The organism is Lysobacter arseniciresistens ZS79, from assembly GCF_000768335.1.
Classification (GTDB): domain Bacteria; phylum Pseudomonadota; class Gammaproteobacteria; order Xanthomonadales; family Xanthomonadaceae; genus Novilysobacter; species Novilysobacter arseniciresistens.
In genome coordinates, this window is sequence record NZ_AVPT01000008.1 from 57,672 (window position 1) to 104,911 (window position 47,240).

The 47,240-nt window shown below is 70.4% G+C and carries 46 protein-coding genes and 1 riboswitch (1 of these 47 only partly in view); of the genes, 32 read left to right on the forward strand and 14 right to left on the reverse strand.

Translation table 11 applies throughout. From position 1 onward, the window contains the following. The 8 genes from hemN to N799_RS06165 all read left to right on the forward strand — a co-directional run. On the forward strand, positions 1–311 hold the end of the coding sequence (gene hemN, locus N799_RS06130) for an oxygen-independent coproporphyrinogen III oxidase (protein ID WP_036209430.1). It extends 1,102 nt beyond the left edge of the window; only the last 311 of its 1,413 coding nucleotides appear in the window; its start codon lies off the left edge, out of view; it ends in the stop codon at positions 309–311. Positions 312–318: 7 nt separating this feature from the next. Further along, entirely contained in the window at positions 319–1,083 is a 765-nt protein-coding gene (locus N799_RS06135; RefSeq protein WP_052101288.1) for a cyclic nucleotide-binding domain-containing protein, read from the forward strand. A 189-nt stretch (positions 1,084–1,272) separates the two neighbouring features. Next, positions 1,273–3,576: a nitric-oxide reductase large subunit gene (locus tag N799_RS06140; RefSeq protein WP_036209433.1), complete on the forward strand. Its 2,304-nt coding sequence runs from the start codon at positions 1,273–1,275 to the stop codon at positions 3,574–3,576. A gap of 136 nt (positions 3,577–3,712) precedes the next feature. Beyond that, a complete protein-coding gene (locus N799_RS06145; protein WP_036209436.1) occupies positions 3,713–4,930 on the forward strand; it encodes an NnrS family protein in 1,218 nt (405 codons plus the stop codon). Positions 4,931–4,955: 25 nt separating this feature from the next. Beyond that, positions 4,956–5,357, forward strand: coding sequence for a SirB2 family protein (locus tag N799_RS06150; RefSeq protein ID WP_036209439.1), 402 nt, complete (start codon positions 4,956–4,958; stop codon positions 5,355–5,357). Then, positions 5,341–7,299 (forward strand): pyridoxal phosphate-dependent decarboxylase family protein, encoded by a 1,959-nt coding sequence (locus N799_RS06155; RefSeq protein WP_238978800.1) that lies wholly within the window; start codon positions 5,341–5,343, stop codon positions 7,297–7,299. The genes N799_RS06150 and N799_RS06155 overlap by 17 nt, the downstream gene beginning before the upstream one ends. After that, positions 7,296–8,378, forward strand: a complete 1,083-nt coding sequence (locus tag N799_RS06160) for a PLP-dependent cysteine synthase family protein (RefSeq protein WP_036209442.1) — start codon at positions 7,296–7,298, stop codon at positions 8,376–8,378. Before N799_RS06155 ends, N799_RS06160 begins: the two co-directional genes overlap by 4 nt. Positions 8,379–8,652: 274 nt before the next feature. Beyond that, positions 8,653–10,161, forward strand: a complete 1,509-nt coding sequence (locus tag N799_RS06165) for a UbiD family decarboxylase (protein ID WP_052101290.1) — start codon at positions 8,653–8,655, stop codon at positions 10,159–10,161. Here N799_RS06165 and N799_RS06170 read toward each other — a convergent pair. Further along, positions 10,113–10,631 carry a hypothetical protein gene (locus N799_RS06170; RefSeq protein WP_036209445.1) on the reverse strand — a complete coding sequence of 173 codons (519 nt, stop codon included), beginning with the start codon at positions 10,629–10,631 and terminating at the stop codon, positions 10,113–10,115. The genes N799_RS06165 and N799_RS06170 overlap by 49 nt on opposite strands. Positions 10,632–10,770: 139 nt before the next feature. On the opposite strand from N799_RS06170, the gene ubiU reads away from it, so the two are divergent. Together ubiU and N799_RS06180 are read left to right on the forward strand one after the other, a co-directional pair. Then, positions 10,771–11,769, forward strand: a complete 999-nt coding sequence (ubiU, locus tag N799_RS06175; RefSeq protein ID WP_036209448.1) for a ubiquinone anaerobic biosynthesis protein UbiU — start codon at positions 10,771–10,773, stop codon at positions 11,767–11,769. 10 nt (positions 11,770–11,779) lie between these two features. Continuing rightward, the gene (locus tag N799_RS06180; protein ID WP_036209450.1) at positions 11,780–12,673 is read left to right on the forward strand and encodes a U32 family peptidase; all 894 of its coding nucleotides are present in this window, start codon (positions 11,780–11,782) and stop codon (positions 12,671–12,673) included. A gap of 42 nt (positions 12,674–12,715) precedes the next feature. On the opposite strand, the gene N799_RS06185 is transcribed toward N799_RS06180, so the two are convergent. From N799_RS06185 to N799_RS06215, 7 genes are all read right to left on the reverse strand, one after another. Then, positions 12,716–13,165 (reverse strand): CopD family copper resistance protein, encoded by a 450-nt coding sequence (locus N799_RS06185; RefSeq protein WP_036209576.1) that lies wholly within the window; start codon positions 13,163–13,165, stop codon positions 12,716–12,718. Between the two features lie 125 nt (positions 13,166–13,290). After that, positions 13,291–14,535 (reverse strand): beta-ketoacyl-ACP synthase I, encoded by a 1,245-nt coding sequence (gene fabB, locus N799_RS06190; RefSeq protein ID WP_036209453.1) that lies wholly within the window; start codon positions 14,533–14,535, stop codon positions 13,291–13,293. 2 nt (positions 14,536–14,537) lie between these two features. After that, positions 14,538–15,065: a 3-hydroxyacyl-[acyl-carrier-protein] dehydratase FabA gene (fabA, locus tag N799_RS06195; protein WP_036209579.1), complete on the reverse strand. Its 528-nt coding sequence runs from the start codon at positions 15,063–15,065 to the stop codon at positions 14,538–14,540. 67 nt (positions 15,066–15,132) lie between these two features. Further along, positions 15,133–16,626, reverse strand: a complete 1,494-nt coding sequence (locus tag N799_RS06200) for an L-aspartate oxidase (RefSeq protein WP_052101291.1) — start codon at positions 16,624–16,626, stop codon at positions 15,133–15,135. Beyond that, on the reverse strand, positions 16,626–17,663 hold the full coding sequence (gene nadA / locus N799_RS06205; RefSeq protein ID WP_036209456.1) for a quinolinate synthase NadA: 1,038 nt from the start codon (positions 17,661–17,663) through the stop codon (positions 16,626–16,628). The genes N799_RS06200 and nadA overlap by 1 nt, the downstream gene beginning before the upstream one ends. Positions 17,664–17,690: 27 nt before the next feature. Further along, positions 17,691–18,569 (reverse strand): ubiquinone anaerobic biosynthesis accessory factor UbiT, encoded by an 879-nt coding sequence (gene ubiT, locus N799_RS14330; RefSeq protein ID WP_052101292.1) that lies wholly within the window; start codon positions 18,567–18,569, stop codon positions 17,691–17,693. After that, on the reverse strand, positions 18,566–18,787 hold the full coding sequence (locus N799_RS06215; protein WP_036209458.1) for a hypothetical protein: 222 nt from the start codon (positions 18,785–18,787) through the stop codon (positions 18,566–18,568). Before N799_RS06215 ends, ubiT begins: the two co-directional genes overlap by 4 nt. 222 nt (positions 18,788–19,009) lie before the next feature. Between N799_RS06215 and nirK the strand changes: the two genes are divergently transcribed. Genes nirK through N799_RS06230 form a run of 3 tightly spaced genes read left to right on the forward strand, consistent with a single transcriptional unit; the run spans position 19,010 to position 21,910 of the window. Next, positions 19,010–20,533: a copper-containing nitrite reductase gene (nirK, locus tag N799_RS06220; protein ID WP_036209461.1), complete on the forward strand. Its 1,524-nt coding sequence runs from the start codon at positions 19,010–19,012 to the stop codon at positions 20,531–20,533. A 1-nt stretch (position 20,534) separates the two neighbouring features. Continuing rightward, positions 20,535–21,335 (forward strand): formylglycine-generating enzyme family protein, encoded by an 801-nt coding sequence (locus N799_RS06225; RefSeq protein ID WP_238978807.1) that lies wholly within the window; start codon positions 20,535–20,537, stop codon positions 21,333–21,335. After that, complete coding sequence (locus N799_RS06230; RefSeq protein ID WP_036209464.1) at positions 21,332–21,910, forward strand: SCO family protein; 579 nt, start codon at positions 21,332–21,334, stop codon at positions 21,908–21,910. The genes N799_RS06225 and N799_RS06230 overlap by 4 nt, the downstream gene beginning before the upstream one ends. A gap of 3 nt (positions 21,911–21,913) precedes the next feature. Here N799_RS06230 and N799_RS06235 read toward each other — a convergent pair whose 3' ends face one another. Next, positions 21,914–23,329: an aminotransferase-like domain-containing protein gene (locus tag N799_RS06235; protein ID WP_036209468.1), complete on the reverse strand. Its 1,416-nt coding sequence runs from the start codon at positions 23,327–23,329 to the stop codon at positions 21,914–21,916. A 122-nt stretch (positions 23,330–23,451) separates the two neighbouring features. Between N799_RS06235 and N799_RS06240 the strand changes: the two genes are divergently transcribed. The 12 genes from N799_RS06240 to N799_RS06290 all read left to right on the forward strand — a co-directional run bounded on the left by N799_RS06240 (position 23,452) and on the right by N799_RS06290 (position 33,194). Further along, positions 23,452–23,802 (forward strand): hypothetical protein, encoded by a 351-nt coding sequence (locus N799_RS06240; RefSeq protein ID WP_036209471.1) that lies wholly within the window; start codon positions 23,452–23,454, stop codon positions 23,800–23,802. Further along, positions 23,799–24,005 (forward strand): twin transmembrane helix small protein, encoded by a 207-nt coding sequence (locus N799_RS06245; protein WP_036209473.1) that lies wholly within the window; start codon positions 23,799–23,801, stop codon positions 24,003–24,005. The genes N799_RS06240 and N799_RS06245 overlap by 4 nt, the downstream gene beginning before the upstream one ends. Positions 24,006–24,122: 117 nt before the next feature. Then, on the forward strand, positions 24,123–25,622 hold the full coding sequence (gene ccoN, locus N799_RS06250; RefSeq protein ID WP_081974739.1) for a cytochrome-c oxidase, cbb3-type subunit I: 1,500 nt from the start codon (positions 24,123–24,125) through the stop codon (positions 25,620–25,622). 10 nt (positions 25,623–25,632) lie between these two features. Continuing rightward, positions 25,633–26,247 carry a cytochrome-c oxidase, cbb3-type subunit II gene (gene ccoO, locus N799_RS06255; protein ID WP_036209476.1) on the forward strand — a complete coding sequence of 205 codons (615 nt, stop codon included), beginning with the start codon at positions 25,633–25,635 and terminating at the stop codon, positions 26,245–26,247. A 3-nt stretch (positions 26,248–26,250) separates the two neighbouring features. Continuing rightward, positions 26,251–26,415: a cbb3-type cytochrome oxidase subunit 3 gene (locus tag N799_RS14660; protein ID WP_081974740.1), complete on the forward strand. Its 165-nt coding sequence runs from the start codon at positions 26,251–26,253 to the stop codon at positions 26,413–26,415. Next, complete coding sequence (gene ccoP, locus N799_RS06260; RefSeq protein ID WP_036209479.1) at positions 26,412–27,371, forward strand: cytochrome-c oxidase, cbb3-type subunit III; 960 nt, start codon at positions 26,412–26,414, stop codon at positions 27,369–27,371. The genes N799_RS14660 and ccoP overlap by 4 nt, the downstream gene beginning before the upstream one ends. A 41-nt stretch (positions 27,372–27,412) precedes the next feature. Further along, positions 27,413–27,664, forward strand: coding sequence for a hypothetical protein (locus N799_RS06265; RefSeq protein WP_052101293.1), 252 nt, complete (start codon positions 27,413–27,415; stop codon positions 27,662–27,664). Positions 27,665–27,674: 10 nt separating this feature from the next. Further along, the gene (locus N799_RS06270; protein WP_036209485.1) at positions 27,675–29,222 is read left to right on the forward strand and encodes a 4Fe-4S dicluster domain-containing protein; all 1,548 of its coding nucleotides are present in this window, start codon (positions 27,675–27,677) and stop codon (positions 29,220–29,222) included. Beyond that, positions 29,222–29,770: a FixH family protein gene (locus tag N799_RS06275; protein WP_052101294.1), complete on the forward strand. Its 549-nt coding sequence runs from the start codon at positions 29,222–29,224 to the stop codon at positions 29,768–29,770. Before N799_RS06270 ends, N799_RS06275 begins: the two co-directional genes overlap by 1 nt. Before the next feature lie 29 nt (positions 29,771–29,799). Beyond that, a complete protein-coding gene (locus tag N799_RS06280; RefSeq protein WP_036209488.1) occupies positions 29,800–32,208 on the forward strand; it encodes a heavy metal translocating P-type ATPase in 2,409 nt (802 codons plus the stop codon). Then, positions 32,205–32,465, forward strand: coding sequence for a cbb3-type cytochrome oxidase assembly protein CcoS (ccoS, locus tag N799_RS16070; RefSeq protein WP_081974742.1), 261 nt, complete (start codon positions 32,205–32,207; stop codon positions 32,463–32,465). The genes N799_RS06280 and ccoS overlap by 4 nt, the downstream gene beginning before the upstream one ends. 3 nt (positions 32,466–32,468) lie before the next feature. Then, positions 32,469–33,194 (forward strand): sulfite exporter TauE/SafE family protein, encoded by a 726-nt coding sequence (locus tag N799_RS06290; protein ID WP_036209491.1) that lies wholly within the window; start codon positions 32,469–32,471, stop codon positions 33,192–33,194. A gap of 3 nt (positions 33,195–33,197) precedes the next feature. On the opposite strand, the gene fnr is transcribed toward N799_RS06290, so the two are convergent. Continuing rightward, on the reverse strand, positions 33,198–33,959 hold the full coding sequence (gene fnr, locus N799_RS06295) for a fumarate/nitrate reduction transcriptional regulator Fnr (protein ID WP_036209493.1): 762 nt from the start codon (positions 33,957–33,959) through the stop codon (positions 33,198–33,200). 116 nt (positions 33,960–34,075) lie between these two features. On the opposite strand from fnr, the gene queD reads away from it, so the two are divergent. Both queD and N799_RS06305 read left to right on the forward strand, forming a co-directional pair. Next, positions 34,076–34,444, forward strand: coding sequence for a 6-carboxytetrahydropterin synthase QueD (gene queD / locus N799_RS06300; RefSeq protein ID WP_036209496.1), 369 nt, complete (start codon positions 34,076–34,078; stop codon positions 34,442–34,444). A gap of 95 nt (positions 34,445–34,539) precedes the next feature. Then, complete coding sequence (locus tag N799_RS06305; RefSeq protein ID WP_081974746.1) at positions 34,540–34,986, forward strand: phasin family protein; 447 nt, start codon at positions 34,540–34,542, stop codon at positions 34,984–34,986. Positions 34,987–35,064: 78 nt separating this feature from the next. Here N799_RS06305 and N799_RS06310 read toward each other — a convergent pair whose 3' ends face one another. The 3 genes from N799_RS06310 to bioD form a co-directional block, all read right to left on the reverse strand. Continuing rightward, positions 35,065–38,145 (reverse strand): efflux RND transporter permease subunit, encoded by a 3,081-nt coding sequence (locus tag N799_RS06310; protein WP_036209498.1) that lies wholly within the window; start codon positions 38,143–38,145, stop codon positions 35,065–35,067. A 57-nt stretch (positions 38,146–38,202) separates the two neighbouring features. Then, on the reverse strand, positions 38,203–39,360 hold the full coding sequence (locus N799_RS06315; RefSeq protein WP_052101295.1) for an efflux RND transporter periplasmic adaptor subunit: 1,158 nt from the start codon (positions 39,358–39,360) through the stop codon (positions 38,203–38,205). 169 nt (positions 39,361–39,529) lie between these two features. Continuing rightward, positions 39,530–40,222, reverse strand: a complete 693-nt coding sequence (gene bioD, locus N799_RS06320; RefSeq protein WP_036209501.1) for a dethiobiotin synthase — start codon at positions 40,220–40,222, stop codon at positions 39,530–39,532. 60 nt (positions 40,223–40,282) lie between these two features. On the opposite strand from bioD, the gene N799_RS06325 reads away from it, so the two are divergent. The 5 genes from N799_RS06325 to N799_RS15250 all read left to right on the forward strand — a co-directional run bounded on the left by N799_RS06325 (position 40,283) and on the right by N799_RS15250 (position 44,729). Further along, the gene (locus N799_RS06325; RefSeq protein ID WP_036209503.1) at positions 40,283–40,765 is read left to right on the forward strand and encodes a GAF domain-containing protein; all 483 of its coding nucleotides are present in this window, start codon (positions 40,283–40,285) and stop codon (positions 40,763–40,765) included. Next, on the forward strand, positions 40,762–41,112 hold the full coding sequence (locus N799_RS06330; protein WP_052101296.1) for a TfoX/Sxy family protein: 351 nt from the start codon (positions 40,762–40,764) through the stop codon (positions 41,110–41,112). Before N799_RS06325 ends, N799_RS06330 begins: the two co-directional genes overlap by 4 nt. 26 nt (positions 41,113–41,138) lie before the next feature. Next, positions 41,139–41,380, forward strand: a riboswitch (cobalamin riboswitch). 131 nt (positions 41,381–41,511) lie between these two features. After that, positions 41,512–43,395, forward strand: coding sequence for a TonB-dependent vitamin B12 receptor (btuB, locus tag N799_RS06335; protein ID WP_036209505.1), 1,884 nt, complete (start codon positions 41,512–41,514; stop codon positions 43,393–43,395). A 300-nt stretch (positions 43,396–43,695) separates the two neighbouring features. Beyond that, positions 43,696–44,166 (forward strand): hypothetical protein, encoded by a 471-nt coding sequence (locus N799_RS15245; protein ID WP_152597841.1) that lies wholly within the window; start codon positions 43,696–43,698, stop codon positions 44,164–44,166. A gap of 200 nt (positions 44,167–44,366) precedes the next feature. Next, on the forward strand, positions 44,367–44,729 hold the full coding sequence (locus tag N799_RS15250; RefSeq protein ID WP_152597842.1) for a hypothetical protein: 363 nt from the start codon (positions 44,367–44,369) through the stop codon (positions 44,727–44,729). An 80-nt stretch (positions 44,730–44,809) separates the two neighbouring features. Here the strand turns inward: N799_RS15250 and N799_RS06350 are convergent, their stop codons facing one another. After that, positions 44,810–47,020 (reverse strand): TonB-dependent receptor, encoded by a 2,211-nt coding sequence (locus N799_RS06350; RefSeq protein ID WP_036209510.1) that lies wholly within the window; start codon positions 47,018–47,020, stop codon positions 44,810–44,812. Between the last annotated feature and the right edge of the window lie 220 nt (positions 47,021–47,240).

Genomic DNA, 47,240 nt, shown 5'->3' on the forward strand with positions numbered 1-47,240 from the left:
ACCTGAGCGAGGACGACCAGCTGCGCGCCGACCTGATCCAGCGCCTGATGTGCCAGGGCGAGATCCCGATCGGGGCGCTGGAACGGCGCTATCTGGTGGATTTCCACGAGTACTTCGCCGATTCACTGGAGCGCCTGCAGCCGCTGGTCGAGGACGGGCTGGCCCGGGTCGAGCCCGGCCGGATCGTCGCGACCTCGCGCGGACGGCTGCTGCTGCGTAACATTGCCATGTGCTTCGACCATTACCTCGACCCGCCACCCTCCATGACGCCCGGCACCACGGCCACCCCGCGCTTCTCGCGCGCGATCTGAGGGGCGCATGGACAACTCGCTGAATCCGACCGCGTTCCCGCGGCAGGATGCGCGCACGCTTGCCGACGACGGCGACGAACTGCACTTCTGCTCGACGTGCGCGTTCTCGCAGGCGTGCCTGGCGGAGGGCATGGACAAGAGCGGGTTGATGGACCTGCACATGCTGGTCGAGCACGTCGGCCCGTTCCACGCCGGCGAACACATCTTCCGCGAGGGCGACGACTTCGAGGCGATCGCCGCGGTCCGCGCCGGCACCGTCAAGACCTACGTGATCGACCGCGACGGCCGCGAGCACGTGCTCGGCTTCCACCTGCCCGGCGAGGTCATCGGCCTCAACGCGATCGACGGCGAGCATTACCCGTGCAACGCGGTGGCGCTGGACACGGTGATGCTGTGCCGGTTCTCGTTCCCCAAGATCTCGGTGCTGGCGACGCAGCTGCCCGGCCTGCAGCGGCACCTGTTCCGCCTGCTCAGCCGGGACATCGGCCGCGCCGCGCTGCTGGCCGGCGACTGGACCGCCGACCAGCGCATGGCGGCGTTCCTGATCGCGCTGTCGCGCCGGCTCGCCGCGCGCGGGTTCTCGCCCAGCCGCTTCGCCCTGACGATGGCCCGCACCGACATCGCCAACTACCTGCGGCTCGCGCCGGAGACGGTCAGCCGCGTGCTGCGCCGGTTCCAGCAGGATGGCCTGCTGCTGGTCGACCGCCGCGAACTCGAACTGATCGGCCGCGAGCGCCTCGAAGAACTCGCCGAGCCGGTCCTGCGCGGCTGATACGTCGCCACGGCCGCGCGCGCGGCCGCTTCTTCACCCGGTGACAACATTGCTGTCCGCAGGTTGTACGCGCCGGGGCGGCTGAACGCCTGCCATACAAGAGCTGAACCATGGGAACTTGACCCACGTCAGGTCGCGTCCGCGTGCCCCGGCCCAGACTGCGCGCACCTTCATGGGAGACTCCGATATATGGATACGACGAGGCGGTTATGGCTGGGGCTTGGTGCCCTGCTGATCGTCAGCTTCGGCATCATGCTGTGGATGGGACGCGATCTTTACCAGACCGCGCCGCCCATTCCCGAGCAGGTTGTCGCCGAAAACGGGCAAGTGCTCTACACCCGCGCCGACATCGACGCCGGCCGCCAGGTCTGGCAGAGCATCGGTGGCCACCACAACGGTTCGATCTGGGGCCACGGCGCCCTGCTCGCACCCGACTGGTCGGCCGAATGGCTGCACCGCGAAGCGATCGCGATGATGGACATCCGCGCGCGCCAGCAGTTCGGCAGCACCTACGCCGAGCTTGAAAAGCCGGAGCAGGCGCGGCTGGAGCAGCAGATCCGCCCGCTGCTGCGCACCAATACCTACGACCCGCAGACCGGCACGATCACCGTCTCCGACGAGCGTGCCGTGGCGATCGCCGAGGTGGCCGCGCACTACATGAGCGTGTTCTCCAACGACCCGGCCACCGCCGACCTGCGCGAGGCCTACGCCCTGCGCGAGAACCCGGTGCCGGACATGGAGCACCGCCGGCAGATGACGGCGTTCTTCTTCTGGGCGTCGTGGGCCACGGTCACCGAGCGCCTGGATGACGACACCGGCCTGTCGTACACCCACAACTTCCCGCACGAGCCGCTGGTGGGCAACAAGCCCAGCGCCAGCAGCTTCATGTGGTCGATGTTCTCGATCCTCTTCATGATCGCCGGCATCGCGCTGCTCGCGTGGCACTACGCGGTCTGGCACTCGAAGGAACCCAAGATCGAGCCGCCGCTGAAGGACCCGTCGCTGAGCATCGTGGTGACGCCGTCGATGCGCGCGGTCGGCAAGTATTTCTGGCTGGTGATGGCGCTGTTCCTGACCCAGATCCTGCTGGGCGCGACCACCGCGCACTACCAGGTCGAGGGCCAGGAGGCCTACGGGCTGGCGCTGTCGGAGGTGCTGCCGTATGCGTTGACGCGCACCTGGCATACCGAGCTGGCGATCCTGTGGATCGCGACCGCCTGGCTTGCCACCGGCCTGTACCTGGCACCGGCGATCTCCGGGCATGAACCCAGGTTCCAGCGCCTCGGCGTCAACTTCCTGTTCGTCTGCCTGATCATCATCGTGGTCGGCGCGTTCGCCGGGCAGTGGTTCGCGGTGATGCAGAAGCTCGGGCTGGAGAACAACTTCTGGTTCGGCCACCAGGGCTGGGAATACACCGACATCGGCCGCTTCTGGCAGGTCTTCCTGTTCATCGGCCTGCTGCTGTGGCTGGCGCTGATGGGCCGCGCCCTGTGGCCGGCACTGCGCAGGAAGAACGAGACCACCTCGATCGCCGGATTGTTCTTCCTGTCCACCGTGGCCATCGCACTGCTGTACGCGGCCGGCCTGATGTGGCGCGAGAACACCCACATCTCGATCATCACCTACTGGCGCTTCTGGATCGTGCACCTGTGGGTGGAAGGCTTCTTCGAGGTCTTCGCGGTCGCGGTGATCAGCTTCATCTTCGTCAAGCTGGGGCTGGTGCGCGGCAAGTCGGCCACCATCAACGTGCTGTTCGCGACCATCGTGTTCATGGCCGGCGGCGTGCTGGGCATGTTCCACCACCTGTACTTCGCCGGCGTCACGACAGGCATCATCGCGGTCGGTGCGAGCATCTCGGCGCTCGAAGTGGTGCCGCTGGCGCTGATCGGCATGGAGGCCTACGACACCTGGAAGAACGGCCGCGCCACGCCGTGGATGCAGCGTTACAAGTGGCCGATCCTGTTCTTCATCGCGGTCAGCTTCTGGAACCTGGTGGGCGCCGGCCTGCTCGGCTTCCTGATCAACACCCCGCTGGCGCTGTACTACATGCAGGGCACCAACCTGACCGCCGCCCACGGCCACACCGCGCTGTTCGGCGTGTACGGCATGCTCGGCATCGGCCTGATGCTGTACTGCCTGCGCGGCATGCGGCCGGAGCGCCGCTGGCTCAACGGCCTGCTCAGCGGTGCGTTCTGGAGCTTCAACATCGGCCTGGCGCTGATGACGGTGCTGACGCTGCTGCCGATGGGCGTGCTGCAGCTGGAGGCCAACCTGACCCAGGGCTACTGGTACGCCCGCTCGGCGGAGTTCATGAACCGCGCGATCATCGACGTGCTGGTGTGGCTGCGCGTTCCGGGCGACACCATCCTCGCGGTGGGTGCGTTCCTGGTGGCGCTGTTCGTGATGTCGCTGTGGCTGGGCCCGCGCCCGGTCAGCGAGCCGTCGCGCGAGCAGGAGCGGCTGGCACGCCGCTCGGGCGTCAACGAGGGCTGAGCAAACCGCCATTGATGGCAGTGCACGGGGGCGGCTTCGGTCGCCCCCGTTCCGTTTGTGGCGCCGGTCGATCGGGCGCCGGGGCGGACTGATCTGGATCAATGTTCCGTCACCGCGCGGTTGCGAGACTGTCGCCATGGATAACCGCCCCCCCTCGTCCCCACGGCAACTGGCTGCCGCCCCGCACCGGCTGATGTTCTTCATCGGTGCCACCAACCTGCTACTGGCGATGGCGTGGTGGGCCGCGTGGCTCGCAGCGGCGCGCTGGCCGGCGCTGTCGATGGCCCAGCCGGACCCGTACGCCGGCTGGCTGCACGCGTTCGTGATGCAGTACCAGATGTTGCCGAGCTTCATCTTCGGCTTCCTGCTGACCACCTTCCCCAAGTGGATGGGCCAGCCCGACGTGGACCGCTGGCGCTATGTGCCGGTCGGCGCGGGGCTGTTCGGCGGGCAGATCGCCACCCTGCTCGGCGCGATGGGCTGGGAAGCGGGCATCACCGTCGGCCTGCTGATGACGCTGGCCGGCTGGGTCGCCGGGCTGCTGATCCTCGGCCAGCTGTTGTGGCGCGACACGACCGGCAACTGGCATGCGCGCTCGTGCTTCGCCGCGCTGGCGCTGGGGCTGGTCGGCATCGTCTGCTGGACGGTGTACCTGCTCGGCGGACCGGCGCAGTGCGCGTTCGCCAGCATCAAGATCGGCAGCTTCGGGCTGCTGCTGCCGGTGTACCTGACGGTCGCGCACCGGATGTTCCCGTTCTTCGCCAGCAGGGTGATGCCGGGCTACCAGCAGTGGAAGCCGCTGTGGCTGCTGGCGGCGTTCTGGCCGCTGGCTCTGGGCCACCTGGCGCTGGAGCTGCTGCATGCGTACGGCTGGCTGTGGCTGGTCGACGCGCCGCTGCTGGCGCTGACCGCGCTGATGCTGTGGCGCTGGTGGCCGCGCGGCCCCAAGCCCGGGATCCTGGCGGTGCTGTTCATCGGCATGGCATGGCTGCCACTGGCGTTCGCGCTGTACGTCGGCCAGAGCATCGCCTACGAGATGACCGGGGTGTACTGGCTCGGCCGCGGGCCGGCGCACGCGCTGTTCGTCGGCTTCTTCGGCAGCGTGCTGGTGGCGATGGTCACCCGCGTCACCCAGGGCCACTCGGGCCGGCCGATGATGATGCCGGCGGCGGCATGGTTCGCGTTCGTGGCGATCCAGGTGGTCGCGGCGATCCGGGTCGGCGCCGAGGTGCTTCCGGACGTGATGACCTGGCACGCGGTCGCGGCGATCGGCTGGCTGGTGGCGTTCGCACCGTGGGTGGTGCGGATCGGGCGGATCTACCTGGCGCCACGCGCCGACGGCAGGCCGGGCTGACGCCCGCACGAGGAAAGCGAGAGCGATGATCGAGTTCTATCCGCAAATCAAGGCGGCGCATATCGGGCTGGCACTGCTCAGCGGCGGCCTGTTCGCACTGCGTGGCGCCGGCGTGCTGGCGGGCATGCGCTGGCCGCACTGGCTGGTGGTGCGCTGGACCAGCTACGCCATCGACACCTCGCTGCTGACCGCGGCGCTGATGCTGCTGACGATCCTCCCCGGCGCGCTGTTCTCCAACGGCTGGCTGACGGTGAAGGTGCTGCTTCTGGTGGTCTATGTCGTGCTTGGCGTGTTCGCGATCAAGCGCGGCCGCACGCGCGCGGTGAAGGCGGCCTGCTACATCGCCGCGCTGGCGACCTTCGGCATGGTCTACACCATCGCCCGTGCCCACCACCCACTGGGGTTCCTGTATGGCCTGTTCGCCTGACATGCCGCTGCCGCGCGCCACCGCGGCCGACCGGCCGTGGCTGGACGCGCTGTTCCTCGGCCCCTACGGCGAGAACGATGCGCTGCTGGAGAAACTCGTGGTCGAGTTCCTGCGCGACCACGTGTACTGGCGCCGCAACTTCCACCCCGAGGACCCGCCGGCGATCTCCACCCGCGCCGCGATGCACCCCGAGTACCAGGCGCTGGAGGCACGGCTGCGCGGCGAACTGCACCAGCTGTCCGCCGCGCTCAAGCGCTCGGTGCCGTTCCACAGCCCGCGCTACATCGGCCACATGGCGTCGGACCTGCTGCTGCCCGGGCTGGCCGCGCAGATCCTGACCCTGCCGTACAACCCCAACAACGTCAGCGAGGATGCCGCGCCGGTCACCATCGAGCTGGAGGTCAAGGCCGGCCTGCAACTGGCGCGCATGCTCGGCTACCCGGACGACACCACGCGGCCGGACTGCGCGTTCGGCCACCTGACCTCCGGCGGCACCGTCGCCAACTACCAGGCGTTGCGGCTGGCGCTGGCGCTGAAGGCGTTCCCGGTCGCGCTGCGCGCCGCCGGCGTGCCCGACATCGACGTGCCCGGCGATGACTGGACCGCGTTCAACCTCGGGCCGGATGCCGGCATCGCCCTGCTCGACCGCGCCAACACGTGGCTTGCCGCGCAGCCGGCGCGCGAGCAGCGGCGCTGGGTGCGGGCGGTGCAGAAGGAACGCCTCGAGTTCCTCGGCATGGTCGACTTCTTCGCCCGCCACCCGGACCTCAAGGTGCCGAAGGTGCTGGCGCCGATCACCGCCCATTACTCGTGGAGCAAGGGCCTGAAGCTGCTCGGCCTCGGCCGCAACCAGCTGGAACTGCTGCCCGAGCGCGGCATGCGGCTCGACGCCGACGCGCTGGACGAGGTGCTGGCACGCTGCGAGCGCGAACGGCAGCCGGTGCTGCTGGCGGTCGCGGTGCTCGGCACCACCGAGTACGGCACGGTCGACCCGGTCGACGCGGTGGTCGACGCGCGCGACCGCTGGACGGCGCAGGGACTTGGTTTCAGCGTGCACGTCGACGGCGCCTGGGGCGGCTACCTCGCCACCCTGTTCCGCAACGAGGACGGCGGCCTGCGCACGATCGACGAGGTCGGCGAGGGCTTCGCCCGCTTCCCGCTGCCGGAGGTGCACGCCGCGTTCGCCGCGCTCGGCCGCACCGACTCGGTCACGGTCGACCCGCACAAGCTCGGCTACCTGCCCTACGGTGCCGGCGCCTTCATCTGCCGCGACCACCGTGCGGTGGCGCTGCTGGCCGAGGCCGCCGACTACGTGTTCCACGACACGCGCGAGGACGATTACCACGCGCGCTACCGCCGGCTCGGCCAGTTCGTGCCGGAAGGCTCCAAGTCCGGCGCCGCGGCCGCCGCGGTCTACGTCACCCACAAGGTGCTGCCGCTCGACCACGCCCACTTCGGCCGGCTGCCGCGGCAGACCGTGCTCGCCGCCGAGGCCTTCCACGCCGGCAGCAAGCGCCTGGCGGCGGCGGTGGACGGCGTCGCCCGCGTGGCGGTGCCGTTCGCGCCCGACAGCAACCTGGTGTGCCTGGCGATCAACCCGGCCGGCAACGCCGACCTCGCCCACGCCAACGCCTTCGTGCGCCGCCTGCACGACGAGCTGCGCGCCGACCCGCGCCAGCCGTTGCAGATGAAGCAGTTCTTCGGCTCGATGACGACGCTGCGGCCGGAGGCGGTCGGCGAGGCCGAGATGGCGCGGATCCTGGCGCTGGTCGGCCTCGATCCCGCCACGCTCGACCCGGATGGCGATGACAACGACAAGCTGGTGATCCTGCGCCACACCCTGATGAACCCGTACCTGATCGACCACACCAACGGCATCAGCTACATCGACGGCTACCTCGACCACCTCGCCCGGCGCATCCGCGCCCTGCTCGCGCCATGACCGGCGAGGCCGCCCTGCGCGAGTGGACCATCGAGGCGCTCGCCAGGCTGCGCCGCGAGGCCGCGCGCTCGGCCGACACCCACCTGCTGCGGCTGGAGTTCCCCGGTTTCCCGGGGATTGGCTTCTACTTCAAGGACGAGGCCGCGCACCCGACCGGCAGCCTCAAGCACCGGCTCGCGCGGTCGCTGTACCTGTATGCGATCTGCAACGGCCGGCTGCGGCCGGGGCAGCCGGTGGTGGACGCGTCCTCGGGCAGCACCGCGATCTCCGAGGCCTGGTTCGCGCGCCTGCTCGGCCTGCGGTTCACCGCGGTGATGCCGGCATGCACCGCACCGCGCAAGATCGCCGACGTGGAAGCGCTCGGCGGCCGCTGCGACCTGGTCGACGATCCCTCGCAGGTCTACGAGCGCGCTGCCTGGCACGCCGCGCAGGGCGCCTGCCACCTCGACCAGTTCGGCCTGGCCGAACGCGCCACCGACTGGCGCGGCAACAACAACATCGCCGAATCGATCATCGGCCAGCTGGCCGGCGAACCGCAGCCGGAGCCGGCCTGGGTGGTCTGCGGCGCCGGCACCGGCGGCACCTCGGCGACGATCGGCCGCTACCTGCGCTACCGCGGCCTGCACACGCGGCTGTGCGTGGCCGACCCGGCGGGCAGCGCGTTCGCCGCCGGCTGGCGCGCCCGCGACCGCGGCGCGGTTGCCAGGGCGCCCACCGTGATCGAGGGCATCGGCCGCGCCCGGGTCGAGCCGGGCTTCGTGTTCGAGGTGGTCGACGAGGTCGTTGAAGTACCCGACGCGGCTTCGATCGCCGCGATGCGACTGCTGGAGGAACAGATCGGCCGGCGCTACGGCGGTTCCTCCGGCACCAACCTGGTCGCCTGCCTGCAGCTGGCCGCGCGCATGCGCGACGCCGGCGGGACCGGCAGTATCGTCAGCCTGCTGTGCGACCCCGGTGAGCGCTACGACCGCACGCTCTACGACCCGCAATGGCTGGCCCGCGCCGGCATCGACCCGGCCCCGGCCGAGGCGGCGTTGCGCCGGACGCTGGCGAGCGGCGCATGGCACGCGCTGGCCTGAGCCCTGACAGCGCCATGTAGGAGCGACGCAAGTCGCGACCGCGCAGACGGGTCGAACGCCTCGCAACGGGCAACCTGCTGGATACGCCCGGAGCCGGCTTCGTGGGGGCTGCACCGCAGGCAATGTGCTGCGTCTCCGACAACGACTGCATGTTCGCGACTTACGTCGCTCCTACAGGGGATGGGGTATCTGCGGACGGCGCACTTGACCGACATCAGGGCCGCTTCGCCGCCGCGCCACGATGCTGTCGCGTTCCTCACGCCGCGACGCATCCATGGCCGACCACGACCTCCGCTCCTTCCTCGCCCGCCTCGAAAACGCCGGCCAGCTGCGGCGGGTCGCCGCGCCGGTCGACCCCGAGCTCGAGTCGACCGCGCTGTGCCTGCGCGCCCTGCGCGAAGGCGGTCCGGCACTGCTGATGGAGCGCCCGGTCGGCAGCGACCACCCGCTGCTGGGCAACCTGTTCGGCCATCGCGACCGGATCGAGGCGGCACTGGCCGGGCGGCCGCTGGCCAGCCTGCGCGAGCTGGGCGAGCTGCTGGCGGCGATCCGCGAACCGCGCTGGCCATCCAGCCTCAAGCAGGCGCTGTCGAGCTGGCCGGAACTGGCGCAGCTGGCCCACGTCGCACCGCGCCGCGTAGCCGGGGCGGCGTTCAACGAGGAGATCCTCGGCCCCGGCGACATCGACCTCGACCGGCTGCCGATCCAGCGCTGCTGGCCGGGCGACGCCGGCCGCCTGGTCACGCTCGGGCTGGTGATCACCCGGGGCACCCGCAAGCCGCGGCAGAACATCGGCATCTACCGGATGCAGGTGATCGGCGCCAACCGGTTGATCATGCGCTGGCTGCCGCATCGCGGCGGCGCGCTCGACTTCGCCGACTGGCAGGCCGCGCATCCCGGGCAACCGTTCCCGGTGCTGGTGGCGATCGGCGTCGACCCGTGCACCACGCTGGCCGCCGTGGCGCCGGTGCCCGACACGCTGTCGGAGTTCGAGTTCGCCGGACTGCTGCGCGGCGAACGTACCCGCACCTGGCACAGCGACCGCACCGGACTGGATGCGCCGGCCGGCGCCGAGATCCTGATCGAGGGCGTGATCCATCCCGGCGACACCGCGCTGGAAGGTCCGTTCGGCGACCACACCGGCTACTACAACGCGGCCGACCACTTCCCGGTGCTCACCATCGAGCGCATGCACCTGCGCCGCGGTGCGATCTACCAGGGCAGCTACATGGGCCGCGCGCCGTTCGACGAGCCCTCGGTGCTGGCATCGGCGCTGAACGAGGTGTTCGTGCCGCTCCTGCGCAAGGTGTTCCCGGAGATCGTCGACTTCTTCCTGCCGCCGGAGGCGTGCTCCTATCGCATCGCGGTGGTGTCGATCCGCAAGCAGTACGCCGGCCACGCGCGGCGGATGATGATGGGCGTGTGGTCGTACCTGCGGCAGTTCACCTACACCAAGTTCGTGATCGTGGTCGACGACGACATCGACGCGCGCGACTGGCCACAGGTGCTGTGGGCGATCTCGACCCGGGTCGACCCGGCGCGCGACACCATGCTGGTCGAGAACACCCCGATCGACTACCTCGACTTCGCCACGCCGGTGGCCGGCATCGGCTCCAAGCTCGGCATCGACGCCACCCACAAGTGGCCAGGGGAAACCGCGCGCGCCTGGAGCCGGCCGATCGTGCCCGACCCCGCGGTCGAACGCCGGGTCGACGCGCTGTGGTCGACGCTGGCTCAGCCGCCGGGGACGACGAACTCCGGATCGTCGAACAGCCGCGCGTAGTCGGCCAGCGCCGCGCGCATCGGCGCGACCGGCGCGGTCGCCGCGGGGTTGTCCGCGAGCGCGCGAGCGCCGCCCATCAGGCGGGCCAGCACGTCGTGCAGGGCCGCGTCGGGCTCGGGGTCGAGCTTGCAGTTGGCGAACATGTATGCGGCCGCGCCGTTGACCGCGTCGGCCAGCTTGCGCACCTGCACCGGGTCCAGATGGGCGTGCTCGTGGTGGCCGAGCGCCTCGACCGCCGCGGCCATCCGCCGCATGCCCTCGCGCAGCGGTGCATCCGGCTGCCAGCGCACGTGGTCGGCGGCGATTTCGGGCGCCGGGCTGGCGCCATGGCCGGCGTGCGCGGCGTGATCCACCGGCTGGTGGGCGACGTGCTGGCCGGCCGCGCCGTGATCCACCGGCGCGTACGTCGCCGCGACCTCCCCGCCCCACAACAGCATCGGCACGATCATCATCGCGGTCACTCGCTTCATGTCGGTTCTCCGGTGGGCGGCACGGCGCCCGTTGCATCGCAGCCTATCCCGCCGCCGGCGCCGATCACCTGATCCACGTCAATGACGCGGACGCGCGCCGGCACCGACCATGCCCCATTCACGTTTCGGGGATCAGCGCATGCAGCTCGTGTGTCCCGCCGGCAACCTGCCGGCCCTCCAGGCGGCGGTCGATGCCGGCGCCGACGCGGTCTACGCCGGCTTCCGCGACCAGACCAACGCGCGCGCCTTCCCCGGCCTCAACTTCAGCGACGACGAACTGCGCGCCGGCATCCGCTACGCGCACTCGAAGAACGCGAAGGTCTACCTCGCGCTCAACACCTATCCCGACAGCGTGCGCCTGGCGCAGTGGCACGCCGCGGTCGACAAGGCCGCGGAGCTGGGCTGCGATGCGATCATCGCCGCCGAGATGGCGGTGCTCGACTACGCCGCGCGCAGCCATCCGTCGATGCCGCGGCACCTGTCGGTGCAGGGCTCGGCAACCACCGCGCCGGCGCTGCAGTACGCATTCGAGCGCTTCGGGGTGGCTCGCGCGGTGCTGCCGCGGGTGTTGTCGATCCAGCAGGTCGAGCGCCTGTGCGAGCGCGCACCGGTGGCGATCGAGGTGTTCGCGTTCGGCAGCCTGTGCATCATGGTCGAGGGCCGCTGCCAGCTGTCCAGCTACGTCACCGGCGCCTCGCCGAACCGCCACGGCGTGTGCTCGCCGGCGAAGTTCGTGCGCTGGGACGAGTTCGACGACGGCAGCCGCACCGCGCGTCTCAACGAGGTGCTGATCGACCGCTTCCAGCCCGAGGAGCCGGCCGGCTACCCGACGGTCTGCAAGGGCCGCTTCGACGTCGGCGGCGAAACCTTCCACGCGCTGGAGGAGCCGACCAGCCTCAACACGCTGGAGCTGCTGCCGCGACTGGCGCAGGCCGGCGTCGCCGCGCTCAAGATCGAAGGCCGCCAGCGCGGCGTCGCCTACGTGTCCTCGGTCACCCGCACCTGGCGCACGGCAATAGACCGCCACCGCGCCGACCCGGCCAACTGGACGCTGCGCGAGGACTGGCAGCGCAATCTGTCGGCGCACGCCGAGGGCCACCAGACCACGCTCGGCCCGTACCACCGCGCTTGGCATTGAGGAGACGCGCATGAAACTCAGCCTCGGACCGCTGCAGTACTTCTGGCCGCGCGAGCAGACGCTCGCGTTCTACCGCGAGGCCGCCGACTGGCCACTGGACGTCATCTACCTGGGCGAGACGGTGTGCAGCAAGCGCCGCGAGCTCGGCACGAAGGACTGGATCGACCTCGCCGGCGAACTCGCCGCCAGCGGCAAGCAGATCGTGCTGTCGAGCCTGGCGCTGATCGAGGCCGAATCCGAACTCGGCGTGCTCGGCCGCCTGGTCGAGGAGGGCGGTTGCTGGATCGAGGCCAACGACCTGTCGGCGGTGCAGCTGTGCCGCAAGGCCGGGCTGCCGTTCGTCGCCGGGCCGACGCTCAACGTCTACAACCACCACGCGCTTGCGATGCTGGTCGAGGACGGCCTGCGGCGCTGGGTGCCGGGCGTGGAACAGGGCGAGCAGCTGATCCGCGAACTGCGCGACGCGATGCTCGCCGACGGCCACACCATGCCGGAACTGGAGGTGATCGTCTGGGGCCGGCTGCCGCTGTCGTTCTCGGCGCGCTGCTTCACCGCCCGCGCGCTCGACGTGCCGAAGGACCAGTGCGGCTTCCGCTGCATCGACTATCCGGACGGCATGCCGCTGGCCACGCGCGAGGGCCGCTCGTTCCTGCGCGTCAACGGCATCCAGGTGCAGGGCGAGGAGATCACCGACCTCGGCCCCGAACTGCCGGCGCTGCGCGCGCTCGGCGTCGACCTGCTGCGGATCTACCCGCAGGTGCAGGGCTGCCGCGAGGTGGTCGAGCACTTCGACCTCGCCCGCGGCTCGATGACCCCGCCGCCGCGGATCGGCGCCCGCAACGGCTACTGGTACGGCGAACCGGGCATGCGGCCGGTGGCGCCGGGAACGCCCGAGCCGGCCTGACGCCCGCTCCGTACACACCGGGGGAGCGACGCGGATCCGGCCTCACCACTGCAGGAAGAACATCGCCTTGGCCAGCGCCACGATGCCGACCACGTGGGCGAACACGCTGAGGTGGATGTTGCGCGACAGCCGCGCCCGCAGCCGCCCCCGCTGGCGCAGCACCATCACCGTCAGGAAGTGCCCGAACACACTCAGCGCCAGCGTGATCTTGACCGTCAGCAGCAGCCCGAAGCTGCTCCCCAGCGGGTCGGCCAGCACGCCGCGGTGGAACCAGGCCATGCCCAGCCCGCTGCCGTAGAGCAGCAGCAGCACCCAGGGAATCACCTGTCGTGCCCGCTGGCCGACGGCGCCCTCGACCAGCACCATCACCCGCCGGGGCACGTGCCGGCGCACGCCTTCGAGGATCACCACCTCGAAGAACACCGTGCCGGCGAACGCGATCGCACCGAACAGGTGCAGCAGTTGCAGCCAGGGGTAGGCGTGGGCGGGCATGGCCGCATCATCGCGCGTGGTGGCGACGGCGGTTTTGATGCAGGTCAAAGGGTGTGCCGGACGGCGGCGGTGGCCGCCCGGCGAAGGTCGGAGCAGCTGCAGCCGCGATCGCGACGCCGGCGCGGCTACACCGCGCCGAACACCAGCGTCGCGTTGGTGCCGCCGAAGCCGAAGCTGTTGGACATCACCGTCCTGAGCTTCGCCTCGCGGCTCTCGCGCAGGATCGGGAAGCCCTCGGCCTTCGGGTCGAGCGTCTCGATGTTGGCCGAGCCGGCCATGAAGCCGCCACGCATCATCAGCAGGCAGTAGATCGCCTCGTGCACGCTGGCGGCGCCGAGCGAGTGCCCGGTCAGCGCCTTGGTCGACGACAGCGGCGGCACGTCGTCGCCGAACACCTCGCGCACCGCGCCCAGTTCGACCACGTCGCCGACCGGGGTCGAGGTGCCGTGGGTGTTGAGGTAGTCGATCGTGCCGACGCCCTGCCCGTCCACGCCTGCCAGCGCCTGCTTCATGCAGCGCACTGCGCCCTCGCCCGAAGGCGCGACCATGTCGACGCCGTCGGAGGTGACGCCGTAGCCGACCAGCTCGGCGATGATCTCGGCGCCGCGCGCCTTGGCGTGCTCGTACTCCTCCAGCACCAGCATGCCGCCGCCGCCGGCGATGACGAAGCCGTCGCGGTCGACGTCGTACGGCCGCGACGCGCTTTCCGGCGTGTCGTTGTGCCGGGTCGACAGCGCGCCCATCGCGTCGAACTGCGAGGTCATGCCCCAGTGCAGCTCCTCGCCGCCGCCGGCGAACATCACGTCCTTGACCCCGTGGCGGATCAGGTCGGCGGCCGCGCCGATGCAATGCGCCGAGGTCGCGCAGGCGGCGGAGATCGAGTAGCTCAGGCCGCGGATGCCGAACGCGGTCGACAGCGCCGCCGACACGGTCGAACCCATCGTGCGCGGCACCATGTACGGGCCGACCTTGCGCACGCCCTTCTCGCGCATCAGGTCGCCGGTGGCGATCTGCCATTCCGGCGAACCGCCGCCGGAGCCGGCGATCAGGCCGCTGCGCTCGCCGCGGACCTGCTCGTCGCCCAGCCCGGCGTGCGCGATCGCGTCGCGCATCGCCACGTACGCATACGCGGCGGCATCGCCCATGAAACGCTTGAGCTTGCGGTCGATCTGCTCGACCAGGTCGATCTGCGGCACGCCGGCGACGTGGCTGCGCAGCCCCATCTCGGCGTATTCCGGCACCAGCCGGATGCCCGAGCGCAGTTTGCGCAGCGATTCGGTGACGCTGGCGGCGGCGTTGCCGATGCACGACACCACGCCCATGCCGGTGACGACGACCCGGCGCGGCGCGCCGGCGGTGATGGCAGCCATGCTCAGAACCCTTCCGTCGAGGTGAACAGGCCCACTCTAAGGTCGGAGGCCGTGTAGATCTCGCGACCGTCGACCAGGGTGCGGCCGTCGCCGATGACCAGGGCGAGCTTGCCGCGCATCACCCGGCGGATGTCGATCTCGTAGGACACCACCTTCGCGTCCGGCAGCACCTGGCCGGTGAACTTCACCTGGCCGACGCCGAGCGCGCGGCCGCGGCCGGGTTCGCCCAGCCACGGCAGGTAGAAACCGCACAGCTGCCACATCGCGTCGACGCCGAGGCAGCCGGGCATCACCGGGTCGCCCTCGAAGTGGCATTCGAAGAACCAGAGGTCGGGACGGATGTCGAGTTCGGCGCGGATCACGCCCTTGCCGTACTTGCCGCCCTCGGTCGAGATCTCGGTGATGCGGTCGAACATCAGCATCGGCGGCGCCGGCAGGCGCGCGTTGCCGGGGCCGAACATCTCGCCGCGGGCGCAGGCCAGCAGCTGGTCACGGTCGAACGAGGAAGGGCGGTGGTTGGGGTCGGGCACAGGCAGGTCCGCGTTGTTCACAAGCCGCAATTCTGCCGGTTTGGCGCGAAACATGTGTTGACAGCGATCAACCGCCTGATCCATACGCGTACGCACTGACGGCCGCGCCGTCCGCGTCGCCGAGCACCTCGAGCGCGGTGTCGGAGCGCCAGTGGGCGCCCAGGCACACCCTCCGTCGCCTCGCGGCACGTACGATGGCCGCCGCCAGCCGCGCCTGCCAGCCGGTTTCCGCGAGGGCCGCCAGCGCGTCCTCGGCCGCCGCCAGCGCGCTGCCGGTGCGGACCGGGCCGGCCGCGTCCCACATCAGCTCGCGCAGCCGTGCCAGCGCGACCGGATCCAGTCCGCCGCCGCGCTCGACCTGCTCCACCTCGCCGACCGCGCGCACCGCGGTGCGGTGGGCGGCCAGGTGCGCACCGAGCCGGCGGCCGAACACGACTCCTTCCAGCAGCGAGTTGCTGGCCAGCCGGTTGGCACCGTGGACGCCGTTGGCGGCGACCTCGCCGACCGCGTACAGGCCGTGCAGCGTCGTGCGCCCGAGCGGATCGCAGGCCAGCCCGCCCATGTGGAAGTGGGCGGCGGCGGTCACCGGGATCGGCTCGTGGGCGGGGTCGATGCCGTGCGCCCGGCAATGGGCCAGCACGGTCGGGAACTCGTTCGGCCAGTCGATGCCGGTCCAGCGCGCGTCGAGCCGGGCGCCCCCTTCCTGCCCGGCCTGCCACACCCTGCGGGCAACCACGTCGCGCGGGGCGAGGTCGCCCAGCGGGTGCAGCCCTTCCATCAGCGCGGCGCCGTCGATACCGACCAGCCGCGCCCCGCGCCCACGCAGCGCCTCGGTCACCAGCGGCAGCGACGGCAACGCGACGTCGAGCGCGGTCGGGTGGAACTGCACGAACTCCAGGTCGCGCATCCGCGCGCCGGCCGCCAGCGCCAGTGCCAGCCCGCTGCCGTCGGCACCCGGCGGGTTGGTGGTGCGGGCGAACAGGGCGCCGATGCCTCCGGTCGCCAGCACCACCGCGTCGGTCGGCAGCCACTCGCCGCCACCGGCGCCACCCAGGCGAACCCCGCACACGCGCCGGCCGCGCAGCATCAGGCCGTCGACATCGATTCCCCCCCGGCGCTCGATGTGCGGCGCCGCGTCGACCGCCACCTGCAGCGCGGCCAGCACGCGCGCACCGGTGGCGTCGCCGCCGGCGTGGACGATGCGGTCGGCGCGGTGCCCCCCTTCGCGCCCGAGCCGTGGCGCGCCGTCCGGCCCGGCGTCGAACGCCACCCCCTGCGCCTGCAGCCACGCCACCGCGTCCGGCGCGGCTGCCGCCAGCACCCGCACCAGCGCGCCGTCGTTGCGGAACGCGCCGGCCGCCAACGTGTCGGCGACGTGCGCATCGACGCCGTCGCCGCGTCCGATCGCGGCCGCGATCCCCCCTTGCGCCAGCGCGGTGGCGCTGCCCTCCCCCTGTTTCCCCCGTTCCAGCAGCAGCACCCGTCGCGGCGACGCCGCCAGCGCGGTGCACAGCCCGGCGACACCGCCGCCGACGACCACCAGCGGCGCGTCCTCCCCCATCAGACGGTCTCGCGCCGCCCCACCGCCAGCATCCGGTCGAGCGCGGCGCGCGCACGCGCGGCGACGTCGGGCGCGACGTGCACTTCGTGCCGCAGGTCATGCAGGGCGGCGTGGATGTTCGGCAGGGTGATCCGCTTCATGTGCGGGCACAGGTTGCACGGCTTGATGAACTGCACCTGCGGGAACCTGTTGCGCAGGTTGTCGGCCATCGAGCACTCGGTGACCATCGCCACGCGGGTCGGCTTTTCCTTCTCCAGCCAGCGCCCCATCGCGCTGGTGGAACCGACGAAATCGGCCTCGGCCAGCACCTCCGGCGAGCACTCCGGGTGGGCGACGATCTTCGCGTCGAAGCGCTCGCGGGTGTGGCGGGCCTCCATCGCGGTGAATTTCTCGTGCACCTCGCAGGTGCCGTTCCACAGCACCAGTTCGATGCCGGTCCGGGTCGCGACCCAGCTGCCGAGGTAGCGGTCGGGCAGGAAGATCACCTTGTCGCTGCCCGACTCCGCGGCGATCGCCTCGACCACCTGCACTGCGTTAGCCGAGGTGCAGCAGGCGTCGGACTCGGCCTTCACCTCGGCGCTGGTGTTGACGTAGCTGACCACCGGCACGCCCGGGTGCTGGGCCCGCAGCGCGCGCACGTCGGCGGCGGTGATCGACGAGGCCAGCGAGCAGCCGGCCTCGAGGTCGGGGATCAGCACGGTCTTGTCGGGCGCGAGAATCTTCGCGCTCTCGGCCATGAAGTGGACGCCGCACAGCACGATCAGGTCGCTGTCGCAGCTGGCCGCGGCCTGTGCCAGTGCCAGCGAGTCGCCGGTGACGTCGGCGACGCCGTGGAAGATCTCCGGCGACTGGTAGCTGTGCGCCATGATCACCGCGCCGCGCTGCTTCTTCAGCGCGTTGATGGCGTCGATCCACGGCAGGTGCAGCGGCACCTCCATGCAGGGGATCAGCTGTTCGAGCGTCTCCACCAGCGGTGCGTATTCGGTTTCAAGGCCATCGCGCCAGCGCGGCGCGGCCAGTGCGGCAGTTGCGGTCATTCGTTGCTTGCGTCCACAGGGGCGGCGTCAGCCGCGGTCGTATCCACGCGCCGGGGCGTCACCGCCGGCGCGGTGCGCGTCGCGCGCGGCCCGGGCCAGCCGCGCACCGCGGTTCAGCCCGATCCGCACCGCCAGCGGCACCGATTCCCACGGCAGCCGGTCCAGCAGGTTGCGCACGGTCAGGCCGAGCTCGACGTCGCCGGTCAGCACCAGCCGGCGCTGGAAGAACAGGGTGTCGGCATCCTCCAGCCGGGCCGCGAGCAGCAGCAGGTCGGTGGCGGTGCCGCGCACGCTGGCCTCGGCCGTGCCGCCGTCGACGCGCAGGCGGTCGCTGTCGCGCTCGACCACCCAGCGCAGGCCGAGGTCGGTCACCTCGACGCCGAGCCGCCGGCCCTGCATGAAGTCGAGGTCGCCACGCGCCATCGACGCCGCCAGCACCTGCCGGCAGGCGCGTTCGATCACGTGGTGCCGGGCCGCGGCCGGCACCGCCCGCAGCAGAGGCGCGAGCCGTGCCGGGGGCGGCAGCCGGCGAAGCAGGGGGCGCACCGGCGGCGCGCTGGAGAGGGAGATCGGCATGGCCGCCATCGTGCCGGCGGCCGGCGCGGCGGCGCCTTGATCCAGGTCAGCCGGCAGCCCCTGCCGCCGACGCGCGTCGGCCACGGCCAGGGCAATCGCGGCACGCGCGGTGTCGCCAGGCAGGCCGAGGTGGCCGGCGATGCGCTGGGCGCGGCCATGCACGCGCAGCTCGCGCGCGCGGTCGTGCATCGGTCGGCCGACGGCCTGCTTGCAGCGACCCGCGGCCGACGCCAGCCGGCCACGCAACGCCAGCAACGCCAGCGAACCGCCGTCCACAAGGTCGATCGCGCGCCGCAGTCCGGCCAGTGCGACCGGCGCGGCGGCCGTCACCGGCTGCGCCGCCCCAGGGTCCAGGCCGGCGGATCGCTGGCGGGGAAACTGTCGGCGATGGTTTCGTCGACCTCCTGCTCGCGCCGCGCGTTGTCGCGACGCCCCTCGGGCCGACGCTCCAGCCGCACCGAGCGCCCGGCGGCGTGCATGGCCTCGACCACGCTGGCGGCCTGCATCAGCTCGAAGTCGCCCAGGTCACCGATTTCGAATTCGCTCATCTTGCTGCTCCACTGCCCGGGACGGACCCCGGCAGGTACAGCAGACACCCCGCGGAACGGCATGACGATGATCTGGATCAAGCCGCGACCGGGCTCGCCCCCAAGAGCGGAACGCCGGACTGAACAGGCCTTCGCGCCGATTTGATCCGGGTCAATACAGCCTGAACGGGCTCGCCACATGCTTCACCCAGGCAACCTCCAAAACCATCAAGGGGACCACCCATGAAGCCCATCACCCGCACCGTGCTCGCAGCGGTCTTCACCCTTGCGCTGGCCGCCTGCGATGGCGGCGACCCGCCAGCCGGGACATCCAACCCGACCAGCCAGGCCGACGAAGGCGAAACCGGCGGGTCGCGCAAGGGCGATTTCGGCCCGCCGCAGGGCAAGCCGATCAACGCGGTGCTGACCAGCCCGCCGCTGGTGCCGCCGCCGACCGGCCGCGACTACCCGGCCAAGGTCGTGGTGGAGCTGGAGGTCATCGAGAAGGTCATGCCGATCTCCGAGGGCGTGGACTACACCTTCTGGACCTTCGGCGGCACCGTGCCGGGCAGCTTCATCCGCGTGCGCCAGGGCGACACGGTGGAGTTCCACCTGCGCAACATGCCCGACAGCAAGATGCCCCACAACATCGACCTGCACGGCGTCACCGGCCCCGGTGGCGGCGCCACGTCGAGCTTCACCGCGCCGGGCCACGTCACCCGCTTCACCTTCAAGGCGCTCAACGCCGGCCTGTACGTCTACCACTGCGCGACCGCGCCGGTCGGCATGCACGTGGCCAACGGCATGTACGGCCTGATCCTGGTAGAGCCACCGGAAGGCCTGCCGCCGGTCGACAAGGAGTACTACGTGATGCAGGGCGACTTCTACACCACCGGCAAGTACCGGGAGAAGGGCCTGCAGGGCTTCGACATGGAGAAGGCGATCGACGAGCACCCGACCTACGTGCTGTTCAACGGCTCGGAAGGCTCGCTGACCGGCGACAACGTGCTGACCGCCAACACCGGCGAGAACGTGCGCCTGTACGTCGGCAACGGCGGCCCGAACCTGGTGTCGAGCTTCCACGTGATCGGCGAGATCTTCGACAAGGTCTGGTACGAGGGCGGCACCAAGTACCAGGAGAACGTCCAGACCACGCTGATCCCGTCCGGTGGCGCGGCGATGATGGAATTCCACATGGAAGTGCCGGGCAGCTATGTGCTGGTCGACCACAGCCTGTTCCGCGCCTTCAACAAGGGCGCGCTGGGCATCCTCCAGGCCAGCGGCCCGGAGAACAAGGAGATCTACTCCGGCCTCGAGGTCGACGCGGTGTACATCGGCGACCGCGCACAGGCCAACATGGAAGCGGTGGCGGTGGCGGCCGAATCGGCCAGCACCGGCGAACTGACCGTGGAAGAGCAGGTCAAGGCCGGCGAGGCACTGTTCCTGGGCACCTGCTCGACCTGCCACCAGGCCAACGGCGCCGGGCTGGAGGGCGTGTTCCCGCCGCTGGCGGACTCCGACTACATCGCCAACGACCCGCAGGCGGTGCCGCGCGTGATCCTGCACGGCCTGGAGGGCCCGGTGACGGTGAACGGCACCGAGTACAACTCGATCATGCCGCCGATGTCGCAGCTGACCGACGACGAGGTCGCCAACATCTCGACCTACGTCCTCAACAGCTGGGGCAACCCGGGTGGCCGGGTGACCAAGGCCGAGGCCGCCGAGATCCGCAAGACCAAGCCGGCCAACGCTTCCGCGGGCCACTGACGTGAACCGGAGCGCCGTGCTCGCGCTGCTGCTCGTCCTCCCCGCTGCCGGCCTGGTTGCCGGCAGCGGGGCCGGCAGCGGGGCCGACAGTACGGCCTACGCCACGCTGCCCGGCGGCAGCTTCCGCAGCGCGCTCGACTACGAGGACATCGCCGGCAACGTCAAGGTGGCGCCGTTCGCGCTGATGAAGCGGCCGGTCACCAACGGCGAGTTCCTCGCCTTCGTGAAGGACAACCCGCAGTGGCGGCGCGACCGCGCCCCCAGCGTGATGGCCGAGCCGCGCTACCTGTCGCACTGGGCCGGTCCGACCGAACTGGGGAACGCGGCGAGCGCCGCGCAGCCGGTGGTGCAGGTCAGCTGGTTCGCCGCGGCCGCGTACTGCGAGGCACAGGGCGCGCGGCTGCCGACGTGGAACGAGTGGGAGTTCGCCGCCGCGGCCGACGAGACCCGCCGCGACGCGCGCAACGATCCGGTCTGGCGCGAGCGCATCCTCGCCTGGTACTCGCGTCCGTCCGACACCGTGCTGCCGCGCGCCGGCCTGCAGACGCCCAACGCCTACGGCGTACAGGACCTGCACGGGCTGGTGTGGGAATGGACCGACGACTTCTCGTCCTTGCTGGTCGACGCCGACAACCGCAACCAGGGCGACCCGGACAACGCCCGCTTCTGCGGCGCCGGGGCGCTGTCGATGGACGACCGCGACAACTACGCGGTGCTGATGCGGGTGGCGATGCTGTCCTCGCTCAACGCCCCCGACACCACCGCCAACCTCGGCTTCCGTTGCGCCAGGGACCTGCCATGAAACACCTGATGAAAGCCTTCGCGATGGCCGGCGCGCTGTTGCTGGCCGCCTCCACGGCCACCGCGGCCGACGCGCCGCTGCCGCGCGACTCCGTCTACCAGCTTCCGCTGCAGCTGACCGACCAGGCCGGCAGGACCCGGCCATGGACGGCGCTGCGCGGCCAGCCGCGGCTGGTCGGCATGTTCTACACCTCGTGCCAGTACATCTGCCCGCTGATCGTCGACAGCGGCAAGGCGATCGAGCGCCAGCTTTCGCCGGCCGAACAGGCGCGGCTGGGCATCGTCCTGATCAGCATGGACCCGGCGCGGGACAACCCGGCCGCGCTGAAGAAGGTGGTCGACCAGCGCAAGCTCGACACCGCCCGCTGGACCTTCGCCAGCCCCCCGGCCGCGGACGTGCGCGCGGTCGCCGGCGTGCTGGGCATCCGCTACCGTGCGCTCGCCGACGGCGAGTTCAACCACACCAGCGCGCTGGTCCTGCTCGATGCCGACGGCCGCATCCTCGCCCGCACCGAGCAGATGGGCAGCAAACCGGACCCGGAGTTCGTCGCCGCGGTGAAGCAGGCGGTGCGGTAGGTCCTAGACGAACGCGGCGGCCAGCCGGCCCAGCGTCGCCAAGGCCTCCTGCGCACGCGCGTCCAGCGGATGACCGCAGTTGAGCCGCAGGCAGTGGCCGAAGCCGCGGCTGGCCGAGAACACCGGCCCCGGCGCGACGCTGATCCCGCGCGCCGCCGCCTCCCGCTGCACCGCAAGCGCGTCGGCGCCCCCGGGCAGCTCCAGCCACAGGAAGTAACCGCCGGCCGGCCGCGTCACCCGGGTTCCGCGCGGGAAATGCCGCGCCACCGCCGCCAGGCACTGCGCCTGCTGTGCCGCCAGCGCCTTGCGCAACCGCCGCAGGTGGCGGTCGAAGCCGCCGCGCTGCAGGTAGTGGGCGATCGCCAGTTGCGACGGCACGTTGGTGTTGAGCGTGGTGGTCAGCTTGTGCCGCGCGATCCGCCCGGCGAACCGTCCGCCCGCGACCCAGCCGATCCGGTGCCCCGGCGCCAGGCACTTGGAGAACGACGAGCAGTGCATCACCAGCCCGTCGCGGTCGAACGCCTTGGCCGGCACCGGCCGCTCGCTGCCGAAGTACAGCTCGGCGTACACGTCGTCCTCGATCAGCGGGATGCCGTGCCGCCCCAGCAGCTCGACCAGCGCGCGCTTGCGCTCCGCCGGCATGCTCGCGCCCAGCGGGTTCTGGAACGTGCTCATCACCCAGCAGGCCTTCGGCGCGTGGCGGGCGATCGCCGCCGCCACCGCGTCCAGGTCGATCCCCTCGCGCGGATGGGTCGGCACCTCGATCGCGCGCAGGTTACGCCGCTGCAGGATCTGCAGGGTCGCGTAGAAGCACGGCGACTCCACCAGCACCGCGTCGCCGGGCGCGGTGACCACGCCGATCGCGAGGTTCAGCGCCTCCAGCGCACCGTTGGTGACCACCAACCCGTCGGCGTCGACCTGCATGCCGCCCAGCAGGTAGCGCAGCGCGATCTGGCGGCGCAGTTCGGCGTTGCCCGGGGTCAGGTCGTCGACCGTGCTCCACGGGTCGATGTGCGGCGCGGTCGCGGCGAGCGCGCGGCCGAGCCGGTCCAGCGGGAACAGCAGCGGGCTCGGGAAGGCGGAGCCGAACGGCACCAGCTCGCGCGCCATCGCCGCCTGCATCACCTCGAACACCAGGTCGCTGACGTCGACCCGGCGCGATTCGCCGTCGGGACGGGACGCCTGCTCGGGCTCCGGCGGCTGGGCGGCGGCCGCGCGGGTCACGTAATAGCCCGAGCGCGGCCGCGATTCGACCAGCCCGCGCGCCTCCAGCAGGTAGTAGGCCTGGAACACCGTCGACGGGCTGACCCCGCGCGCCGCGCTGGCCTGGCGCACCGATGGCAGCCGGTCGCCGGGCTTGAGCACGCGGCGCCGGATCGAGTCGGCGACTTCCGCCGCCAGGGCCTCGTAGCGCTTCATGGCCACCGGCCGGCGCGCCTGAACAAACCCAACTGATATGGTTTTCGTACCATTTTCTGAGTCTACGCCGGCTGATCCGGTCCACCTATCCTGTCAGCCGTCCCACCCGGTCTTCCGCCTCGATGAACCCGCTGGTCGAACTCAACCTCGCGCTGATCCTGTTCATTCCCTGGTACGCGATCCTCGCCGTGCTGTTCTGGCTGTTCCCGCGCCAGCCGCGCACGGCCGCGCGCAAGGCCTTCGACACCGCCAGCCTGGTGCTGGCGACCGCGCTGTCGGCGGCCAGCATGTACTGGAGCATGGGCGCGGCCGACACCCGCCACCACATGTGGCAGCAGGTGCTGGCGACGTCGGTGTCGTACGGGGTATTCCTCGGGGTGATGGCGCTGGCCGTGCTGCTGCGCTGGCGCTGGCTGCGCAATCGCGCCGCCGCCCCCGGCGACACCACGGCACTGGAGGGCGCGACCCCATGAAGACCCTGCTGGTCGTCGGTTTCCTCGGCGTGATTGTTTACAACCTCGGCGCCGGGCTGTACTACATGCTGGTGGACACCGGCCGCAGCAAGCGCACGGTCAACGCGCTGACCCGCCGCATCGTGCTCTCGATCGTGCTGATCGGGCTGGTCGCGGCAGGGATATTCACCGGCGTGATCGATGCGCATGGCGTCGGTGCGTGACAATAGCCGGGACGCCCCCGGATCCCGCGGCACCGCGCCCGGGGCGAATTGATCCAGATCAAGCGGCCCGCAGTGGCGGCCGCGAAAATACCCGCGACAGCAAAACAAGGTTCTGCCATGACTGCGTATGACTCCGTCGCCGCCGGTGCGCCCGCACCGTCCGGAGGCCACCTCGCGCGCGACGCCGCGCGTGGTTTCTACAACGACAAGGTGGTCCACCAGTTCGTGGTGGCGACCATGTTCTGGGGCATCGTCGGCATGGCGGTCGGCGTGTTCATCGCCGCCCAGCTGTACTGGCCGGCCCTGAACTTCGACACCGCCTGGCTCAGCTACGGCCGGTTGCGGCCGCTGCACACCAACGGCGTGATCTTCGCCTTCGGCGGCTCGGTGCTGTTCGCCACGTCGCTGTACGTGGTCCAGCGCACCTGCCACGTGCGGCTGATCTCCGACAGGCTCGCCAGCTTCGTGTTCTGGGGCTGGCAGGCGGCGATGGTCGGCGCGCTGGTCACCCTGCCGATGGGCTTCACCCAGGGCAAGGAGTACGCCGAGCTGGAATGGCCGCTCGACATCCTGATCGCGGTGGTCTGGGTCGCCTACGGCTGGCTGTTCTTCGGGACCATTGCCAAGCGCACGGTCAAGCACATCTACGTCGCCAACTGGTTCTACGGCGCCTACGTGATCGCGGTCGGCCTGCTGCACATCGTCAACAACCTGGCGATCCCGGCCGGGCTGTGGAAGTCCTACCCGGTCTACAGCGGCGCGGTCGATGCGATGGCGCAGTGGTGGTACGGCCACAACGCGGTCGCGTTCCTGCTGACCGTCGGCTACCTGGCGATGATGTACTACTTCGTGCCCAAACAGGCGCAGCGGCCGATCTACTCGTACCGGCTGTCGATCGTGCACTTCTGGGCGCTGATCTCGATCTACATGTGGGCCGGCCCGCACCACCTGCACTACACCGCGCTGCCGGACTGGGCGCAGTCGGTCGGCATGGTGTTCTCGGTGATCCTGCTGGCGCCGTCGTGGGGCGGCGCGATGAACGGCATCCTCACGCTGTCGGGGGTGTGGCACAAGCTGCGCACCGACCCGATCCTGAAGTTCCTGATCGTGGCGATCAGCTTCTACATGATCGCCACCTTCGAAGGCCCGCTGCTGTCGATCAAGACGGTCAACTCGCTCAGCCACTACACCGACTGGACGGTCGGCCACGTGCACGCCGGCACCCTGGGCTGGGTGGCGATGATCTCGATCGGCTCGGTCTACTCGCTGTACCCGCGGCTGATCGGCGTCGAGAAGATGTTCTCGACCAGGTGGATCGACGCGCACTTCTGGATCCACACCCTCGGCGTGGTGTTCTACATCGTCTCGATGTGGATCGCCGGCATCACCCAGGGCCTGATGTGGCGCGCCACCAACGCCGACGGCACGCTGACCTACAGCTTCGTCGAGTCGCTGATCGCGACCTACCCGTACTACCTGGGCCGCCTGCTGGGCGGGCTGATGATCGTCGCTGGCATGTGCCTGATGGCGTTCAACCTGTACCGCACCTGGCGCACGGCGTCGGCGCCGGCGGCGCACCCGGTGCTGGCCCCGCACCCCGAATCGGCCCGGGCCTGAGGAACGACAGATGGCGTTTGGACACGAAAAGATCGAGAAGAACATCGGCCTGATGGCGGTGCTGGTGGCCGTCGCGGTGTCGCTGGGCGGGCTGGCCGAGATCGTCCCGCTGATGTACCAGGCCGAGGCGATCAAGCCGCTGCCGGGGGTCAAGCCCTACCCGGCGCTGGAACTGGCCGGGCGTGACATCTACGTGCGCGAGGGCTGCTACAACTGCCACTCGCAGATGGTCCGCACCCTGCGCTTCGAGACCGAGCGCTACGGCCACTACTCGCTGGCCGGCGAGTCGGTCTACGACCGGCCGTTCCAGTGGGGCTCCAAGCGCACCGGACCCGACCTGGCGCGCGTCGGCGGCCGTTATTCGGACGACTGGCACCGGGTCCACCTGGTCGACCCGCGCGCGGTGGTACCGGAGTCGAACATGCCGGCCTTCCCGTGGCTGGAAACGACCCCGGTCGACGCCGCGCAGGTCACCACCAGCATGCGCGCGCTGCAGCGCCTGGGCGACCCGTACTCCGACGAGGAGATCGCCAGCGCCGCCGGCGACGTCGCCGGCAAGACCGAACTCGATGCCGTGGTCGCCTACCTGCAGGCACTCGGCAAGAACGCACCGCGCGGGGGCTGAACCATGTTGTCGGGAATCATCACGATCGTGCTGACGCTGCTGTTCGTGGCCGTCTGGGCCTGGGCCTGGCAGCCGCGCCACAAGCAGTCCTTCGACGCGACCGCACGGCTGGCGCTGGACGATGACGCGCCGCCGCAGGCACAGGGTGACCGGGAGTCGCGCGCATGAGCATGGGCTGGAACTGGTTCGTCGCCGCGCTGGCGGCGCTCAACATCTTCGGCGTGGCGTGGCTGCTGTGGTGGACCGCCAAGCGTCGCCCGGGCGACCCGAAACCCGAGGAGACCAGCCATTACTGGGACGAGGACATCACCGAGTACAACAAGCCGATGCCGCGCTGGTGGATCAACGGCTTCTACCTCGCGATCGCGTTCGGCATCGGCTACACCGTCTGGTACGGCGGGCTGGGCACCATCCCCGGCACCAGCGGCTGGAGCTCGGCGGACGAGCACGCGCTGCAGAAGGCCGCTGCCGACGCCCGGCTGGAAGAGACCTTCGCGCCGTACCGCAACGCGCCGCTGCCGCTGCTGGCAGCGGACGAGACCGCGGTGCAGCTGGGCCGCTCGATCTTCGCCAACACCTGCGCGACCTGCCACGGATCCTCGGCGCAGGGCGCGATCGGCTACCCGGACCTGACCGACGACATCTGGCACTGGGGCGGCGAGCCCGAGCAGGTCCTGCAGACCGTGCTCGACGGCCGCGACGGGATCATGCCCGAGTGGGGCACGGTGCTGACCGGCATGGGCGGCGAGCATGCGATCGACTACGTGATCGCCTACGTCCGCGCGCTCGGCCAGCCGGGCCAGACGCTCGAGAACGACTACATGGCCGCGCGCGGCAAGACGCTGTACGACGGCGTCTGCGTCGCCTGCCACGGCGTCGAGGGCAAGGGCAACCAGGCGATGGGCGCGCCCGACCTGACCGACGACTACTGGATGTACGGCAGCAGCAAGGAAAGCCTGCGCCAGACCATCGCCCAGGGCCGCCATGGCGTGATGCCGGCCCACCGCGAGCTGCTCGGTGAGACCCGTGCGCGGCTGGTGGCGGCATATGTCTGGTCGCTGTCCACCCCCCCCGCCCCGGCCGCCGCCGGTGCGGCCGCCAGCGGGTCGGGGTCGGCCCGTTGAGCGTCCAGGCGCCCACGCCGTTCGACCATCCGCCGCGGCCGATGGCGCAGCGGCTGGGGGCGATCCTGTGGCCGAGTTTTTTCGCCGCGGGGGTCTCGACGATGGTGTTCTTCGCCTTCGTCGACCCGCTGGCGCTGCGCGACCTGACCTTCCCGGGTGTCGAGATCACCCGGTCGATGGGCTACACCATCGGTTTTTTCATGTTCTGGCTGGCGACCGCGTCGGCCAGCCTGTTCACCTGGCTGCTGTTGCGCCCGGCGAGCCGCTTCAACAAATCGTTGCCACTGGAGTAATCCCCCCGCGGTGAGCAAGAAGATCGACATCGACCTGCTGGAATCGTCTGGCGGCGATTCGCTGTATGTCAGCGAACGCAAGGTCTACCCCCGCGACGTGTCCGGCCGCTTCGACCGGCTGCGCAAGGCCGCCGTGTTCTGGCTGCTCGGCATGTACTACCTGTTCCCATGGCTGCAGTGGGACGGCCGCCAGGCGGTGCTGTTCGACCTGCCGGCGCGCAAGTTCCACGTGTTCGGGCTGACCTTCTGGCCGCAGGACTTCAGCCTGCTGGCGGTGCTGCTGATCATCCTGGCGCTGCTGCTGTTCTTCGTGACCGCGCTGGCCGGGCGACTGTGGTGCGGCTACGCCTGCCCGCAGACCGTGTGGACGGAGGTGTTCCTGTGGATGGAGCGCTGGACCGAGGGCGACCGCGCCAAGCGGATCAAGCTCGACGCCGGCCCGTGGAACCGCGAGAAGGTCCTGCGCAAGGGGTCCAAGCACATCCTGTGGCTGGTGTTCGCGCTGTGGACCGGCTTCACCTTCGTCGGCTTCTTCACCCCGATCACCGGGCTGGGCGCGCGGCTGTGGCCGTTCGATTGGAACGGCTGGGAGACCTTCTGGGTGCTGTTCTACGCGTTGGCGACCTGGGGCAACGCCGGCTTCCTGCGCGAGCAGGTGTGCAAGTACATGTGCCCGTATGCGCGCTTCCAGAGCGCGATGTTCGACCGCAACACCCTGATCATCGCCTACGACCCGATGCGCGGGGAGCCGCGCGGCCCGCGCAAGCGTGGCCTGGGCAGCGTGCTGGAACGCGCGCGCGGCCTGCTCGACGTCCGTACCGCCTACGACTACGTGTTCCGCGCCAGCAAGCACCCCAGCGCCGCGCAGAACCGGCTGCAGGCGGCCGGCACGATCGCGCTCGGCGACGTCGGCGCCGAGGCCGCACCGCTGCCGAAGTTCGCACCCGACGAGCTGGGTGACTGCATCGACTGCACCATGTGCGTGCAGGTCTGCCCGGTCGGCATCGACATCCGCAACGGCCTGCAGTACGAGTGCATCGCCTGCGGCGCCTGCATCGACGCCTGCGACGACGTGATGGAGAAGATGGGTTACCCGCACGGGCTGATCCGCTACTCCACCCAGAACGCGATCGACGGCAAGCCGAGCCGGGTGCTGCGGCCACGGGTGTTCATCTACGCCGCGCTGCTCGCGCTGCTGGTGGCCGGCTGGACCTGGGGCATCGCCGCGCGCAGCCCGCTGATCGTCGACGTGCTGCGCGACCGCAACGCGCTGTACCGGATGGTCGGCGACGGTGTCGACAACGGCTACACGATCAAGCTGGTGAACAAATCGCAGACCCCGCAGGTGTATACGGTGGCGGTGGAGGCCGGACCGGCGATCTCACTGCGCGGCGGCACCCGCACCGTCGAGGCCGATGCCGGCGCGGTGCTGTCGATCCCGGTGGAGCTGACCGCGCAGGCCGACGTGAGCGGCCGCCACGAGGTGCGGTTCGTGGTCGAGTCGGCCGACGGCACCATCCGCGAGACCGCCGACAGCACCTTCTTCGGACCGATGTGATGAGCCACGCCCCCAACACGCCCCAGTCGCCCTCCGAACCACCGCGCGAACCGGCGTCCTCGCCGTGGCGACAGCCGGTGGTGTGGCTGGTGATCGCGCTGGTCGCGGCAGCGGTCGCCGGCAGCATCGCGCTGCTGGTGATCGCCAGCGGCGACGGCAGCACCGACGCCATGCCCGACCCGGTCCGGCGCACCGCCCAGGTGCAGACCGCTGATCTCGGCCCCGACGCGGTGGCGGCCGGGCGCAAGCTCAGCGCGATCGTGCGGGTCGATGCCGAACAGGGCTTCGTCGAGGCGTTGCCGGTCGGCGGCGACTTCGACCGCGCCGCGCCGTTGCGGCTGGAGCTGCTGCACCCGACCCTCGGCGAGCACGACCGCGCGCTTGAACTGGCGCCGACCGACACCGGCTGGCGCGCCGAGGCCGAACTCGACGGCAGCCATGACTGGAACCTGCGACTGGGCGACATCGATGGCCAGTGGCGGCTGCAGGGCCGGCTGCCGGCCGGCCAGCAGGCCGCGAGCGTGCGCCCGGCGCTGCAGGCGCCGTAGGTGATGCGGTGGCGACGCTGTCCCATGCGATGACGGCCGTCGAAGGCCGGCTGCCGGCAATGGCGGACGGTGCCTGCCACCACTGCGGCGAGGCGCTGCCGGCCAACCCGGCCCGGGCGGTGTTCGAAGGCCGCCCGCGCGCGTTCTGCTGCGAGGGCTGCGCCGCGGCCGCGCAGTGGATCGACGGCGCCGACCTCGGTGACTACTACCGCCTGCGCAGCGAGCGCGCCGCGCGGGTCGGCACCGAGCCGGTCGACCTGGCCGTATGGGACCGCGACGAGCTGTTGGCCGAGCACGCCCACGACATCGACGGCGGCCGCGAGATCACCCTGCTGACCGACGGCATGCGCTGCGCCGCCTGCGCGTGGCTGATCGACCGCGCGCTGGCGCGCCAGCCCGGCGTGCTGGAGGCCAGCGCCAACGCCGTCACCGGCCGCATCCGGCTGGCCTGGGACCCGGCCACCACCGCGCTGTCGGGCGTACTGCGGCAACTGGTCACGCTCGGCTACCGGCCCTACCTCGCCGGCGGCCAGGCGCGCGAGGCCGAGCACCGCCGCGAGCGCAACCGCGACCTGATCCGCATCGGCATCGCCGGGCTCGGCTCGATGCAGGCGATGATGCTGGCCGAGGCGCTGTACCTCGACTTCGGCAACACGATGTCGCTGCCGACCCGCGACTTCTTCCGCTGGATCACCTTCCTCGTCTCGACCCCCGTGGTGTTCTACGCCGGCTGGCCGTTCATCGAGGGCGCACTGCGCGAACTGCGCCAGCGCCGGCTCGGAATGGACCTGTTGATCGCCGGCTCGACCCTGCTGGCGTGGGGCGCGAGCGTGTTCGAAACCGTCCGCGGCGGCGAGCACGTCTGGTACGACGCCGCGGTGATGTTCGTGTTCCTGCTGCTGGCCGCGCGGATGCTGGAAAAGCGCGCGCGCAGCATCGCCGGCGCGCAGGTCGACGCACTGGCGCGGGCGCGGCCGGCGTTCGCCACGCGTGAGCTTGCCGGTGGCGGCCGCGAGTCGGTGCCGCTGGCGGCGCTGGCGGTTGGCGACATCGCCTGCGTGGCGGTCGGCGAGGTGGTGCCGGCCGACGGCGAGCTGCTGGCGCCGGCGCGGTTCGAGGAGGCGCTGCTCACCGGTGAGCCGCACCCGGTGGCCAAGGACGCCGGCGCCGCGGTGTATGCCGGTACGGTCTGCCGCGAGCAGCCCGCGCGCCTGCGGGTGACCGGCACCGGCAGCGGCACGCGGCTGTCGCAGCTGACCCGGCTGGTCGAGCGCGCGCAGTCTCAGCGCCCGGCGCTGGCACTGGCGGCCGACCGCATCGCCCACCGCTTCGTCGCCGGCCTGATGCTGGCGACCCTCGCGGTGTTCATCGGCTGGCGCATCCACGACCCGGCGCGCGCGTTCGAGGTCACCCTCGCGCTGCTGATCATCAGTTGCCCCTGCGCGCTGTCGCTGGCGGTGCCGGCGGCGCTGGCCGCCGCCCACGGCGCGCTGGCGCGGATCGGCGTGCTGGCGGTGCGCGACAACGCCCTCGACCGCCTCGCCCAGGCCACCGACGTGGTGTTCGACAAGACCGGCACGCTCAGCGACGGCCGGCCGGTGCTGGCCGGCGTCGAGGCCTTCGGCGGCTATAGCGAGGAGCAGGTGCTGCGCATCGCCGCGGCGCTGGAGCGCGACAGCGGCCACCCGATCGCGCGCGCGTTCGGCGACATCGCCAACGCGCCGCTGGCGACCGGACTGAGGGCGGTGCCGGGACAGGGCGTGGTCGGCACCGTCGACGACGAGCGCTGGCGGCTGGGCCGCCCGGGCTTCGCCGCCAGCACCGGCGACGACGGCCGGCTGTGGCTCGGCGACGGCAGCCGCGCGATCGCCCGCTTCACCCTGCGCGAGTCCGAGCGCCCCGACGCGCGCGGCGCGGTGGCGGCGCTGCGCGACGCCGGCCTTGCGGTGCACCTGTCCAGCGGCGACGCGGCCGGCCCGGTGCAACGCTTCGCCGACGCGCTCGGCATCGACCGGGCGCACGCACGGCAGAGCCCGGAGGACAAGCTGGCGTTCGCGCGCGGGTTGCAGGCCGACGGCCGGGTGGTGGCGATGGTCGGAGACGGCCTCAACGACGCGCCGGTGCTGGCCGGCGCCGACGTCTCGCTGGCGGTCGCCGACGGCGCCGCGCTGGCCCAGCGCGCGGCGGACCTGGTGCTGACCGGCCACTCGCTGTCGCGGGTGCCACAGGCGGTCGCGATCGCCCGCCGCACCCGTCGGGTGATCCGGCAGAACCTCGGCTGGGCCGCCGGCTACAACCTGCTGGCGCTGCCGCTGGCCGCCGCCGGGCTGGTGACGCCGTGGATCGCCGCGCTCGGCATGGCCGTGTCGTCGCTGGTGGTCACCGCCAACGCGCTGCGCCTGGCCCGCGTTCCCGACATCGAACAGGCCGGCCGGTGAACATCCTGCTGCTGATGATCCCGCTGAGCCTGCTGCTGCTCGCCGCCGCGGTCTGGGCGTTCGTGTGGGCGGTGCGCCGCGGCCAGTTCGAGGACCTCGACACGCCGGCGATCGACATCCTGCGCGAGGATCCGCACGAGCGCGCGCAGCGGCTGCAACGCGACGCCGCGGCCACACCGGTCGACGGCGACGCCGCGGATTCCGCGCCGCCCGCCGACGCGGGCGGTCGCGATGCCCCGACCGCCGGCAGGGACTGAGCCATGCCGATCGACTGGCTGACCCTCGGCGCGGCGCTGCTCAGCGGCGTGCTCGGCGGCGCCCACTGCGCGGCGATGTGCGGCGGCATCGCCACCGGCTTCTCCGCCGCGGGCGGGCGCAGCGGCTGGATCGCGGCGCTGGAGCCCAACGCCGGGCGGGTGCTCGGCTACACCCTGGCCGGCGCGATCGCCGGCGGGCTCGGCCACGGCATCCTCGACATCGCCCGGCTCGACTGGCTGGCGATGGGCCTGCGCGCGGCGGTCGGGGTGGTGCTGGTGGTCGTCGCCCTGCGGCTGCTCGACACCCGCGGCCGGCTGCGCTTCCTGCCGCGCCCGGGCGCCGGGCTGTGGCGCTGGCTGCAACCGCTGCAGCGGCGGCTGCTGCCAGCCGACACGCCCGCGCGGCGGATCGGGCTGGGCATGCTGTGGGGCTGGATGCCCTGCGGGCTCAGCACCACCCTGCTGGCCGCCGCCTGGCTGCAGGCCGACGCCCGCAACGGCGCGCTGACGATGGCCGCGTTCGGCCTCGGCACGCTGCCGCTGATGCTGCCGTTGACGTGGTCCGGCGCGCGGCTCGGCCAGCGCCTGCAGCGTCGCGGCTGGCGCCACGCGGCCGCGGCGCTGGTGCTGGTCGCCGGCGTGCTGACGATCGCCTCGCCGTGGCTGATGCAGGTGCCGGCGGTGCACGGCTGGCTGACCGCACTGGGCTGCCTGCCGCGGACGGTGTGACCGTCAGGAGCGCGCGCGCCGCGGCGCCGGTGGGCCCGCCTCGACGCCGTGGGCCAACCGGGCCAGCTCGGCCGCGTCGAGGATCTCGACCCGCCGCCCGGCCACCGCGATCACCCCGTCGTCCTGCAGGCGCGAGAACCCCCGGCTGACCGTCTCAAGCGCGAGGCCGAGGAAGCGCGCGATGTCCTCGCGGCTCATCGGCAGGCGGAACCGGCTGCCGGACTCGCCGATGTTGCGCAGCCGCTCGCCCAGCCCGTGCAGGAACAGCGCGATGCGCTCGTTGGCCTGCCGCCGCACCAGCATGCTCAAGTGATCCTGGTCGCGTTCGACGCCCTGGCCGATCACCCGCAGCAGTTGCTGCTGCAGGCTCGGCAACCGGCTGGCGATCGCCGCCAGCTGCTCGAACGGCAACTCGCAGACGTTGGCCGTGCCCAGCGCGACCGCCTCGACCCGGTGCCGGCCGTGGCCGAGCCCGTCCAGCCCGATCAGCTCGCCGGGCAGGTGGAAACCGATCACCTGTTCCTCGCCGTCCTCGCTGGTGCTGACGGTCTTGAAGGCACCGTCGCGCGCGACGTACACGGAAGCCATCGTGTCGCCGGGGCGGAACAGCCGCTCCCCGGCCGCGACCGGCCGCTTGCGGCGGACGATCTCGTCCAGTTGCTTCAGGTCGTCCTGGCCGATGCCGGCCGGCAGGCACAACTGCTGCAGCGAGCACTGCGCGCAGCCGCGGCGCAGCTGGACCAGGTCGACAACGTTGGTTTCCATCCCGGTATCGTGCCACGTCGGGCGCTCCGGACGAACCCGCGGCGGCCCCCGGACCGGCGCCGCAACGGCCCCCACAAGCCCCGCAGCACAAGGCCCGGCGGCGATAGAATGCGCCGATGGACATCTTCAAGACCTTCACCCTGGAAGCCGCGCACCGCCTGCCCAACGTCCCCGAGGGCCACAAGTGCGCGCGCCTGCACGGGCACTCCTTCCGGGTCGAGATCCACCTGCGCGGCGACATCGGCGCAGACACCGGCTGGGTGATGGACTTCGCCGACGTCAAGCGCGCGTTCCAGCCGCTGTACGACCGCCTCGACCACCACTACCTCAACGACATCGAGGGGCTGGAGAACCCGACCAGCGAGCGCCTCGCGGTGTGGATCTGGGAGCGGCTGAAGCCCGCGTTGCCGCTGCTGGCCGAAGTGGTGGTGCACGAAACCTGCACCTCCGGCTGCCGCTACCGGGGCGACCAGTCGCAAGCCTGAACGCTCCATCCGGGCATGTTGCATCGCAACAATGGCCGCGCTATGCTGCACCGCACAAACCGGCAAACCCTTTGCCGGCGCAGCAGGAGCCCGCCATGTACCAGCAGTTCAACGAACAGTTCGCCGCCGCGACGCGCCAGTTCGCGGAAACCGCGGCACAGGTCAACCGCCTCGCCCTCGACAACGCCGGTGCCGTGTTCGGCCTGCAGCTGGCCGCGATCGAGGACCGCGCCAACGCCACCTTCGCCTTCCTCGGCGAAGCCACCCAGGTGCGTGACGCCGAGGGCCTGAAGGACCTGCTGCCGAAGGCCGCACAGGTCGCCCGCGAGAACATCGAGCGCGGCGTCGCCGCCGGCCAGGAAGTGCTCGGCCGCACGGTCAAGACCAACGAGCGCATCGCCGAGGTCGCCCGCGCCCAGTTCGAGTCCGCCGCCCGCACCACCCAGGCCAACGTCGAGCAGGCCACCCGCGCCGCCGCCGAGAAGGCCGAGGCCTACGTCGACAGCGCGACCAAGGGCAGCAAGGCGCGCCCGGTCAAGTAAGTCCGTCTCTCTCTCCGGCTTCGGCAGGAACACGAAACCCGGCAGCAGGCGCTGCCGGGTTTTTTGTTGCCTGCGATCTCAGCCGGCGGACTCCGCTCCCGCGTGGCCGGCTTCGCGCCGCGCCTGCGCGGCCGCGGCCTTCTGGTGGTTGCGGCCGATCAGCAGGTACATCACCGGCACCACGAACAGGGTGAAGAAGGTGCCGATGCCCATGCCACCTACGATCACCCAGCCGATCTGGTTGCGCGCCTCGGCGCCGGCACCCGACGCGATCGCCAGCGGCAGCGAGCCGAGCACCATCGCGCCGGTGGTCATCAGGATCGGCCGAAGGCGCAGCGCCGCGGCGTCCACCACCGCCTCGAACTTCGCCCGCCCCTGCTCCTGCAGCTGGTTGGAGAACTCCACGATCAGGATGCCGTGCTTGGCGATCAGGCCGACCAGCGTCACCAGGCCGATCTGCGAGTAGATGTTCCAGCTGCCTCCGCTCAACTTGAGCGCGAGGAACGCACCGAACGCCGCCAGCGGCACCGCCAGCAGGATCACCAGCGGGTCGACCCAGCTCTCGAACTGCGCCGCCAGCACCAGGAAGATGAACACCACCGCGAGCCCGAAGATCATCGCGAAATCGCTGGACGACTCGCGGAACTCGCGGCTCTGCCCGGACAGGTCGTAGGTCGCCTCCGGCGCGACCTCGGCCAGCGCGGCCTCCATCCAATCCAGCGCCTCGCCCATCGGGTAGCCCGGCGCGAGGCCGGCGCTGATCGTCGCCGATCGCATCTTGTTGAAGTGGTTGAGCTCCTTGGCCGCGACCGTCTCGGTCACGTCGACCAGGTTGGACAGCTGCACCATCTGCCCGTCGCCGCCACGCACGTAGATGTTGGACAGGTCGCCCGGGGTGCGGCGGTCGGCGTCCTCGACCTGCACCACCACGTCGTACTGCTCGGAGCCGCGCTTGAAGCGGGTGACGTTGCGCCCGCCCAGCAGCGTCTCCAGCGTGTGGCCGACGGTGGCGACGTCGCTGCCGACCGCCGCGACCTTCTCGCGGTTGACGCTGATGCTCAGCTGCGGCTTGTTGAGCTTGAGGTCGCTGTCGGGGTTGGTCAGGTTCGGGTTCTCGGCCATCTTCGCCATCATTTTCTGGACGACGACGCCGAGCTCCTCCCAGGTGCCGGTGCTCTGCACCACGAAGTTGACCGGCTGGCCGAAGCCTTCCTGCCCCAGCGGCGGCGGCAGGGTCGGGAACGCCATGATCCCCGGGATGCCCATGAACTGCGGGAACAGTGCGCCCTGCACCTCGGCCACCGAGACGTCGCGCTCGTCCCAGTCCTCCAGCATCACAAAGCCGATCGTGTTGGTCACCGCCGGGAAGCCGACCAGCTGGAAGTAGCTGACCACCGACGGCGCGCTGGCGAAGCCCTGCTCCATCATCCGCGCGTAGCGGTCGGTGTAGTCGACGGTCGAGCCTTCCGGCGCCTGCCCGAAGCCGATGATGACGCCCTGGTCCTCCTGCGGCGCGAGCTCACGCGGCAGGGTCACGAACAGCACGATTGCCAGCGCGAACACGCCGAGGCCGACGCCGACCACGGCCCAGCGCAGCTTCAGCGCGCGCGTCAGCACCGCGCGGTAACCGTCGTCCAGCTTGCGCAGCACGCGCTCGCCCATCTCGTAGAAGCGGCCGTGCTTCTTCTCGTGGCGCAGCAGCTTGGACGACATCATCGGCGACAGCGCCAGCGCGGTGAAACCCGACACCAGCACCGCGCCGGCGAGGGTCAGCGCGAACTCGACGAACAGCTTGCCGGTGCGCCCGGTCGAGAACGCCAGCGGCACGTACACCGCGGCCAGCGTCAACGTCATCGCGACGATCGCGAAGCCAATCTCCTTGCTGCCCTGCAGCGCCGCCTGGTACGGCGGCATGCCTTCCTCGATGTGCCGGTAGATGTTCTCCAGCATCACGATCGCGTCGTCGACCACCAGCCCGATCGCCAGCACCATCGCCAGCAGGGTGAGGGTGTTGATGGTGAAGCCGAACGCCAGCATCAGCGCGAACGCGCCGATCAGAGAAACCGGGATCGTCACCAGCGGGATCAGCGTCGCGCGCCAGCTGCGCAGGAACAGGAAGATCACCACGACGACCAGCAGCACCGCCTCGATCACGGTCTTGTAGACCTCCTCGATCGACTTCTCGATGAAGATCGTCGAGTCGAACGCGATGTCGAGCTTCAGCCCTTCCGGCAGCGTGCGCTGGATCTGCGGCACCAGCTCCTGCAGCGCGGCCGAGATCTCCAGCGGGTTGGCGACCGCCTGCTTGGTGATGCCCAGCGGCACCGCGTTGACGCCGTTGTAGCGCGCGCGGAAGCGCTCCTGCTGCGCGCCCAGCTCGACCTTGGCGACGTCGCGCAGCCGCACCAGGTAGCCGTTGGACTGGCCGAGGATGACCTCGCCGAACTCCTCCGGCGTCTGCAGGTCGGTCGCCGGCAGCACGGTGAACTCGCGGTCGGTGCCTTCGACGCGGCCGGCCGGGATCTCGACGTTCTGGTTGCGCAGCGCGCGTTCGACGTCGGCCGGAACCAGACCGAAACCGGCCAGCCGCTGCGGCTGGATCCAGATGCGCATCGCGTAGGTCGGCGCGAACACCTGCGCCTGGGCGACGCCGGGGATCTGCTGGATCCGGTCCTTGACCATGCGCTCGGCGTAGTCGGCGATCTCGACCTGGCTGTGCCGGTCGGACGAGAACGCCATGAAGATGATCGGCTCGGCGTCGGCCTCCTGCTTCTGCACGATCGGCTCGTCGACCTCGTCGGGCAGTTGCTGGCGGGCCTGCGCCACGCGGTCGCGCACGTCGCTCGCCGCACCGTCGGGATCGCGGTCGAGGCGGAACCGGATGGTCACCTGGCTGGACTGCTCGCGGCTGACCGACTGCATGTACTCGATGCCTTCGACACCCGACAGCGCGTCCTCGATCGGCTGGGTGACCTGCGACTCCATCACCTGCGCGCTGGCGCCGGGGTAGGACGTGTTGACCGTCACCACCGGGGTGTCGACGTTGGGGATCTGCCGGACCGCGAGGCGGTCGTAGGCGATGACGCCCAACAGCAGCACCACCAGGTTGATGACGGTGGCGAAGACGGGGCGGCGGATCGAGATGTCGGACAGGACCATGGGGCGTCTCTCGGCGTGTGCGGGTTCCCCTCCGCCGGGCGGAAGGAGCGGCGCGGCTTACTCGGCGTCCGCGGCGTCCGTGGCGGGCGCGTCGCCGGGCGCATCGGCCGGGGCGTCCGCCGGCGCGCCGGCGGGCGCGGCGCCAGCGGCACCGGCTGGCGGCAGCACCATCACCGGCACGCCGTCCTGCATCGTCGGCTTGCCCTGGCCGGCGACGATCACCACATCGCCGGCCTGCAGGCCTTCCACCACCTGCACCTTGCCGGGCACGCGGCGGCCGGTGGTGACCTCGGTGCGCACGGCCTTGCCGTCGACGACGGTGAAGACGAAGCGGGTCTCGCCCTCCTGCATCAGCGCCTGCTCGGGGATCAGCAGCGCCTCGCCGCCGGTGCTGGTGTCGAGCGTGAGCCGGGCGAACTGGCCCGGGCGCAGGCGGAAGTCCGGGTTGGCGATCTGCGCGCGCAACTGCACGCTGCGGCTGTTGGGGTCGATCACCGGCGCGATCGCGACCACCTGCCCGCCGAAGGCCTCGCCGGGAAACGCGTCGACGCTGACGCTGATCTTCTGGCCGGTATCCAGCTGCGGCAGCGCGCCTTCCGGCAGGCTGAAGTCGACCTCGATCGGGTCCATCCGCACCAGCGTCACGAGGTCCTGGCCGACGTTGACGAAGTCGCCGACGCTGACCTCGCGCAGGCCGATCTGGCCGGAGAACGGCGCCCGCAGGGTCATCTTCTCCAACGCGGTGCGGGCCGAGGCGACGCGGGCCTGGTCGACCGCGTAGTTGGCGCGGGTCTGGTCGTAGTCGGAGCGGGCGATCAGCTGCTCGCCGGCGAGTTCGGCGGCGCGGGCGTTGGCGCGGCGGCTGTTCTCGAGGTTGGCCTGGGCCTCGTTGAGGCTGGCGCGGGCGAGGCTGGCGTCGAGGCTGAACAGCGGTTGGCCGGCGCGGACGCGGCCGCCTTCCTCGAAGTGGATGCGCTCGATCCGGCCGCCGACTTCCGGCCGCACCACCACCGACTCGTCGGCGCGCAGGCTGCCGACGGTCTGCAGGCCGCCTTCCAGCGGCTGCGGCTGGATGGTCACCGCCTCGACCGGCAGTTGCATCCCGCCCGGCGGTCCGCCGCCGGCGGCACCTTCGGCGGCCGGGTCGCCACCGCATCCGCCCAGCGCCAGCGCGCCGGCGAGCAGCAGCCCAGTGAAAAGCAGATTGCGGCGCATGGGGGCCTCGTCAGCCATTTCGTGTACCGGGCAGTTTAGGGATGGCCGGCACCGCCTCCGCATGCCGGAAGTCAGCCCCGCCGATGGCACCGTCACCTTGGCGCAACGCTAGCGCCGCCCGGTTACGCCGGCGCGAAAACCTGCCTGGCCGGCGGGTGCGCCGTGGCCGTCAGTCCGGCAGCACGAGGTGCCGCGCCAGCAGGGCCGGGTCGGGCGTCGCCGCGTGCGGCAGCCGGCCCCAGCACGGCGCCGGCAGCCGGTCCCGCAGGATGGCGACGTTGTCGTCGATCCGCGCCATCGCCGGGTCGACCTCGTTGGCGACCCAGCCGGCCAGTTGCACGCCGTCGGCCTGCAACGCACGCACGGTCAGCCGGGCGTGGTTGATGCAGCCCAGCCGCAGCCCGACCACCAGCACGACCGGCAGCCGCAGCGCGCGCACCAGGTCGAGCTGGTCGAGCGTGTCCGACAGCGGTGCCATCCAGCCGCCAACCCCCTCGACCACGACCCGTTCGGCCTGCGCCGCGAGCCGCGCGTAGGCCGCCACCAGCGCTGCCAGCGACAGTTCGACGCCGTCGTCGCGCAGGGCCAGCTCCGGCGCCACCGGCGCGCGCAGCGCATACGGGTTGATGTCGCCGTAGACCGGGCGCGGGTCGCTGGCGGCCTGCAGCAGCAGCGCGTCCTCGTTGCGCCAGCCGTCGGCCGTGCGCTCGCAGCCGCTGGCGACCGGTTTCATCCCGACCGCGCGGACGCCGCGCGCGCGCAGGGCATGCAGCAGGGCGGCGGAGACCAGCGACTTGCCGACGCCGGTGTCGGTGCCGGTCACGTAGAAGTACGGGGGAACGTGCGCGGGGGATGTCTGCATGCCGCCATCGTAGACCCCGACGCAAGTGGGTCGCAGCGGCGTCGCTGCTACACTCGGCCGATGTTCACCGCCACCGCCCTGTCCGGCAGCAAGCCGGAGCAGTACGCCGAACTCGCCGCGCAGGCCCGCGCCCTGTTGGCCGGCGAATCGGACCGCATCGCCAACGCCGCCAACCTCTCCGCGCTGGTCTACCACGCACTGCCGGAACTCAACTGGGTCGGCTTCTACTTCTTCGACGGCCGCGAGCTGGTGGTCGGGCCGTTCCAGGGCCAACCGGCCTGCGTGCGGATCCCGCTCGACAAGGGCGTCTGCGGCGCCGCCGCGTCGACCCGCCAGAGCCAGCGGGTGGCCGACGTCGACGCCTTCCCCGGCCACATCGCCTGCGACTCGGCGTCGCGCTCGGAAGTGGTGGTGCCGCTGGTACTCGACGACGCGCTGGTCGGCGTGTTCGACATCGACAGCCCGCGGCGCGAACGTTTCGACGCGGACGACCAGCGCGGCTTCGAGGCACTCGCGCAGGTCTACCTGGAGTCGCTGCGATGAGCGAGGCCGCCAAGCTGCGCAACATCGGCCCGAAGTCGGCGGCGTGGCTGCGCCAGGTCGGCCTGCGCACGCGCGAGGAGATCGCCGAGGCCGGGCCGGTCGAGGCGTTCATGCGGATCAAGCGGGCCGGCTTCAAGCCGACCCTCAACCTGTTGTACGCGCTGGAAGGCGCCCTGCAGGACTGCCACTGGCAGGACGTGCCCGACGCCCGCCGCAGCGAGCTGGTCAGCGCCGCCGAGGCGGCGATCGCCGAGTTGCCGGCGCCGCGCCACAAGCCGCCGGCCGGGCCGGTGCGCACCACCGTGCTGGCGCCCGATACCGTCGCCGGTCGCCCGCAGGACGACTGACCGCGGCGCGGCGCCCGCAATCGCGTACACTGCGCCCGCTTCGAGGTGACCCGGCGGCGTCCTGCCAACGGGTTGAAACGGGAAGCCGGTGACGCCGCGGCGCATGCCACGGCCAGCCCGGCACTGCCCCCGCAACGGTAAGCGAGTGGATCCGCGCAGGCGGGTCCGGCCCGGGCCACCGCCACTGTGCAACCGCATGGGAAGGCGCCCCGGTCGTGTCGACGACACCCTCGCGAGTCCGGAGACCGGCCGCGGAGCTGACTGGTTGCGATGCGGCGGGCATGGCGGCGACGACGACGGCGCCTGCCCGCGCCGTCCCGGCCCGCACTCCTCTCCACGCGACTTCCCGATATCGGCACGGCACGCCGGGACGGCCGCCGTGCGCCTGGAGACACATCGATGCGCCTTCACCTCGCCCCGCTCGCCACCGCCATGGCGCTCGCCCTCCCCGCCGTCGCGCTGCCGGCCACCGCCCGCGCCGACGCCACCGCGCAGGCGACCGACCTCGACGAGGTCGTCGTCACCGCCACCCGCACCGCCACCACCGTCGCCCACACGCTGGCGCCGGTCGAGGTGATCGACCGCGACTCGATCGAGCGCAGCCAGGCGCGCTCGCTGCCCGACCTGCTGGCCGGCCGCGCCGGCATCTCGCTGGCCAACCAGGGCGGCGCCGGCAAGCTGACCACGCTGTTCCTGCGCGGCGCCGAGTCCGACCACATCGTGGTGCTGGTCGACGGCATCCGCATCGGCTCGCCCACCTCCGGCCTGGTGTCGCTGCAGAACCTTCCGCTGGCGCTGATCGAACGGGTCGAGATCGTCCGCGGGCCGCGTTCGAGCCTGTACGGCAGCGAGGCGATCGGCGGCGTGATCCAGATCTTCACCCGGCGCGAGGCGGCCGGCTGGGCACCGCGCATGCACGTCGGCGGCGGCAGCCATGGCGCGCACGACTTCGGCGTCGGTTTCGACGGGCGCGAGGGCCGCGCATGGTTCGGCGCCGACTACGCGTTCCAGCGCACGGAGGGCTTCAACGCCTGCGACGTCGCCGAGCCGACGCCGTTCTCCGGCGGCTGCTTCATCAGCGAGCCCGAGCCCGACCTCGACGGCTACATCCAGGACGCGCTGTCGCTGCGCGCCGGGATCGACCTCGACGACGCCTGGCAGATCTCCGCGCAGGCGCTGCGCAGCGAGGGCGAGAACGACTTCGACGGCGACTACGGCAACCGCTCCGAGACCGTGCAGCAGGTGGTCGGCGGCAACGTGCGCTGGCGCCCGTCCGACGCAATGCAGTTCAAGCTCACCGCCGGCCGCAACGTCGACGCCTCCGACCAGTTCAACGACGGCAGCTACACCGGCTACTTCGACACCGACCGCGACAGCGCCGCGCTGCAGGGCGACTTCGGCATCGCCGACGGACAGCTGCTGACAGCGGGCATCGACTGGCTGCGCGACCGCGTCGAGGGCAGCACCGTCTACGTCAGCGACGAGCGCGACAACCGCGCCGCGTTCGCCCAGTACCAGGGCCGCTTCGCCACCACGGCGGCCGGCACCCACGCCCTGCAGGCGGCGGTGCGCCGCGACGACAACGAGCAGTTCGGCGGCCACACCACCGGCAGCGTGTCGTGGGGGCTGGAGTTCGGCGGTGGCTGGCAGCTCGGCGCCGGCTGGGGCAGCGCGTTCAAGGCGCCGACCTTCAACGAGCTGTACTACCCGTTCTTCGGCAACCCCGACCTGCGGCCGGAGGAATCGCAGACCGTGGAGATCGGCATCGGCTGGGGCAACGACGACTTCGACATCCGCCTCGACGCGTTCGACACCAAGGTGGACGACCTGATCGCGTTCGACGCCGCGCTCAACCTGCCCAACAACATCGAGCGCGCCCGCATGCGCGGCGCCGAGCTCGGCGTCGACGCCACCGTCGCCGGCTGGCAGCTGGCCGCCAGCGCGAGCTGGCTCGACACCGGGAACCGCACGTTCGACACCGACCTCGAACTGCCGCGGCGCGCCCGCCACGGCGCCCGGATCGAGCTGGACCGTGCGTTCGGCAGGCTGGGCCTGGGCCTGACCGCCGTCGCCGAGGGCCCCCGCTACGACGACGTCGCCAACACCCGCCGCCTGCCCGGCTTCGCCACCCTCGACCTGCGGGCCGAGTACGCGCTGACCGACGCACTGACCGTGCAGGGCCGCGTCGCCAACGTGTTCGACCGCGATTACGAGACGGTGGCGTTCTACAACCAGCCGGGACGGGAGTGGTTCGTGACGCTGCGGTACGCGCCGACGCCGTAGTCCCCGCACGCTACACCCGCCACAGGAAACGAAGCCCGGCATCCACGTGACCCTGGCTCCGGGCTTCGAGCACACCGAGCTGCTGGGCAAGTAAAGCGAAACTGGCGGGGGGGCCTCCAGGAAGGCCGCCGGGAATTTCCCGGCGGCCTTTTTTGGCAGCGCTCGACTTGCCCATCGTTTCCTTTTCGTACCGCGGATGTACGGCAAACGCGGGACGGGAGCGTGTTCAAAACCAATTCACTGCATCGCGCGCATTTTTCGCTCATGTCCTGCACTGCCGCAGGCGCTGAGGAGAATGCAATGAAACATGTATCCCGTTGGTGGGTCTCTACGGCACTTGTCCTCGGGTTGGGCCTGGGCGGCCTAGGCCAGGCTCAGGCGCAGGATTCCTTGGCCCGGGTGCTGGTAGATGTCGCGGATGTGGTGATGCGCGGCGGCGCTCCCTACTACCGCTATGGAAATTACGGTTATCAGGATCGCCTGGTTGTGCAATATGACCATCACGGACGCCCTGTGTATTACCGGAACGTCTATTCCGACGATGGGCATCACGACATGGACCACGGCACCGGCTATTCCGGATCGAATGGCTACTACGCGGATCCGCAGTATGGCAATGCCTACGGCTACCGCCGCGACGCGAACTATTCGAGCTATTACAGGTACGCAAACCCAACCAATTACAACCGCGGCTACTCCAACCGCCGGCATCGGCAGCATGATCGGCACCACGAGCATGACTGCCTGGATCACGGCCAGTGTGGCCATTGATTTCCGAACGGCGCCCATGGGCGCCGTTCCTTTTTCGACGCCTCATACATTCGCGATTCTGACGCCGGGCGGGAAAGCTGAAGGTCCGCCAACAGCGCCTCAAAATGGCGGTCATGCCTGCTCCACTTTCGCGATTTAGGCGTTTAATGAGACGTCGGCATGTTCGTGCCGAGCGAACGTCACGTTCGCGGAGGTGTGTCATGAAACTTCAGGCTCTCGCTACCGGGCTAGTCTTGCTGGTAGTCGCAGGATGCGCCTCGTATCAGCCATACGGCTCCGGCACCTACTACTCCGGCTATCCAGCCTATGGCTACGGCGGGTCCGCGATGTGTTACAGCCCGTACGGCTACAGCTACGGTTGCCGCGGTGGCTATATTCCCGGCTGGTATTCGGGATACGGCGTCACCCTCGGCTATTACGGTGGATATCACGGCCACTACTACGGAGGGCGCCACGGCGACGTTTCGCATACCGGCTGGCACAGCGGGCCGCATGGCAGCGGTAGCATGCGGCACAGCGGCTCGCATATTGGTATCCACCATGGACACCATTCCGGCCATTAAGAGTTATTGGCCGGCCAGTCATCAGTTGCGAATGAAAAAGAGCCCGCAGCGGGCGGGCTCTTTTCGTTCCGCATTGACGGTCAGAATCGGAATCGAGCGCTCACAAAGTAGCCACGCGGTGCACCGGTCGTGATATTGGTATCGCTATGCGCTGAAGGGAAATATTTCTTGTTGAACAGATTTTCGACGTTCAGCTGGAAATCGATGTCATCGTTAACCTTGTAGTACACGGCACCGTCATAGCGGGTGTAACTCTTCAGCGTCACGAGGTTGCTGGTCGTGGTGTAGGACTCACCGCGATAAATTGCCCCCAGGCCGACGCCCCAGTTCGGCGAGAAGTCATAGCGATTCCACAAGCCCACCATCTGCTTGGGTGACTGCGCCAACTCCGTGCCTTTCGGCGTCACGCTGGTTGCCGAGGTGCGGATGTCCTGGGTGATCTCGGCTTCCTGATAGGTATAGCTGGCGATCATCTGCCAGGCCTGGGTGATTTCGCCGCTCAGCGACAACTCGACACCTTCGGTACGCTGGCTGTCTCCGGAGAACAGGATCATTCGCGTATTGGTCGGGTCGGTCGGATCGATCACTGCGACGTTACTACGATCGAGACGGAACAGCGCAGCCGTTGCACCTAGGCGCGGCGTGATGTCCCACTTCGCGCCAATCTCGTAGTTCTTGTATTCCTCGGGGTCCAGCGACTGGGTGCTCGCTGTGAGCGAGGCCATCTGTTCGCCCGAACGCGGCAAGTATGTAATGCCGTAGCTGGTGTACAGCGAAATGTTTTCCGCCGGCTTGTAGATGAGGCCGACCCGTGGGGAGAGCAGGTCATCGGACGATGACAGGTAGCGGTTGGCCGCACTGGTTGACGCCCGCAGATCCTGGAAGTCGACGTCGAAGCGGTCGTAACGCAGGCCAACCAGCGCCTCCCACCGCGGCGAGAACTTAATCTGGTCTTGCACGTACACCGCGGCAATCTTGGTGACGCCCGTGTTGTTGGCATCGCTGCCGCTATTGGTATACGTCACCGGAACCGAAACCGTCGGATTGGCGAGCGGCACCAAGCAACTGGTCGCAGTGCTTCCGGCCAAGCATGGGCTCTGGGCCGGCACCGCGAACCGGCCCGTCCTGCGCAGGTTGTCGGTTACTTGACGGCCGAATTCAGCGCCAGCCATGAACTTGTGTTCGATCGACGCCGTTGTGGCGGAGAAAATCAGGTCGGTCTGGTTGAACAGGTTCTCCCGCTCGGTGAGATTGTTGTAAGCCGAGAGGCTGACCGTCGTCGCGGCACCGTTTACGCTGGCCGGAAAAACGTTCTGATAGAACTTGTCGTACTCCGCATAGCGAGTCCGGTTGCGCAGCAGCAAGCCGCCGAAGTCGTGCTCCACCAGCGCATTGAATGCATTGACATCCACCCAGGTCGGGCTGCCGGCGGGATCGCCGAAGAATGTCTCGCGGTCAGTCTCGACCGGATGGCGAGTGCCGTTGAACGCGTTCGCGTAGCTGGGAATGCCACGGTCGGCGGTGCGCTCGTCGTGGAAGTACTCGTAGCCGAGCGTGATCAGCGTATTTTCGCCCGGACGTAACGATAGGGTCGGATTGATGCCCTCGCGCTTCAGCTCGAAGCCATCGCGGAAACCCTCCGAATCTTCGTAGACGCCAGTAACGCGGAAGGCCGCCACGTCATTGAGCGCCTGGTTGAAGTCGGCGGTCAGGCGCTTCTTGTCCCACGAGCCGACCTGCAGGCCGACTTCCCGGCCGGAATCCCAGTCTGCAACCTTGGTGACGCGATTGAGCAGGCCACCCGGGCTGCCTCGGCCGAAGATCATCGCGTTCGGCCCCTTGAAGGCCTCGATGCGGTCGATGTTGTAGGTGTCGCGGAAATACTGCACGTCATCGCGCATGCCGTCAATGAACAGGTCGGCGGTCGAACTATTGCCACGAAAGACCAGGCCGTCGCGGTTGCCTTCGCCCTGCGTGACGCCGATACCCGGCACATAACGCACGGCATCGGCCATCCCCTGAACGCCCAAGTCCTGAATGAGGTCTTGGGTGATCACGGTGACCGCCTGCGGGACGTCGTTCAGATCGGTATCGGTCTTGGTCGCAGACGTCGAATGCTTCTGCACATAGCCGTAATCGACCTTTCCGATTACCTCAACGGTGTCGAGCTCGGTGGCCTGCTGGCTACTGGCCGCCGCGGAAGTCTGGGCGTGGGCCGGAGCGACGAGGGCAAGCGCGAGGGCGGCAGCCAGCGGGCTGGCGGCCAGAGTCTTGATGGTGGTGGCGTTCATGGTTCCCGTATGGAAGGTCTGCGGCTATGCCGCGGTGGGCGCCATGTTAATGAGAATCGTTATCATGAACAAGATGGCGGGACACCCGCGGATGAGCGAGGTTGGTGGCGACCGCACTGTCTGAGCCGAGTCCCTGGCCGATCTGCAAAAGGTGGGACAGCCGAGTGGATTGAGCTTTTACTGGACCTAATTCCAGAATCGGTGAGCCCGGGGGGGGGGG

Bases quoted from the DNA above. Each gene is read 5' to 3' on its own strand.
- N799_RS06135 (WP_052101288.1), top strand. From the start codon at position 319: ATGGACAACTCGCTGAATCCGACCGCGTTCCCGCGGCAGGATGCGCGC.
- N799_RS06140 (WP_036209433.1), top strand. From the start codon at position 1,273: ATGGATACGACGAGGCGGTTATGGCTGGGGCTTGGTGCCCTGCTGATC.
- N799_RS06145 (WP_036209436.1), top strand. From the start codon at position 3,713: ATGGATAACCGCCCCCCCTCGTCCCCACGGCAACTGGCTGCCGCCCCG.
- N799_RS06150 (WP_036209439.1), top strand. From the start codon at position 4,956: ATGATCGAGTTCTATCCGCAAATCAAGGCGGCGCATATCGGGCTGGCA.
- N799_RS06155 (WP_238978800.1), top strand. From the start codon at position 5,341: ATGGCCTGTTCGCCTGACATGCCGCTGCCGCGCGCCACCGCGGCCGAC.
- N799_RS06160 (WP_036209442.1), top strand. From the start codon at position 7,296: ATGACCGGCGAGGCCGCCCTGCGCGAGTGGACCATCGAGGCGCTCGCC.
- N799_RS06165 (WP_052101290.1), top strand. From the start codon at position 8,653: ATGGCCGACCACGACCTCCGCTCCTTCCTCGCCCGCCTCGAAAACGCC.
- N799_RS06170 (WP_036209445.1), bottom strand. From the start codon at position 10,631: ATGAAGCGAGTGACCGCGATGATGATCGTGCCGATGCTGTTGTGGGGC.
- ubiU (WP_036209448.1), top strand. From the start codon at position 10,771: ATGCAGCTCGTGTGTCCCGCCGGCAACCTGCCGGCCCTCCAGGCGGCG.
- N799_RS06180 (WP_036209450.1), top strand. From the start codon at position 11,780: ATGAAACTCAGCCTCGGACCGCTGCAGTACTTCTGGCCGCGCGAGCAG.
- N799_RS06185 (WP_036209576.1), bottom strand. From the start codon at position 13,165: ATGCCCGCCCACGCCTACCCCTGGCTGCAACTGCTGCACCTGTTCGGT.
- fabB (WP_036209453.1), bottom strand. From the start codon at position 14,535: ATGGCTGCCATCACCGCCGGCGCGCCGCGCCGGGTCGTCGTCACCGGC.
- N799_RS06200 (WP_052101291.1), bottom strand. From the start codon at position 16,626: ATGGGGGAGGACGCGCCGCTGGTGGTCGTCGGCGGCGGTGTCGCCGGG.
- nadA (WP_036209456.1), bottom strand. From the start codon at position 17,663: ATGACCGCAACTGCCGCACTGGCCGCGCCGCGCTGGCGCGATGGCCTT.
- N799_RS06215 (WP_036209458.1), bottom strand. From the start codon at position 18,787: ATGAGCGAATTCGAAATCGGTGACCTGGGCGACTTCGAGCTGATGCAG.
- nirK (WP_036209461.1), top strand. From the start codon at position 19,010: ATGAAGCCCATCACCCGCACCGTGCTCGCAGCGGTCTTCACCCTTGCG.
- N799_RS06230 (WP_036209464.1), top strand. From the start codon at position 21,332: ATGAAACACCTGATGAAAGCCTTCGCGATGGCCGGCGCGCTGTTGCTG.
- N799_RS06235 (WP_036209468.1), bottom strand. From the start codon at position 23,329: ATGAAGCGCTACGAGGCCCTGGCGGCGGAAGTCGCCGACTCGATCCGG.
- N799_RS06240 (WP_036209471.1), top strand. From the start codon at position 23,452: ATGAACCCGCTGGTCGAACTCAACCTCGCGCTGATCCTGTTCATTCCC.
- N799_RS06245 (WP_036209473.1), top strand. From the start codon at position 23,799: ATGAAGACCCTGCTGGTCGTCGGTTTCCTCGGCGTGATTGTTTACAAC.
- ccoN (WP_081974739.1), top strand. From the start codon at position 24,123: ATGACTGCGTATGACTCCGTCGCCGCCGGTGCGCCCGCACCGTCCGGA.
- ccoO (WP_036209476.1), top strand. From the start codon at position 25,633: ATGGCGTTTGGACACGAAAAGATCGAGAAGAACATCGGCCTGATGGCG.
- N799_RS14660 (WP_081974740.1), top strand. From the start codon at position 26,251: ATGTTGTCGGGAATCATCACGATCGTGCTGACGCTGCTGTTCGTGGCC.
- ccoP (WP_036209479.1), top strand. From the start codon at position 26,412: ATGAGCATGGGCTGGAACTGGTTCGTCGCCGCGCTGGCGGCGCTCAAC.
- N799_RS06265 (WP_052101293.1), top strand. From the start codon at position 27,413: ATGGCGCAGCGGCTGGGGGCGATCCTGTGGCCGAGTTTTTTCGCCGCG.
- N799_RS06275 (WP_052101294.1), top strand. From the start codon at position 29,222: ATGAGCCACGCCCCCAACACGCCCCAGTCGCCCTCCGAACCACCGCGC.
- N799_RS06280 (WP_036209488.1), top strand. From the start codon at position 29,800: ATGACGGCCGTCGAAGGCCGGCTGCCGGCAATGGCGGACGGTGCCTGC.
- N799_RS06290 (WP_036209491.1), top strand. From the start codon at position 32,469: ATGCCGATCGACTGGCTGACCCTCGGCGCGGCGCTGCTCAGCGGCGTG.
- fnr (WP_036209493.1), bottom strand. From the start codon at position 33,959: ATGGAAACCAACGTTGTCGACCTGGTCCAGCTGCGCCGCGGCTGCGCG.
- queD (WP_036209496.1), top strand. From the start codon at position 34,076: ATGGACATCTTCAAGACCTTCACCCTGGAAGCCGCGCACCGCCTGCCC.
- N799_RS06305 (WP_081974746.1), top strand. From the start codon at position 34,540: ATGTACCAGCAGTTCAACGAACAGTTCGCCGCCGCGACGCGCCAGTTC.
- N799_RS06310 (WP_036209498.1), bottom strand. From the start codon at position 38,145: ATGGTCCTGTCCGACATCTCGATCCGCCGCCCCGTCTTCGCCACCGTC.
- N799_RS06315 (WP_052101295.1), bottom strand. From the start codon at position 39,360: ATGCGCCGCAATCTGCTTTTCACTGGGCTGCTGCTCGCCGGCGCGCTG.
- bioD (WP_036209501.1), bottom strand. From the start codon at position 40,222: ATGCAGACATCCCCCGCGCACGTTCCCCCGTACTTCTACGTGACCGGC.
- N799_RS06325 (WP_036209503.1), top strand. From the start codon at position 40,283: ATGTTCACCGCCACCGCCCTGTCCGGCAGCAAGCCGGAGCAGTACGCC.
- N799_RS06330 (WP_052101296.1), top strand. From the start codon at position 40,762: ATGAGCGAGGCCGCCAAGCTGCGCAACATCGGCCCGAAGTCGGCGGCG.
- btuB (WP_036209505.1), top strand. From the start codon at position 41,512: ATGCGCCTTCACCTCGCCCCGCTCGCCACCGCCATGGCGCTCGCCCTC.
- N799_RS15245 (WP_152597841.1), top strand. From the start codon at position 43,696: ATGAAACATGTATCCCGTTGGTGGGTCTCTACGGCACTTGTCCTCGGG.
- N799_RS15250 (WP_152597842.1), top strand. From the start codon at position 44,367: ATGAAACTTCAGGCTCTCGCTACCGGGCTAGTCTTGCTGGTAGTCGCA.
- N799_RS06350 (WP_036209510.1), bottom strand. From the start codon at position 47,020: ATGAACGCCACCACCATCAAGACTCTGGCCGCCAGCCCGCTGGCTGCC.